General features: G+C 62.4%; 48 protein-coding genes, 1 other RNA gene and 4 pseudogenes (2 of these 53 only partly in view). 29 read left to right on the top strand and 24 right to left on the bottom strand.

The genetic code is table 11. The features are described from left to right. From PTE30175_RS18300 to rpsP, 5 genes are all read right to left on the bottom strand, one after another. Positions 1-2, bottom strand: partial view of a CoA pyrophosphatase gene (locus PTE30175_RS18300; protein ID WP_224788849.1) — a 2-nt sliver only. It extends 685 nt beyond the left edge of the window; only 2 of the gene's 687 nt are visible here; only part of the start codon is in view: it crosses the left edge, with 2 bases visible at positions 1-2; its stop codon lies off the left edge, out of view. Positions 3-144: 142 nt separating this feature from the next. Then, on the bottom strand, positions 145-531 hold the full coding sequence (rplS, locus tag PTE30175_RS18295; protein ID WP_150698492.1) for a 50S ribosomal protein L19: 387 nt from the start codon (positions 529-531) through the stop codon (positions 145-147). 116 nt (positions 532-647) lie between these two features. Beyond that, positions 648-1,409, bottom strand: a complete 762-nt coding sequence (trmD, locus tag PTE30175_RS18290; protein ID WP_150698491.1) for a tRNA (guanosine(37)-N1)-methyltransferase TrmD — start codon at positions 1,407-1,409, stop codon at positions 648-650. Positions 1,410-1,427: 18 nt separating this feature from the next. Next, positions 1,428-2,093 carry a ribosome maturation factor RimM gene (gene rimM / locus PTE30175_RS18285; RefSeq protein ID WP_150698490.1) on the bottom strand — a complete coding sequence of 222 codons (666 nt, stop codon included), beginning with the start codon at positions 2,091-2,093 and terminating at the stop codon, positions 1,428-1,430. Between the two features lie 126 nt (positions 2,094-2,219). Further along, positions 2,220-2,468 (bottom strand): 30S ribosomal protein S16, encoded by a 249-nt coding sequence (gene rpsP / locus PTE30175_RS18280; protein WP_150698489.1) that lies wholly within the window; start codon positions 2,466-2,468, stop codon positions 2,220-2,222. A gap of 275 nt (positions 2,469-2,743) precedes the next feature. Between rpsP and PTE30175_RS18275 the strand changes: the two genes are divergently transcribed. The 5 genes from PTE30175_RS18275 (at position 2,744) to PTE30175_RS18255 (ending at position 7,446) form a co-directional block, all read left to right on the top strand. Next, complete coding sequence (locus PTE30175_RS18275; RefSeq protein WP_150698521.1) at positions 2,744-3,886, top strand: PQQ-dependent sugar dehydrogenase; 1,143 nt, start codon at positions 2,744-2,746, stop codon at positions 3,884-3,886. A gap of 132 nt (positions 3,887-4,018) precedes the next feature. Then, on the top strand, positions 4,019-4,846 hold the full coding sequence (locus PTE30175_RS18270) for an META and DUF4377 domain-containing protein (protein WP_191629128.1): 828 nt from the start codon (positions 4,019-4,021) through the stop codon (positions 4,844-4,846). Between the two features lie 7 nt (positions 4,847-4,853). Further along, positions 4,854-5,303 (top strand): NINE protein, encoded by a 450-nt coding sequence (locus PTE30175_RS18265; RefSeq protein WP_224788847.1) that lies wholly within the window; start codon positions 4,854-4,856, stop codon positions 5,301-5,303. Continuing rightward, positions 5,300-6,211 (top strand): Rossmann-like and DUF2520 domain-containing protein, encoded by a 912-nt coding sequence (locus PTE30175_RS18260; RefSeq protein WP_224788846.1) that lies wholly within the window; start codon positions 5,300-5,302, stop codon positions 6,209-6,211. Before PTE30175_RS18265 ends, PTE30175_RS18260 begins: the two co-directional genes overlap by 4 nt. 101 nt (positions 6,212-6,312) lie before the next feature. Next, positions 6,313-7,446, top strand: a complete 1,134-nt coding sequence (locus PTE30175_RS18255; RefSeq protein ID WP_150698486.1) for a PA0069 family radical SAM protein — start codon at positions 6,313-6,315, stop codon at positions 7,444-7,446. 60 nt (positions 7,447-7,506) lie between these two features. Here PTE30175_RS18255 and PTE30175_RS18250 read toward each other — a convergent pair whose 3' ends face one another. Further along, positions 7,507-7,995: an Lrp/AsnC ligand binding domain-containing protein gene (locus PTE30175_RS18250; RefSeq protein ID WP_150698485.1), complete on the bottom strand. Its 489-nt coding sequence runs from the start codon at positions 7,993-7,995 to the stop codon at positions 7,507-7,509. Positions 7,996-8,097: 102 nt separating this feature from the next. On the opposite strand from PTE30175_RS18250, the gene PTE30175_RS18245 reads away from it, so the two are divergent. Beyond that, positions 8,098-9,384 carry a D-amino acid dehydrogenase gene (locus tag PTE30175_RS18245; RefSeq protein WP_150698484.1) on the top strand — a complete coding sequence of 429 codons (1,287 nt, stop codon included), beginning with the start codon at positions 8,098-8,100 and terminating at the stop codon, positions 9,382-9,384. A gap of 92 nt (positions 9,385-9,476) precedes the next feature. After that, positions 9,477-10,610, top strand: a complete 1,134-nt coding sequence (ald, locus tag PTE30175_RS18240) for an alanine dehydrogenase (protein WP_150698483.1) — start codon at positions 9,477-9,479, stop codon at positions 10,608-10,610. 26 nt (positions 10,611-10,636) lie between these two features. Here the strand turns inward: ald and PTE30175_RS18235 are convergent, their stop codons facing one another. Together PTE30175_RS18235 and PTE30175_RS18230 are read right to left on the bottom strand one after the other, a co-directional pair. After that, positions 10,637-13,762: an efflux RND transporter permease subunit gene (locus PTE30175_RS18235; protein WP_150698482.1), complete on the bottom strand. Its 3,126-nt coding sequence runs from the start codon at positions 13,760-13,762 to the stop codon at positions 10,637-10,639. A gap of 22 nt (positions 13,763-13,784) precedes the next feature. Then, positions 13,785-15,038, bottom strand: a complete 1,254-nt coding sequence (locus tag PTE30175_RS18230; protein WP_150698481.1) for an efflux RND transporter periplasmic adaptor subunit — start codon at positions 15,036-15,038, stop codon at positions 13,785-13,787. 393 nt (positions 15,039-15,431) lie between these two features. Between PTE30175_RS18230 and ubiG the strand changes: the two genes are divergently transcribed. The 8 genes from ubiG (at position 15,432) to PTE30175_RS18190 (ending at position 26,054) form a co-directional block, all read left to right on the top strand. Next, positions 15,432-16,130 carry a bifunctional 2-polyprenyl-6-hydroxyphenol methylase/3-demethylubiquinol 3-O-methyltransferase UbiG gene (gene ubiG / locus PTE30175_RS18225; RefSeq protein ID WP_150698480.1) on the top strand — a complete coding sequence of 233 codons (699 nt, stop codon included), beginning with the start codon at positions 15,432-15,434 and terminating at the stop codon, positions 16,128-16,130. After that, complete coding sequence (gph, locus tag PTE30175_RS18220; protein ID WP_150698479.1) at positions 16,123-16,845, top strand: phosphoglycolate phosphatase; 723 nt, start codon at positions 16,123-16,125, stop codon at positions 16,843-16,845. Before ubiG ends, gph begins: the two co-directional genes overlap by 8 nt. A gap of 125 nt (positions 16,846-16,970) precedes the next feature. Further along, entirely contained in the window at positions 16,971-20,861 is a 3,891-nt protein-coding gene (locus tag PTE30175_RS18215; protein WP_150698478.1) for a DUF748 domain-containing protein, read from the top strand. Positions 20,862-20,945: 84 nt separating this feature from the next. Further along, positions 20,946-21,315, top strand: a transfer-messenger RNA (tmRNA) gene (ssrA, locus tag PTE30175_RS18210). 227 nt (positions 21,316-21,542) lie between these two features. Continuing rightward, positions 21,543-22,781: a tyrosine-type recombinase/integrase gene (locus PTE30175_RS18205; protein ID WP_150698477.1), complete on the top strand. Its 1,239-nt coding sequence runs from the start codon at positions 21,543-21,545 to the stop codon at positions 22,779-22,781. A gap of 78 nt (positions 22,782-22,859) precedes the next feature. Next, positions 22,860-23,594: a hypothetical protein gene (locus PTE30175_RS18200; RefSeq protein ID WP_150698476.1), complete on the top strand. Its 735-nt coding sequence runs from the start codon at positions 22,860-22,862 to the stop codon at positions 23,592-23,594. An 82-nt stretch (positions 23,595-23,676) separates the two neighbouring features. Further along, positions 23,677-23,916, top strand: coding sequence for a helix-turn-helix transcriptional regulator (locus PTE30175_RS18195; RefSeq protein ID WP_150698475.1), 240 nt, complete (start codon positions 23,677-23,679; stop codon positions 23,914-23,916). Positions 23,917-23,927: 11 nt separating this feature from the next. Further along, entirely contained in the window at positions 23,928-26,054 is a 2,127-nt protein-coding gene (locus PTE30175_RS18190; RefSeq protein ID WP_150698474.1) for a bifunctional DNA primase/polymerase, read from the top strand. Positions 26,055-26,777: 723 nt separating this feature from the next. Here PTE30175_RS18190 and PTE30175_RS18185 read toward each other — a convergent pair. From PTE30175_RS18185 to PTE30175_RS18160, 7 genes and pseudogenes are all read right to left on the bottom strand, one after another. After that, entirely contained in the window at positions 26,778-27,281 is a 504-nt protein-coding gene (locus PTE30175_RS18185) for a hypothetical protein (RefSeq protein WP_150698473.1), read from the bottom strand. A 56-nt stretch (positions 27,282-27,337) separates the two neighbouring features. After that, positions 27,338-27,592 carry a hypothetical protein gene (locus PTE30175_RS18180; RefSeq protein WP_224788845.1) on the bottom strand — a complete coding sequence of 85 codons (255 nt, stop codon included), beginning with the start codon at positions 27,590-27,592 and terminating at the stop codon, positions 27,338-27,340. Positions 27,593-27,632: 40 nt separating this feature from the next. After that, entirely contained in the window at positions 27,633-27,869 is a 237-nt protein-coding gene (locus PTE30175_RS28290; RefSeq protein WP_191629131.1) for a hypothetical protein, read from the bottom strand. 68 nt (positions 27,870-27,937) lie between these two features. Continuing rightward, entirely contained in the window at positions 27,938-28,456 is a 519-nt protein-coding gene (locus tag PTE30175_RS18175; RefSeq protein WP_150698472.1) for a hypothetical protein, read from the bottom strand. 171 nt (positions 28,457-28,627) lie between these two features. After that, positions 28,628-29,617, bottom strand: coding sequence for a DUF5677 domain-containing protein (locus tag PTE30175_RS18170; RefSeq protein ID WP_191629127.1), 990 nt, complete (start codon positions 29,615-29,617; stop codon positions 28,628-28,630). 119 nt (positions 29,618-29,736) lie between these two features. After that, positions 29,737-30,597, bottom strand: a complete 861-nt coding sequence (locus tag PTE30175_RS18165) for a DUF4238 domain-containing protein (protein WP_191629126.1) — start codon at positions 30,595-30,597, stop codon at positions 29,737-29,739. Positions 30,598-31,402: 805 nt separating this feature from the next. Next, positions 31,403-31,528 (bottom strand): annotated as a pseudogene (locus PTE30175_RS18160) (recombinase family protein); the annotation flags it as partial. Between the two features lie 164 nt (positions 31,529-31,692). Between PTE30175_RS18160 and PTE30175_RS18155 the strand changes: the two are divergent. The 8 genes and pseudogenes from PTE30175_RS18155 to PTE30175_RS29065 all read left to right on the top strand — a co-directional run. Next, a complete protein-coding gene (locus tag PTE30175_RS18155) occupies positions 31,693-32,316 on the top strand; it encodes a hypothetical protein (RefSeq protein ID WP_150698469.1) in 624 nt (207 codons plus the stop codon). A 363-nt stretch (positions 32,317-32,679) separates the two neighbouring features. Continuing rightward, positions 32,680-34,164: a tetratricopeptide repeat protein gene (locus PTE30175_RS18150; RefSeq protein WP_150698468.1), complete on the top strand. Its 1,485-nt coding sequence runs from the start codon at positions 32,680-32,682 to the stop codon at positions 34,162-34,164. A gap of 368 nt (positions 34,165-34,532) precedes the next feature. After that, positions 34,533-35,111, top strand: coding sequence for a hypothetical protein (locus PTE30175_RS18145; protein WP_150698467.1), 579 nt, complete (start codon positions 34,533-34,535; stop codon positions 35,109-35,111). 734 nt (positions 35,112-35,845) lie between these two features. Next, positions 35,846-35,938 (top strand): annotated as a pseudogene (locus tag PTE30175_RS29130) (hypothetical protein); the annotation flags it as partial. A 171-nt stretch (positions 35,939-36,109) separates the two neighbouring features. Continuing rightward, a complete protein-coding gene (locus PTE30175_RS18140; RefSeq protein ID WP_150698466.1) occupies positions 36,110-36,709 on the top strand; it encodes a type IV toxin-antitoxin system AbiEi family antitoxin domain-containing protein in 600 nt (199 codons plus the stop codon). Further along, complete coding sequence (locus PTE30175_RS18135; protein WP_150698465.1) at positions 36,706-37,704, top strand: nucleotidyl transferase AbiEii/AbiGii toxin family protein; 999 nt, start codon at positions 36,706-36,708, stop codon at positions 37,702-37,704. The genes PTE30175_RS18140 and PTE30175_RS18135 overlap by 4 nt, the downstream gene beginning before the upstream one ends. Beyond that, entirely contained in the window at positions 37,679-39,295 is a 1,617-nt protein-coding gene (locus PTE30175_RS18130) for an MFS transporter (RefSeq protein WP_150698464.1), read from the top strand. The genes PTE30175_RS18135 and PTE30175_RS18130 overlap by 26 nt, the downstream gene beginning before the upstream one ends. 14 nt (positions 39,296-39,309) lie before the next feature. Beyond that, a pseudogene (locus PTE30175_RS29065) lies at positions 39,310-39,957 on the top strand (NAD(P)/FAD-dependent oxidoreductase); the annotation flags it as partial. 125 nt (positions 39,958-40,082) lie between these two features. Here PTE30175_RS29065 and PTE30175_RS18120 read toward each other — a convergent pair. From PTE30175_RS18120 to PTE30175_RS18110, 3 genes are all read right to left on the bottom strand, one after another. Then, the gene (locus tag PTE30175_RS18120) at positions 40,083-41,705 is read right to left on the bottom strand and encodes a methyl-accepting chemotaxis protein (RefSeq protein WP_150698463.1); all 1,623 of its coding nucleotides are present in this window, start codon (positions 41,703-41,705) and stop codon (positions 40,083-40,085) included. An 87-nt stretch (positions 41,706-41,792) separates the two neighbouring features. Further along, positions 41,793-43,124 (bottom strand): sensor domain-containing phosphodiesterase, encoded by a 1,332-nt coding sequence (locus PTE30175_RS18115; protein WP_224788844.1) that lies wholly within the window; start codon positions 43,122-43,124, stop codon positions 41,793-41,795. A 953-nt stretch (positions 43,125-44,077) separates the two neighbouring features. Then, complete coding sequence (locus tag PTE30175_RS18110) at positions 44,078-44,419, bottom strand: zinc ribbon domain-containing protein YjdM (RefSeq protein ID WP_150698462.1); 342 nt, start codon at positions 44,417-44,419, stop codon at positions 44,078-44,080. 959 nt (positions 44,420-45,378) lie between these two features. Here PTE30175_RS18110 and PTE30175_RS18105 point away from each other — a divergent pair. Further along, positions 45,379-47,700 carry a hypothetical protein gene (locus tag PTE30175_RS18105; RefSeq protein WP_150698461.1) on the top strand — a complete coding sequence of 774 codons (2,322 nt, stop codon included), beginning with the start codon at positions 45,379-45,381 and terminating at the stop codon, positions 47,698-47,700. Positions 47,701-47,762: 62 nt separating this feature from the next. After that, entirely contained in the window at positions 47,763-48,326 is a 564-nt protein-coding gene (locus tag PTE30175_RS18100) for a hypothetical protein (protein ID WP_150698460.1), read from the top strand. Between the two features lie 312 nt (positions 48,327-48,638). Here PTE30175_RS18100 and PTE30175_RS18095 read toward each other — a convergent pair. The 4 genes and pseudogenes from PTE30175_RS18095 to PTE30175_RS18080 form a co-directional block, all read right to left on the bottom strand. Beyond that, positions 48,639-48,974: pseudogene (locus tag PTE30175_RS18095) on the bottom strand (isochorismatase family protein); the annotation flags it as partial. 155 nt (positions 48,975-49,129) lie between these two features. Then, entirely contained in the window at positions 49,130-49,435 is a 306-nt protein-coding gene (locus tag PTE30175_RS18090; RefSeq protein WP_150698459.1) for a hypothetical protein, read from the bottom strand. A 112-nt stretch (positions 49,436-49,547) separates the two neighbouring features. Continuing rightward, positions 49,548-51,350, bottom strand: coding sequence for a bifunctional protein-serine/threonine kinase/phosphatase (locus tag PTE30175_RS18085; RefSeq protein ID WP_150698458.1), 1,803 nt, complete (start codon positions 51,348-51,350; stop codon positions 49,548-49,550). A gap of 1 nt (position 51,351) precedes the next feature. Continuing rightward, positions 51,352-52,164: a formate/nitrite transporter family protein gene (locus PTE30175_RS18080; RefSeq protein ID WP_150698457.1), complete on the bottom strand. Its 813-nt coding sequence runs from the start codon at positions 52,162-52,164 to the stop codon at positions 51,352-51,354. A gap of 475 nt (positions 52,165-52,639) precedes the next feature. Between PTE30175_RS18080 and PTE30175_RS18075 the strand changes: the two genes are divergently transcribed. Next, positions 52,640-53,299, top strand: a complete 660-nt coding sequence (locus PTE30175_RS18075) for a glutathione S-transferase family protein (protein ID WP_150698456.1) — start codon at positions 52,640-52,642, stop codon at positions 53,297-53,299. 29 nt (positions 53,300-53,328) lie between these two features. Here the strand turns inward: PTE30175_RS18075 and PTE30175_RS18070 are convergent, their stop codons facing one another. Then, positions 53,329-55,026, bottom strand: coding sequence for an adenylate/guanylate cyclase domain-containing protein (locus PTE30175_RS18070; RefSeq protein WP_150698455.1), 1,698 nt, complete (start codon positions 55,024-55,026; stop codon positions 53,329-53,331). A gap of 282 nt (positions 55,027-55,308) precedes the next feature. Here PTE30175_RS18070 and PTE30175_RS18065 point away from each other — a divergent pair, with 282 nt between their 5' ends. From PTE30175_RS18065 to PTE30175_RS18060, 3 genes are all read left to right on the top strand, one after another. Then, positions 55,309-55,671, top strand: a complete 363-nt coding sequence (locus PTE30175_RS18065; protein ID WP_150698454.1) for a hypothetical protein — start codon at positions 55,309-55,311, stop codon at positions 55,669-55,671. A gap of 68 nt (positions 55,672-55,739) precedes the next feature. Then, positions 55,740-55,877, top strand: coding sequence for a hypothetical protein (locus tag PTE30175_RS28285; RefSeq protein WP_191629125.1), 138 nt, complete (start codon positions 55,740-55,742; stop codon positions 55,875-55,877). Positions 55,878-56,144: 267 nt separating this feature from the next. After that, on the top strand, positions 56,145-56,414 hold the full coding sequence (locus PTE30175_RS18060) for a DUF4148 domain-containing protein (RefSeq protein ID WP_150698453.1): 270 nt from the start codon (positions 56,145-56,147) through the stop codon (positions 56,412-56,414). An 86-nt stretch (positions 56,415-56,500) separates the two neighbouring features. Here the strand turns inward: PTE30175_RS18060 and PTE30175_RS18055 are convergent, their stop codons facing one another. Next, positions 56,501-57,671, bottom strand: partial view of an MFS transporter gene (locus PTE30175_RS18055; RefSeq protein ID WP_150698452.1) — the 3' portion only. 224 nt of this gene lie beyond the right edge of the window; only the last 1,171 of its 1,395 coding nucleotides appear in the window; its start codon lies off the right edge, out of view; the stop codon is at positions 56,501-56,503.

The following is a 57,671-nucleotide window of genomic DNA, read 5'->3' as shown; positions in this document are numbered from 1 at the left end:
ACGGGGCGATAAGAAATGAGGATGTCGTTATTTTACTCGCGGTACGTCAACTTCGTCGCCAAAGAAAAAAGCACCCGAAGGTGCTTTTCTCTCGCATGACCGATCGGATGCGCGATCGGCCACGCCGCATCAAGGCAAAACCGCTTACTTTGCAGCAGCCGGCTTGCTCTTGAACTCGAGCTTTTCCTTGATACGTGCCGACTTGCCCGAGCGCTCGCGCAGGTAGTAGAGCTTGGCACGGCGCACATCGCCACGACGCTTGACTTCGATGCTGGCGATCAGCGGCGAGTACGTCTGGAACGTACGCTCAACGCCTTCACCCGACGAAATCTTGCGGACGATGAACGACGAGTTCAGGCCGCGGTTACGCTTGGCGATCACGACGCCTTCGTAAGCCTGGACACGCTTGCGGGTGCCTTCAACCACGTTCACGCTGACAATCACCGTGTCGCCCGGGGCGAATGCGGGGATCGTCTTGTTCGCGCTCAGACGCGCGATTTCTTCCTTTTCGATCTGTTCGATCAGGTTCATTTACCACTCCTTGTGCCATCGTATCGGCGTTATGTACCGGGTTGTACCGGTCCCGACAGAGGATGGTGTCAATCAAGCACCGCCAACGGCGGCGCCACGTTTGCCCGCCAGCCCGCTTACGCTGGCTTGGCCAGGCTTGTCAGCCATGCCTCATCGGCACGACTGAGCAATCCGTTCTGGCGCGCCGCCTCGATCAGGTCGGGGCGCTTGCGCCAGGTATTGGTCAACGCCTCGCGGCGCCGCCATTTTTCGATCTCGGCATGATGGCCGCCCAACAAGACATCGGGCACCCGCATGCCTTCGTATTCCTCAGGCCGCGTATAGTGCGGGCAATCGAGCAGACCGTTGACGAAACTGTCCTGCTCGGCCGACTGCACATCGTTCAACACGCCCGGCAATTGCCGGATCAGCGAGTCCATCAACGCCATCGCGGGCAATTCGCCTCCCGACAGCACGAAGTCGCCGACACTGATTTCCTCGTCGACGCAACGATCGACCAGACGCTGGTCGATCGCTTCGTAGCGACCGCACAGGATCACCAGGCCCTGCGCCTGCTCGCGCAGTTCCACAACGCGGCGATGCGTGAGCGGCTTGCCTTGCGGCGACATCATCAGCACGCGCGGTTTCGCTACCCCCGCCTCGGCCTGTGCCGCCCGGGCGGCGCCGATGGCGTCTTCGAGCGGCTTGGCCAGCATCACCATGCCGGGACCGCCGCCGTAGGGGCGATCGTCGACAGTGCGGTAGTTGTCGTGCGTGAAATCGCGAGGATTCCAGGTACGCAACGCATATCGCGACTGCTTCAGCGCCCGGCTGGTCACCCCCCAGTCGGTCAGCGCCCGAAACATCTCGGGAAAGAGGGTGACGACATCAAACTGCATCGAGCCGTGTCCCTGTCATCAGTAATCCAGGCCCCAGTCGACCACGATGCGCCCGGCGCCGGTGTCGACGCTTTGCACGTAGTGGCCGACAAACGGAATCAGCCGTTCGCGCCTGGCGGCGGGCTTTTCCGCAACGGCCGGCGCGTCGTAGGCCACGCGCAACACGGTATGCACCCCGTTGTCGAGCAGCCCGGCGACCGTGCCGAGGGCTTCGCCCTGCACGTTCGTGACCTCGGCGCCAATCAGGTCGACCCAGTAGAACTCGTCTTCGCCGGCGCTCGGGAAATCGGCGCGCGACACCCAGACCTGCAGCCCCTTGAGCGCTTCGGCCGCGCTCCGGCTATCGCTGCCGCGCAATTGCGCGACCACGGTACCCGAATGCGCACGGCTGTGCACGACCTCGGCGAGAAACAGTGCAGACTGTCCGGGCCGCCGGAAATACCAGCGCTCGGAAGACAGCAATCCTTCGCCTTCACCGGTGTGCGGCTGCACCTTGATCCAGCCGCGAATGCCGTAGGCGTCACCGATATAGCCCAACTCGACGAGGTCGGCGGGCGCATCGGCATCCGTGACCGGATTCAGCACACGCTCGGCGGCGGCCGGCTTGGCTTGACGGGCATCGGCCCCGATTTTCAGGGGCACGCGTGCAGCGGCGGACCGCGCGGGGCGAACTGGGCGAACCATGCAAATCAACCGTTGTAACGAACATACGGCGGCGCCGGTCTTTCAACCGGTACCGCCGTGAAAATACTTGCGCTGCCAGTCGGCCGAAAGGTCAGGCCGGCAGCGTCTTCGACGCGACGCTTGAACTTAAGCGGCGGTCTTCGCTCCTGCGACCAGACGGGCGACGGTCGGCGACAGTTGCGCGCCCACGCCTTGCCAGTACGTCAGACGGTCTTGCGCGATACGCAGGGCTTCCGTGCCTTCGCCGGCGACCGGGTTGTAGAAGCCAATACGCTCGATGAAGCGGCCATCGCGGCGATTACGCGAATCGGTAGCGACGATGTTGTAGAACGGGCGCTTCTTCGCGCCGCCGCGAGCCAGGCGGATAACGACCATAATAATTCCTTGAAATCCTGAGGTGTTCGGACAGAAAACGCGTGATTATAGCGCAAAAACGTCGTCAAAACAAACACTTCCCCGGAATCGTCCTGCCGCCCCGGTAATCCCCCGGGAATGCCCCGTCCCGCGCGGCGGGGACTACAATGCCAGACATACTCCCTCGACGCGAGTCCGGCATGCAGCGATTCCCCGATGGACGGCAGCGCCCGGTGCCGCGCGCGGATGCGCAGCCCCACTCCCCGCGGCGCGCGTCGCATGAATACAACGGCAGCATGCGCGGCCGCCTGCCGACGATACGCCAGCGCCTTCTGGGCGCGCTGGCTGCGTTAGCCCTCTGCGCCGCGCCTGCCCTGGCGCGGGCGGCGCCGCTGCCGGTCGACAGGATCGTGTTGCCGCCCGGCTTCCATATAGCCGTGTTGACGGACCAGGTTCCTGGCGCCCGTGCGATGACGCTCGGCCCGAAAGGCACGCTGTTCGTCGGCAGCCGGGGCGAAGGCAAAGTGTACGCCGTCACGCTCGACGCATCGCGTACCCGCGCCACCGGGGTCCATACCGTCGCCAGCGGCCTGAACATGCCGGTCGGCGTGGCAATGCGCGGCGATGCCCTTTATATATCCGCCGTCTCCCGTATCGTCCGGCTCGACGCCATTGAAGCGCGTCTCGAACACCCGCCGGCACCCCAGACCGTCACCGACAGGCTCCCGTCGGAGACACACCACGGATGGCGCTTCATTGCCTTCGGCCCGGACGGTCTCCTGTATGTGCCCGTCGGGGCGCCCTGCAACGTCTGCAACCGCGATGAAGATCGCTACGCCATGATAGGGCGCATGAAACCCGACGGCAGCAACTGGCAGGTGGTCGCCCGCGGGGTGCGCAACAGCGTCGGCTTTGACTGGCGCCCCGGCAGCGGCGAATTGTGGTTTACGGACAACGGGCGCGACATGATGGGCGACGACACCCCGGACGACGCACTCAGTCGCGTGTCGCGAACCGGCGAACATTTCGGTTTCCCGTACTGCCATGCGGGGACCGTTGCCGATCCCGTGTTCGGACACGAACGGCAGTGCGGCGAATTCACGCCGCCGATGGCGCCGCTCGGCGCGCACGTGGCCGCGCTCGGCATGCGCTTCTATACCGGCAAGCAATTCCCCCCCGACTACGCGGGCAACATCTTCATCGCCGAGCACGGCTCCTGGAATCGCTCGAAAAAGATCGGCTATCGCGTCGTCAGGGTTGTGCTCGACGAGCGCGGCCGCGTCGATCGCCAGGAAATCTTCGCGCAGGGCTGGCTCGGGGCGAACGAATCCGTCTGGGGCCGCCCCGTGGACGTGCTCGTCATGCCGGACGGCGCGCTGCTTGTCAGCGACGATCTGGCCGGCGCGATCTATCGGATTTCATACCGGCCCGGATCATGACATGCGCCGCGCCCGTCGTGCCGCACGGAACCGAGCCGCGCCGGCGCTGGTCAATGCATGGCATCCTGCCGATGCGCCGCTCGTGGGCGCATCGATGACTTTCCATCCTCTTCAACGAGATTCCCGACCATCATGATCCTACGCGCCCTCCTCCCCGCCACCGCGAAGTACGCCGCCAGGCTGCTTCTGCCCGTCGCCCTGCTCGCGGCCTGCGCCCAGCCACAGGGCGGCGCCGCCCCCGCAGCGACGGGCGAGCCGGGCGCCGCGACGGCGCCATCGGCAGCCAAACCCGGGGACGTGACCGGCACGTGGCAACTCATTCGCTGGGAAGGGAGCGGCGAGGTGCCGGCTTTGCCCGAAGGACGCGTCGTTACGCTGACCCTGAACGACCAGGGCGAATTCTCCGGCACTGGCGGCTGCAACCGCATCTTCGGACAATACAGCGCCGGCGCCGGCAACACGCTGTCCATCAAGGCGCCGGCCGCCACGCGCATGGCCTGCCCCGACGCCATGGCGTTCGAGCAACGTTATCTGGCAACCCTGGCTCGCGTCACCGGTTACGAGCGCCAGGACAATCTACTGGTGCTGAAAACCGCGAACACGGAAAGATTGACCTACGCGAATCAGACGAATCTGATTCCGAACGTCGCCGGTAAAGTGCCGACGACCGGTTCGAGGCGTACCGATCGCGTGCTCGACGTCGACTCCCGGCAGGCCGACTGCATGGGCGTGGCCCCGCGCAAATGCCTGCGCGTGCGCGACGCGGCATCGGCCGGGGGCGCGGGCCCCTGGGAACTCTGGTACGACCACATCGATGGCTTCGACTGGAAGCCGGGCGTAGAATACCGTGTGCGCATCCACGGCGAGCCCGTGGCCAATCCGCCCGCCGACGCGTCGCGCATGCGCTGGACGCTCGTCGAGGTGATCCGACAAACGCCTGCCGGCAAGATGCCGGAATGACGCCCCAATGACCGCCGCCGTTCACAAATCGAAAACCCTGACCGCCGGGCTGGCGTTCCTCCTCGGGCCCCTCGGCGCACATCGCTTCTATCTGTATGGCCTGCGCGACGGCTTCGGCTGGGCGCACCTGGCCGGCTCCGCCATGGGCGTGGCCGGCTGGGGACTGCTGGTGACAAGCGAGCTGCAGTCGATTCCCGGCTGGGTGCTGACGATTTGCGGCGCGGTCTCGTTGTTCTCAGCATTTCTGGCGGCAATTGTCTACGGCTTGCGTCCCGACGCGCGTTGGGACGCGCAATTCAATCCCGGAACGACGCACCCGACGCGTTCGGGATGGACGGCCGTCATCATTGTCATCTGCGCGTTGTTCATCGGGGCGATGCTGATGATGTCCGGTCTTGCCATCGGCTTTCAGACGTATTTCGAAGCCACAATGCCGGCCAACCGGTTGTCTCAGTGAGCCCATCGCCTTCGCTCGGGTTTGTTGGCGCGGGCCGGGTTGCCCGCGCGCTGGCGAAGGCTGCCGTTCGCGCCGGCTGGCGCGTGGCAGCGGTCGCCAGCCGAACGCCCGATCATGCGCAGCGGCTGGCAGGAACGCTCCCCGACTGTACGGCGGTCGCGCCGGAGGCCATCTTCTCCCACGCCGATCTCGTATTCCTGACGGTACCCGATGACGCGATCGCACCGGCCGCCGCAGTCCTGCGGCCCGGGCCCGGTCAGGCGCTTGTGCATTGCAGCGGTGCGTCCGAAGTCGCGCTGCTCGCGCCCGCGCAAATGCGCGGTGCGGCCATCGGCGGCTTCCACCCGCTCTATCTGTTCGCCGGTCTCGACGACGACGCCGAGCGATTGGCCGGTTGCGCCATCACGTTGGAGGCGGACGGCCGCCTGGGCGACACGCTGCGCGCGCTGACCGCGGCGATCGGCTGCCGCGCGCTGACGATCCCGGCAGGCCAACGCATGCTTTATCACGCCGGCGCCAACTATGCTGCGAGCTTTCTGCTGTGCATGCTCGATGAGGCCGTGCAACTCTGGCGGCACATCGGGATGGACGAAACCGAGGCGCGCGAAGCCTTGTGGCCGTTGGTCAACGGCACACTCGACGCCGCGCGGCAGAAGGGCCTGCCCGGCGCGCTGGCGGGTCCGGTCTCGCGCGGAGATGCGGGTGTCGTCGCCAAACACGCCGCCGCCCTGGCCGCCGCCGGCGGCGATCATGCCGCCCTCTACGCCATGCTCATCGAGCGCGCCATCGGCCTCGCCCGCCAGCGGCCGAAAGCCGACGAGGCAGCCTTGCAGGCCATCTCGGCTGCGGTGGCCGCGCACGGCGCGATGTCCGAACGCCCGATCGCCGCCGCCAATGATTCAGAATAATCCCGCCCCAACCACTGTACAAAAGCACAGTATAATGATGTTCATCGATGACGTGTTCGCCGCGGTGTCCCGCCTGTGCGAACCGTTGCAAGGAGAACGTCATGGCATCCTCGTTTGCGCCTCCGTCTGCCCGCAAGGGCCGGGGCGCCACCGACAATCTGGCGTCGCGATTTTCCGCATGGACGCGCGAGACCGACGAAACACGCCCTGAATCCGACGCCGCACAGGAACACGAGGTGCATTTCCGCACACAGGTGATTCAAGAGACGGCGCGCTCGGTCATCACGCGCAATCAGTCGCCTGATATTCCTTTCGATCGGTCGATCAATCCGTATCGCGGCTGCGAGCATGGCTGCAGTTACTGCTTCGCACGGCCGACCCACGCGTATCTCGGGCTGTCGCCAGGGCTCGATTTCGAGACGAAGCTATACGCCAAGCACAATGCCGCGCAGCGGCTGGAAGCCGAGTTGCGGCGGCCCGGATACCGCCCCGCCATGCTGGCGCTGGGAACCAGCACGGACCCTTATCAGCCCATCGAACGCGAACAAGGCATCACGCGGCAGATCCTCGAGGTGTTGGAACAATTCGGACATCCGGTCGGCATTACCACCAAGTCGTCGCTGGTCACGCGCGACATCGATATTTTGAGCCGCATGGCCGAGCGCGGGCTGGTGCGCGTGTTCATGTCCATCGGCACGCTCGACGCCGAGATCGCGCGGCGCATGGAACCGCGCGCGAACACGCCTGCACGGCGGATGGAGGCCGTGCGCCGGCTGACGACAGCAGGTGTGCCCACCGGCGTCATCGTGGCGCCCATCGTGCCCGCCCTGACCGATTTCGATATCGAGCGCGTGCTGAGCACCGCGGCCGAGGCGGGCGCGACTTACGCGGGGTATGTAATGTTGCGTCTGCCGCTGGAGGTACACGACATCTTCGTAGCGTGGCTCGAAGAACACTATCCCTTGCGCGCCCGCCACGTCCTGAGCCTGATCGAACAGGTACGCGATGGGCGTCACAACAGCGCGGCATTCGGCGAACGCATGCGCGGGACCGGCAAACATGCCGAACTGGTGCGGCAGCGGTTCCACCTGGCTTGCCGCAAACTCGGTTTCGATCAAGCGCGTGCGCCCTTGCGCACGGACCTGTTCCGTGTCCCGCAATTGCAAGCGGCGCCAGCGGCGCCAGCGGAAGCACCCGCGCCGGCGGCGGCAGGCGATCAGTTGCGATTGTTCTGATGACGCCCGGCTGAGGCCCCCTGAGGTCCCCTGAGCCCCCCTTCGGCCCGTCGATGCCCGCTACTCCTCCACCGCGATCGTCAGGGTTTCCTTGATCTCTTCCATGACGACGTAGCTCTTCGACTGCACCGCGCCCGGCAACTGGAGCAGGATATCGCCGAGCAATTTGCGGTATTCCGACATCTCGCGAATGCGCGCCTTGATCAGGTAATCGAAGTCGCCCGAGATCAGGTGACACTCCATCACCTCGGGAATGCGCAGCACTTCGCGCCGGAACTGGTCGAACATGTTGCCCGATTTGTGATCGAGCGTGATCTCCACGAACACCAGCAACGCGGCGCCAAGCGCCGCCGGATTCACCCGAGCGAAATATCCGGTGATCACACCGTCGCGCTCCATCCGCTTGACCCGTTCGATACACGGCGTGATCGACAGCCCCACCTGTTCCGCGAGGTCCTTCATCGACATCCGGCCGTCCTGTTGCAGGAACGTCAGGATGCGCCGGTCAAGCCGGTCGAGCGCGCGTATCGTCTGCTGTTGGGTCCGCATTATTTATTCCTGAAAACCTGAAATTTTCATTAACAAAACCTAGTGATCAAATAATAGCATGGCATTAATTAATGAATAACCGTGGTTTTACAGGAGTCTGGCATGAAGGTCATCGTCCTTGGCAGTGGCGTCATTGGCGTAACAAGCGCTTATTATCTGGCCCGCGCGGGCCACGACGTCACCGTGATCGACCGTCAGCCGGGCCCTGCGCTTGAAACCAGCTTTGGCAATGCCGGCCAGATCTCGCCGGGCTACGCGTCGCCGTGGGCAGCGCCGGGCATTCCGCTCAAGGCCGTCAAATGGCTGTTCCAGGAACATGCGCCGCTGGCGATCCGGCCCGACGGCACGCTGACCCAGCTGCGCTGGCTCTATCACATGCTGCGCAACTGCACAGCCGCCCGTTATGCGGTCAACAAGGAACGCATGGTGCGTCTGGCCGAATACAGCCGTGACTGTATTCGCACCTTGCGCGCCGACACCGGCATCGATTACGAAGGCCGCCAGCAAGGCACGCTGCAACTGTTCCGCACGGACGAACAACTCGCCAACGCCGCGCGCGACATCGCTGTACTCAAGGAAGCCGGCGTACCTTTCGAACTCTTGAACCGCGAATCGCTGGCCACCGCCGAGCCGGCGCTGGCCGCTGTCGCCCACAAGCTGTCTGGCGGCTTGCGCCTGCCGAATGACGAGACTGGCGACTGCCAGCTGTTCACCACGCGCCTGGCCGCACTGGCCGAGCAACTCGGCGTGAAATTCCGCTACGGCTTGCCGATCGACGGCCTGGCCGTGTCGGGCGACAAGATCGACGGCGTCGTCTGTGCCGGCGCCCTGCAAAAGGCAGACGCCTATGTCGTCGCGCTCGGCTCGTTCTCGACGCCGTTCCTGCGCGACATCGTCGATATTCCGGTTTATCCGCTCAAGGGCTACTCGATCACGGTGCCGATCGTCGACGCCGCCAAGGCCCCCGTGTCGACCGTGCTCGACGAAACGTACAAGATCGCTGTCACCCGCTTCGACGACCGCATCCGTGTCGGCGGCATGGCGGAAGCCGTGGGCTACAACAAGCGTCGGAACCCGGCCCGCCGCGCCACGCTGGAAATGGTCGTCAATGACCTGTATCCGGGCGCGGGCGACACCGCGCAGGCGAGCTTCTGGACCGGTCTGCGTCCGATGACGCCGGACGGCACGCCGATCGTCGGCGCCACCGGCCTTCGCAACCTCTTCCTGAACACCGGGCACGGCACGCTCGGCTGGACCATGTCTTGCGGTTCCGGCCAAATGCTTGCCGACCTGATGTCGGGCCGCCGGCCGGCGATCCTGGCCGACGATCTCGGCGTCGCGCGCTATGAGCGCGGCTTCGATGCGCAGGCCGAACCGGCCTTCGCCTGATGCACACGGCACCTTCGGGTGCCGTTTTTGTTTGAACGCCCCGCAGAGGGCCGATGCTGTGCGAATAACTCACCAAAACCCAGGAGACAACCATGAAGATCGGTGTACCGAAGGAAATCAAGAACCATGAATATCGCGTCGGCATGACGCCCGCCGCCGTTCGCGAAGTGGTCGCGCGGGGTCACGAAGTGTGGGTCGAAGCCCACGCCGGCGACGGGATCGGCATGGACGACGCGGTTTATGCCGCCGCCGGTGCACACATCGCGGCCACAGCCAGCGAAGTGTTCGAACGCGCGGAGTTGATCGTCAAGGTCAAGGAACCGCAGGCGATCGAGCGCGCACGGCTCAGACCCCATCACACCCTGTTTACCTATCTCCACCTGGCGCCGGACCCGGAACAGACCCGCGATCTGCTCAAGAGCGGCGCCACGTGCATTGCGTACGAAACCGTCACTTCTGCGCTCGGCGGCCTGCCCCTGCTCGCCCCCATGTCCGAGGTCGCCGGACGCATGGCGATTCAGGCCGGCGCAACCGCGCTCGAGAAGTCCCATGGCGGCCTCGGCCTGCTGCTCTCAGGCGTACCTGGCGTGGAGCCCGGCAAGGTCGTGATTCTGGGCGGCGGTGTCGTCGGCTCGAACGCCGCCACGATTGCGACCGGCATGGGCGCGCAAGTGGTCGTCATCGATCGCTCCGTCGACACCCTGCGGCGCTTGTCCGCGCAGTTCGGCGGACGCGTGCAGACGGTCTATTCGACGCAGCATGCGATCGAGCAGCATCTGCGCGACGCCGACCTCGTGATCGGCGGCGTATTGATTCCGGGGGCTGCCGCGCCCAAGCTGATCACGCGCGACATGCTCGGACTGATGCGGCGCGGCTCGGTGATTGTCGACGTGGCAATCGATCAGGGGGGATGTTGCGAGACGTCGCGCCCCACGACCCACGCGGATCCTGTCTACGTGGTCGACGGCGTGGTGCACTATTGCGTCGCCAACATGCCGGGCGGCGTGCCGCGCACATCGACCTTCGCGCTCAACAACGTCACCCTGCCCTTCATCCTGCAATTGGCCGATCTCGGGACGAACGCCGCGCTGCGCGCCGACCCGCATCTGCTGGGCGGGCTGAACGTTGCGCACGGCAAGGTGACGAATGCGGGCGTGGCGGAAGCGCTCGGTCTGCCGTGCGTCGATCCGCATGTGCTGTTCGCGCAAATGCCGGTGGCCGCGTAACCAACGCAACGCCTCACGCGGCGGCCCTAGGTCGCCGCGCGCCGCGCCTTGCGGCGGTGATACCACTGGCTGGCCTGGTCCAGATACAAATACACCACCGGTGTCGTGAACAATGTCAGCGCCTGCGACAGCAGCAATCCGCCGACCATGGCGAAGCCCAGCGGCCGACGCAGCTCCGACCCCGCGCCCGTGCCCAGCATCAACGGCAAACCCGCGAGCAGCGCGCACATCGTCGTCATCATGATCGGACGAAAACGCAGCAGGCACGCCTGATAGATCGACTCCTTAGGCGACATCTTGTGCTCCCGCTCGGCCGTCAGCGCGAAGTCCACCATCATGATCCCGTTCTTCTTGACGATCCCGATCAGCAGAATGATCCCGATCAGCGCGATTACGCTGAGATCGTAGCCGCCCGCCATCAGGATCAACAGCGCGCCGACGCCCGCCGAGGGCAAGGTCGACAGGATCGTGAGCGGATGGATGTAACTCTCATACAGGAGGCCCAGCACGATATACACCGCGATCAGCGCCGCCAGAATCAGGTACGGCTGCGTCGCCAACGAATCCCGGAACGCCTGCGCCGTCCCTTGGAAATTACCGTTGAGCGATGCCGGAAGGTTCATTTGCGCCTGCGTGCGGCGAATCGCCTCTACGGCGTTGCCGAGCGAAACGCCCGGGGCAAGATTGAACGATATCGTCACGGCCGGGAATTGGCTCTGATGGCTGATGAGCAGGTAGTTTGTCCTGCTCGTGTCGAGATGGACGAAGGTCGATAACGGCACGCGCTGGCCGGTGAGCGGTGAGTTCAGGTAAATCCGGTTGAACAGGCTCGCATCCGTCTGCAACGCCGGCGTGACTTCCATCACGACGTGATAACTGTTGATCTGCGTGAAGTACTGCGCGATCTGGCGTTGACCGATGGCGTCATAGATCGTGGCTTCGACCTGCGCCGGCGAGATCCCGAAGCTCGCGGCCCGGTCGCGGTCGATCGTGAGCGTGGCGATTGGGGCATTGCTTTGCTGGTCCGTCGCCAGATCGGTCAGCTCCGGCAGTTGCCGCAGCCGGTCGAACAATCGCGGCGCCCATATGTTCAGTTCGCTGATGTTGGCATCCGTGAGTGTGTACTGGTATTGCGTGCGCGCAAGGCGGCCGCCGACGTTGATATCCTGTCCCGCCTGCAGGAACAGGTTGATGCCCTCGATTTGTGCGAGCTTGGGCCGCAGCCGCGCGATCACCTGATCCGCGTTGAGCTTGCGCCCCGCCGCCTTCGGACGCAGATTGATGTAGAAATTGGCGGTATTGGCCGTGCTGCCGCCCGTCGCGGCGACAAAGCTGAGCACGGCCGGATCCTGTCGCACGATCTCCGCCACCTGCGCCACGCGCTCGCTCATCAGATGAAACGACGTATCCTGCGACGACTCCGAGAAGCCGAAAACGAAGCCCGTGTCCTGCTGCGGAAAGAAACCCTTCGGAATCACCACATACAGGAACCCGCTCAACGCGACTGTCACCAGAAACACCATCAATGTGATGAACTGATGGTCCAGCACGACGTGCAATCCGTGCCGGTAGGCGGCCTGCATCCTGTCGAAGCCGCGCTCGAACCATTGATACAGCCAACCGTGATGCTCTTGCGACGCTTCGCGCAGGAACCGCGAGCACAACATTGGCGTGAGCGTCAGCGACACAATCACCGAAATGGCGATGGTCAACGTAACAGTGATCGCAAACTCGCGAAACAGGCGTCCGACAATGCCGCCCATCAGCAACAGGGGAATGAAAACGGCCACCAGCGACACGGAGATGGACACGATCGTGAAGCTGATTTCCGCCGCGCCCCGGTACGCCGCCTCGAGCGGCTTCATGCCGCCCTCCACGTGCCGGTAGATGTTCTCCAGCATCACAATCGCGTCGTCGACCACGAAGCCGACCGAGATTGTCAGCGCCATCAACGACAGATTGTCGAGACTGAAGCCGATGACGTACATCACGGCGGCCGTGCCCATCATCGCCAGCGGCACCGTTACCCCCGGAATCAGCGTGGCGGGCAGGTTGCGCAGGAACAGGAAGATGACCAGCACGACCAGGACGCCCGTGAGCACCAGGGTAAATTCAACCTCTTCGACCGAGGCGCGGATGTTTTGCGTGCGGTCCGTCAGGATATTGACTTCGACGGCTGGCGGAATCGATGCCTGCAATCGCGGCAGCGCCGCCTTGACGCGCTCGACCGTCTGGATCACGTTCGCGCCCGGCTGTTTCGTCACCGCCAGAAACACCGAGCGCCCGCTCTTGAGCGGCGTCGACTCGGGCATCGCCGCGCCACGATACGCCCAGCCGGCGAAGCGCGTGTTTTCCGGCCCGGGGACTGCCGTGCCGATGTCGCGCACGCGAACCGGCGCGCCGTTCCGATACGCCACGACGACGTCGTTCCAGGGCCCCGCGTCGAGCAGCTGGCCGTTGTCATAGACGGTCACGCTCTGGCGCGGCCCGTCGAAACTGCCCTTCGGCGAATTGACGGTCGACGCGGCCAGCGCCGTGCGGACCGTCTCCAGATCGAGCCCGGTCGCCGCCACCTTGTCCGGATCGAGCTGAAGGCGGATCGCCGGCTTCTGCAAGCCGCCGATGTTGACGAGCCCCACCCCCTCGATTTGCGAGATCTGCTGCGCGAGGATGTTGTCGGCATAGTCGTTGACGACCGTCAGCGGCAAGGTGTCGGACTTGACCGACATGATCAGGAGGGGCGAGTCGGCCGGATTGACCTTTCGATAGGTCGGCGGACTCGGCAAATTGGTGGGCAACTGGCCGCCGGCAGCATTGATGGCCGCCTGCACATCGACGGCGGCCGCGTCGATGTTGCGGTTCAGGTCAAATTGCAGCGTGATGGACGTCGCCCCCAGCCCACTCGTCGACGTCATCTGCGACAGGCCTGCGATCAGCGAGAACTGGCGCTCCAGCGGCGTTGCCACGTTCGACGCCATCGTCTCGGGATTCGCCCCCGGCAACGCCACGGACACCTGAATCGTCGGAAAATCGACCTGCGGCAACGGGGCGACGGGCAACAGCGGCCACGCGGCGGCCCCGACCAGGAACAATGCGATGGCGAGCAGCGACGTGCCGATCGGCCGTTTGATGAAATTGGCGGAGATGGCCATGAGCGCGGCGCCGGGGCGAAGGTTACGGCTGCGCCGCGGCCGGGCGGGCCGAGGCAGCGGACGACGTGGCGGCGGCCGACGACGCAGCCCCCGCGCCGGTCGCCGGGGCGCCGCCGGCGTCGGCTCTCGCCGGTGCTTCCTTGACCTTCACGCCGGCGCGCAGCTTGAGCTGGCCGTCGACGACCACGCGGGTGCCGGGCGCCAGACCGTCTTCGATGACCGTCTGCGAGCCCTGCGTCGCGCCGAGCCGCACGGGTTGCACGGCAGCGGTGTCGTCCGCCTTTACCACAAAGACGAACGGCCCGTTCGGCCCGCGCTGAATCACCGACGTCTCGACCGCGACCGCCTGCTTTAAGGTGCCGATTTCGAGCCGGACATTGACATATTGGCCTGGCCACAGCACATGCTTCGGATTGTCGAACGTGGCCTTCAGCGAGACGGTGCCCGTAGTGGTGTCGATCTGATTGTTGACGAGCGTGAGCTTCCCGGCTGCGAGCTTCTGCGTCCCGTCGCGCGGATACACATCGACGACAAGCGGCTGACCGCCGGCTTCCTGCATGGCCGCGTTGACCCGCCCGACCGCGTCTTCGGGCAAGGTAAACAGCACCGTGATCGGGTCGATCTGGTTGACCACGACCAGCCCATTGGCGTCGGCGGCGTGCACGATATTGCCAACGTCAATGAGCCGCACGCCGGTGCGCCCGGAGATCGGCGAGCGGATCGTCGTGTAGCCGAGCTGGACGGCGGCGTAGTCGACGGCGGCCTGATCGGTCTGCACGGCGGCGTCGAGCTGCTTGACCAGCGCCGCCTGCGTGTCGGCCTGTTGGCGCGAGCTTGCACCCTGCTCTGCCAGGGCCAGGTACCGTTGCAGATCGACGCGGGCGTTGGCCAGCTGCGCCGCATCGCGGGCTTTGGCCGCGCGGACCTGTTCCAGTTGCGCGCGCAACGGCCGCGGGTCAATCTGCGCGAGGACGTCGCCGGCCTTCACATCTTGTCCCTCGTTGAAATCGATGCGCTCGAGTTGTCCGTCGACGCGCACTCGTACGGTGACCGAAGTGGTGGCCTGAACGGTGCCGATACCGGTCAGGTAACGCGGCAGATCCTGGGCCGCGACGACGGCGGTCACGGCAGTGACGGCCGCCGGCGGCGGCGCGGCCGGCGGCGTCTCGTGATGCCAGAAACGCCATGCGAGGATGCCGAGCAGAGCCAACAATGCGAGCGCGGTCCATCCCCACCGGCGGCGAGGGTGCCGGGGCACGGCAGCGTCTTGCGGCATGGCACCTCCCTGAGGAGCTTGCCCGCCATCGGGGGATTGCGCCGAGGCGGACCACAGGCACGTTGGAAGACGCCCTGAAGGGCGTTTGGGGCGAGTGTGTCCGATTTCCACGGCCCCCGCAGTACGCGTTTTCCCTGCCCTGAAACCGGTCCCGGACGGGGCTTCCAGCCGCCGGAATGGATTGACCGAGCGACGCAATGCACCGCCGCACGGGAGTTCCGGCTTGGGAACGGCTTTGCCACGGGGGGCCCGCCTTCGTTATACTGCCAGCATCCCGACGGCTTTGCCGTCCTGCCGCGGCGTATTACCGCGTATTACTGGCGGTGCCCTTTGCGTTGATGCAAGCGTGGCGCCGGCACCGGACTGCACGCCGCCTGCCCCGTTTTTAACATTGTGATGAACGCCGACCCCCAAGAATTACAGAAATTCAGCGAACTGGCCCACCGTTGGTGGGATCCCCAGAGCGAGTTCAAGCCGTTGCACGAGATCAATCCGTTGCGCCTCGACTGGATCGAGCAACACGTGCCGCTGCAAGGCAAGCGCGTGCTCGACGTCGGCTGCGGCGGCGGGATTCTCAGTGAATCGATGGCGCGCCAGGGCGCGCGGGTCAAGGGTATCGACCTGTCGTCCAAGGCGCTCGGCGTGGCCGATCTGCACAGCCTGGAAAGCGGCCTGTCCATCGAATACGAAGAAATTGCCGTCGAAGCGCTCGCCGCGCGCGAACCCGGCACGTACGACGTGGTCACCTGCCTGGAAATGCTCGAGCACGTGCCCTCGCCCGCGTCCGTGGTGGCCGCGTGCGCCACGCTCGTCAAGCCGGGCGGCCGCATATTCTTCTCGACGCTGAATCGGAATCCGAAGGCCTACCTGCTGGCCGTCGTCGGCGCGGAATACGTCCTGCGCATGCTGCCGCGCGGCACACACGACTACGCAAAGTTTATCCGACCGTCGGAACTTGCGGCGTTCGCGCGCGCAAGCGGTCTGCGAATCGACGACCTGCGCGGCATGACCTACAACCCGCTGACGCGGCACTACGCGCTGTCAAGCGATACCGACGTCAACTATATGGTGGCCTGCACGCGTGATGCCTGATACGTTCGCCCAGCCCCTGAATGGCCACGCCGTCGACACCCCCGCCCTCGCGGGCGACATCCGCGCCGTGCTGTTCGACCTCGATGGCACTCTCGCCGACACGGCGCCCGATCTCGTGGCGGCCGTCAACAAGGTGCGCACGGATCAAGGACTCGAACCGGGTCCCTACGAAACGTTGCGCCTGCAAGCCTCGCACGGTGCGCGCGGCCTGATCGGCGCGGCGTACGGCATCGGGCCGGACGACGCCCGTTTCGCGCCGCTGCGCGACGCCTTCCTCGCCAATTACGAAGCCGCGCTGTGCGTGCACAGCCGGCTGTTCGACGGCGTCCCCGAGTTGCTCGCGCGCCTGACGGCGCAGGGCGTACCCTGGGGCATCGTCACGAACAAGGCCACGCGCCTGACGCTGCCGCTCGTGAAGCTGCTCGGATTGGCCGACCGTGCCGGCTGCGTTGTATGTGGCGACACCACGCCGCACAGCAAGCCGCACCCTGCGCCGCTGTTGTTCGCCGCCGAACGACTGGGCCTGGCGCCGGAACATATCGTGTATGTCGGCGACGACCTGCGCGACGTGCAGGCCGGCAAGGCCGCCGGTATGCCGACCATTGCGGCGGCCTATGGCTATTGCGGCGACGCCGTGTCGCCGGCCGATTGGCAGGCCGACGCGACCGTCGCCCGGGCGAGCGCCATCGCGCCGCTGGTATTGCGCGGCGCCTGACACGAAATCCGCCCGGCACCGGTTGCCGGGCGTGCTGCTTATCGACAGACTTACGCAGTCATGTCGTGCCCCGCCATACCCGCTTCGCGCGGCGCGGATGTCCATGACTGCTTTCGGGAGACCGCATGGCCGACCAAGCGAATGATCGCACCCCTCGACTTCAACAGGGCCTTGCCCGCGCGCAGCAGATAGGCCGCTCGCCGCGCACCCGCAAGGCCGCGCTCTGGACGGCCGGTGTGCTGGCCGCCTTCGGCGTCATCGGCTACTTCACAGTGCCCGCGGTGCTCAAGCACTATGCCGTGGAAAAGCTGTCCGCCTATCTTGAACGGCCGGTGACTGTCGGCAACGTCACCTTCAACCCGTACACCCTGCGGCTCGACCTGAAGCAGTTGCATATCGGCGACAAGGCCCCGGGCCAGCCGTTCGTCGACATCGGCACGCTGCGCGTGGATGCCGCCTGGACGTCGCTGTTCCGCCTCGCCCCGGTCATCGACGAACTGTACGTCGACACCCCGGTCATCCACATCGCCCGCACGGCGGAGCAACGCTTCAACTTCTCGGACATCATCGACAAGGTCACGGCCGGACCACCCAAACCCCAGCCAAGTGAGCCGGCGCGGTTTTCGCTATCGAATGTGCAGATCCGCAACGGTTCGGTGCAGTTCGACGATCAGGTGCGCAACGAGAAGCATGCCGTCGAGAAGCTCAACGTCGGCGTCCCGTTCATCGCGAACTTGCCGTCCGATACCGACATTTTCGTGAAGCCGCTGCTGCAGGCGTCCGTCGACGGCGCGGCGCTTGACATTTCGGGCCAGACGAAGCCGTTCGCAAAGTCGCTGGAATCGAGCGTCGACATCAAACTCGACCGCCTCGATATCCCGCGCTACCTGGGCTATGTGCCGACGGAATTGCCGGTTGTCCTGAAGAAAGGCGAACTGACGACCGATTTGCAACTCAAGTTCCGGCGGGAGGCGTCGGTCAACCGGGTCGTCGTCGCGGGCAAGGTGTCGCTTGACGACGTGGCGGTGGACGGCCGCAAAGGCGAAAAGATCGCCACGCTCAAGCACGCTGCCGCGAATCTCGCGAATCTCGAGCCGCTGCGCAACATCTATCACGTGAACACGGTGGTCGTGGACGGGCTCGACCAGAACCTGGTAATCGCGAAGGACGGCACACTGGCCCTCGCGCAATTGGCGCCGCAAGGACATCCGGAAGCGAACGCGGCTCAGTCTGTACCGGGCCCGGCCGCGGCATCCGCGCCGCAAGCGGCTTCGGGTGCGATGGCGGCCAAGCCCGCCGCGCCGGCGGGCAATCCGCTCGACCTGCTGCTGGGCGACGTCCAGCTGACGAACAGCGCCGTGCATGTCACCGACAATCGCGCGGCGAAGCCTGCCCAGGTTGCGTTGGACGACATACACGTTGGCGTCAAGAACCTGGCCACGCTAGGCAAGACGCCAGCCACATATGACGTCGGGTTGAAGTTGTCGGGCGGCGGCACCCTGGACGCCAAGGGGGCATTCGACCTGCCGAAGCGCACAGCCGGCGGCGACATCGATGCCAAGGACATCGCGCTGGGCCCGTTGCTGCCGTTCGCACAGGGTGCGCTGGCCGGCGACCTGAAGCACGGCACGATCGGCGCGCAGGTGAAGTTCCACACATCGTTCGGTTCGGCCACGCCCGAGTTGCAGATCGCACCGGCGACGGCCACGCTCGACCAGATTGAATGGCTGACGGGCAACAAGGGCGATGCCCCGCTCAAACTGGCGCATGCCGAGGCGAAGTTGTCGCACTTCGATCTGGCGAAGCGCCAAGTGGTGGTCGACGACGTCCAGATCAAGGGCCTCGACGTGGCAGCGCTGCGCGACAAGGACGGCAAGATCAACCTCATGGCGCTGGCGGGCAACAACGGCGCGGCGGCAAACGTCAACGGCCGCGCCGCCCCCAAAGCAGCGCCAAAACGCGTGGCGGCGAAACCATCGGCCGCGAAGACCGGCAACGGCGATTGGCAATGGCAGATCGGCCGCGTGTCGCTCGAGGACGCGAGCCTGGGCCTGGAGGACCGTGCGGTGAAGGGGCGCCCGGTTCAGGCGCGCTTCTCGCCGTTGAATGTGACGGTCAAGGGAGTGTCGCAGGACATGGGCAAGCCGATGCAGCTCGAGGTCAAAGGCGCGCTCAACAAGAAAGGCACGTTGACTGCGACGGGCAGCGTGACGCCCCAGCCGTTGGCGGGCGACTTGCAGATACGCACGGAAAAGCTCGATCTGGCAGCGTTCGATTCCTATATGAGCGATCAGCTCAACGCGAGCATTGCGAGCGCGCTGCTCAGCAGCGACGGGCGAGCGACGTTCGCCCAGAAAGGCGCAACGACACAGGCGACCTATCGCGGCGACGCGACGTTGGGCAATGTCCGCCTGCTGGACAAGGTGTCGGCGGACGACTTCATGCGCTGGAATTCGCTGGCAGTGCAGAAGATCAACGTTGCGGTGGGTGCGGGCAAGCCGAACGTCCAGATCGGCAACGTGGCGCTGTCGACGTTTTACGCCCGGCTCATCATCAGCCCGAACGGGCATTTGAATCTGGCTGACGTCGTCGGCAACAAGCAGGAAGCGCCGAAGTCGCTCACGCGCGCCAATCCGGGCGTACCGCTCGACACCAAATCGGCAAGCCAGGCCGATGCCGCAATGTCCGAAACGATCGGCGGCAAACCACCGCTGGATGCGGTGGCCTCAGCGGTGGAGGCCGGCCAGCCGTTGCCGTCCGAAGCCGGCGCGCCGCCGGCAAAGAAAGATGCCGGCCCGGGCTATGGCGCAGGCAAGGCGTTGCCGGCCGATGTCATGGTCGGACGGATCACGCTGCAGGGCGGCAACGTCAACTTCACGGACAACTTCGTGAAGCCGAACTACACGGCGAACCTGACGAGCATCGGCGGGCGCATCGGCGCGTTCGGCACGGCAACGACCACCCCGGCGGACGTGGTGCTGCAGGGCAAGGTCAACCGGAACGCGCCGATCAACATCACGGGCAAGATCAATCCGCTCGCGCCGATGGCGTTCGTGGACCTGGGCGCGAAGGCCGACGGCATCGAACTGACGAACCTGACGCCCTACTCCACCAAGTACGCGGGGTATCCGATCGAAAAAGGCAAGCTGACGGTCGACGTCCACTATCTGCTGGATCAGGCGAAACTCACGGCGAACAATCACATTTTCATCGATCAGCTGACCTTCGGTGACCGGGTGGAAAGCCCGACGGCGACGAACTTGCCCGTGCGGCTCGCCGTATCGTTGCTGAAGAACTCGCGTGGCGAGATCGACGTGAACATTCCGATTTCGGGGTCGCTGGATGATCCGCAGTTCAGTTTGGGCGGCGTGATTTTCCGGGCGTTCGTCAATCTGATCGTGAAAGCGGTGACGGCGCCGTTCAGCCTGCTGGCGTCGGCATTTGGCGGCAGCGGCGCGGAGGAGTTGAGCTACGTGGCGTTCGCGCCGGGCCGTGCGCGGCTGACGCCGGAGGAAGAGAAAAAGCTCGACACGCTGGTGAAGGCGTTGAAGGATCGTCCGTCGCTGAAGATGGACATCGTGGGCCGCGTGGATCCGTCGAAGGACACCCAAGGCTTGCGTGAAGCGATGGCGGATCGCCGGATCAAGGCCCAGAAGGTGAAATCGATGGTGGGCAAAGGCGAGAGCATCGACATTGACAGCGTGACGGTTGAGCCGAACGAGCGCGACAAATTCCTGACGGCGGCCTACAAAGCCGAGGATTTCCCGAAACCGAAGAACATGATCGGCTTCACGAAGTCATTGCCGCCGGACGAAATGGAGAAGCTGTTGGTGGAGAACATGAAGGTGACGGACGACGACTTGCGGCGCTTGGCAGATCGGCGGGCGCAGAATGTCCAGAGCTGGATGGACGGCAAGATCGAGCCGGACCGGGTGTTCGTGGTGTCGCCGAAGCTGACGGCCGACGGCATCAAGGACAAGGGCGCGACGACCCGCGTCGACTTCGCGCTCAAGTAGGCGGGTTCCGGGCGCGCGGCGTGACGCCCGGGGCGTCCTGTTGTAGAATGTATGTTGACTCGCGTATGCGGGTCATCCTGCTGCGGGGGCGACCTGGTTTCGACAGGGGTTGTGAAGCGGCCAGGGCATGTCGAGGACCCGTCACCTCGTTAATCAATGGGAAAAACGTAACTGCAAACGACGACACGTTCGCACTGGCAGCCTAAGGGCCGCCGTCCTCTGCCTAGTTCACTGACGGACTAGCGTCGCAAGACCGGTAGCAATACCGCCAGAGGTCATATACGTCAGTTAAGCCTTGGCGGCGTCACGACGCCCGGGTCGAAAACCTAGTGAATCGCCGTAACGCAGCGTGTTCGTCCGCGTCGCTACGGTTAAATCAAAAGACAGAACTACACATGTAGAACTGGTCGTAGATCGCTTCTGGACGCGGGTTCGATTCCCGCCGCCTCCACCAAAATACCTTCCAGAGTGTTCCTGGGAAGTTCTGAAAGCCCCGGTAGATATGAGTCTCCGGGGTTTTTCTTTTCCAGCATCGTCTATAATGATCTGAGGGAATCCGGGGGTACTTGGGGGTACACCTGGGGGTACACCGACACTACTGCCGATCTGGTACCCCCAAATCAGGTACACCCCAGGGTAATAGGTACCTCTGATGGCCTTGTACCCGAATGAGATCGAACGATGGCACTGACCGATGTTCAGGTCCGCGCAGCAGCCCCGAGAGAAAAACAATATCGGCTCGCTGACAGCGGAGGTATGTATCTGGAAGTCCGCCCCAATGGTGGGCGGTATTGGCGTCTGAAGTACCGATTCGGCGGCAAGGAAAAGGCTCTGACCATAGGCGCATACCCAGGTGTGTCGCTGAAGGACGCACGGGCAAAGCGCGATGCCGCGAAGAAGCAGTTGGCCGATGGCATTGACCCGTCCATGATGAAGCAAGCGACCAAGCGCACAGCGCGGCAAAATGCCGAACATTCGTTCGAGGCGGTCGCGCGGGAGTGGCACGCCAAATTCGCGCCCACTTGGTCAGAGGGACACGGGGCGCGCCTCCTGCGACGACTGGAGGTTGACGCCTTCCCCTGGATCGGTGGCCGGCCCATCGCTGGCTTGGCCCCCCCCGAGGTTCTCGACGTGCTACGGCGGGTGGAAAAACGCGGTGCGCTCGAAACCGCTCACCGTCTGCGCGACAACATCGGCCAGGTCATGCGTTACGCGGTGGCGACTGGACGGGCCAGCAGGGACACCACCGCCGACCTACGAGGCGCACTCCCCCCGGTGCAGAAACGGCACTTTGCCGCCCTGATCGATCCTGCCATGGTGGCGGAACTGCTGCGCGCCATCGACGGTTACGCCGGCACCTTGCCCGTCTCCTGCGCGCTACGGCTGTCTCCACTGCTATTCCAACGCCCCGGTGAGCTGCGCAATGCTGAATGGTCGGAGTTCGACCTCGACGGCGCGACATGGGAAATCCCCACCATACGGATGAAGCGGACGAAACAAGGCAAGGCTGATGGTGGCGCTCACATCGTCCCATTGCCGACCCAAGCCATCACCATTCTGCGCGAGCTTGAACCACTGACCGGCGGCGGACGCTTCGTGTTCCCAAGTGTGCGGACCTCTGACCGCCCCATGTCGGACAACACCATCAATGCCGCCCTGCGCCGCCTGGGGTACGACAACGACATGATGACCGGTCACGGCTTCCGGGCAATGGCGCGTACGATCTTGGACGAGGTGCTCGACGTGCCGGTGGCGGTGATCGAGGCTCAACTCGCGCATGCCGTGAAAGACCCGCTGGGCCGCGCGTACAACCGTACCGCCCACCTACCCCAACGGCGAGAAATGATGCAGCGGTGGGCTGACTACTTGGACGAGTTGAAACGCGGCGCGACGGTCGTCCCCATTCGACAGGGGGCGTAGCCTTTTGGAGAGTCCGGCGGCAAATGACTCCCGGTTCGCCCAACAAGACGCCGAGAACGTGATCGTGCTGAGGGCCGGATGACCGACAAGCGCAAAAAGGCAATGACGGTGCCGACGATGCATCCGGCGATCCAAGAGGACCGCGACTTGGTTGAGTCGCTGGTGGCTGTGGCGACGCAATTCCTGGCGGACGCGGATATCCGGACAGGCGGCGATCAGTATCGCGCCGACCTGCAAACCCTACAAGAAGACGAAGATGCGTTCGTCCGTGCCCTCATGTTCGCCAAGCACATGTACCCCAACGAGAATTTCCCAGATGGAATGACCGAGCAGGACATCGATCCGCAATACCTCGCGCGGTACCCGTTCATGGCGGCGGTCGGGATCATTGACGCCGCAGCACGGTTCATGGAGCTCTCCGACAGGATCGCGGAACATCCGTCTCCGGTCCAATGCCACAACTACGCCCTCGCCTACTGGCGCATCAAATGGCTGGCGGACGCGCTGAAAATGTCGGACGTGTACAAGGACAACTTCCGTCGGCACCAAAGGAAAATCGCCAGCGCGCCACGTGGTGCCCGGCCGGATGCCCTTCAGCGGCTCATCGAAGAAATCGTGGAGGCGGACCCGACGTACGGCGCAAAACGGGTGCTCAGACAACTCGAAAAGTTGGAACCAGACGACGTCATCATGACCGTCACCGACACCTTTATCGAATGGCAGGACGACGACAAAACGATCAAAAAAACCCCCATCCACGGCCTTAAAGACCGTGTGAGCAGGGCGAAGGCGGCACTTAAAATTCGCGCTTAACCGGCTACCGGCGAACCCGCTTTCTATGCTTGGTCATGTGTTCCGGGGCAGCCCCGGACGACTCATTGGGAGTTAATTAAACATGGCCAACGCAATTCAAGAAGCGCTTGAGCGCAAGCGCATCCTCCGTCGCCCCCAAGTCGAAGCCTTGGTCGGCATTTCTCGGTCAAGCATTTACCAGCGAATTCAGGAAGGGACGTTCCCCGCTCCCGTTCGCCTTGGTCCCCGAGCCGTTGGCTGGCGCGTTGGGGACATCGACGCATTTTTGGCAAACCCCGCAGCCTACCGCGCACGCAGCGCCGTCGGCGAGATCGCCGGGTAAGGGGAAGCGCAATGATGTACGAAACAAAAAGCCCGACGGGGAGCGCCGGGCCGGAAAGACATACTCAAATGAATGGTACGAATTATAACGACCAGAATGACATCGATCAGTTCCGCGAGGCCCTTGCGCAGCACGGAATCGTGCCCCCCGCCGATCTCGCCGCCGATGGACAACGCCGCATAGCCGACGGCAGGTTCATCGTGCTCTACCACGGCGAGGGCATGATGGTTGGCTACCACGGCCCGCTGCCAGACGGCCCGCTGCGCCCGTGGTGCAGTAAGCCGAAAGGATTGAGGACGGACGCTGACGCGGAGTTCATCGGGCAGTGCGAGGCCAAGGCACGTAGTGAGGCAGACGAGGTCGTGCAGGAGGCCACCCAGCTCCACGGGGAGGGGGAGCACGAGCACACGTCGCCCCTTTTGTCCTACGAGGGAGCGGCCCTGCGGTACGCGGCGCAGGGTTGCCCAGTGTTCCCTCTAAAGCCCGGCGGCAAAGCCCCGCTGACGCCGCACGGCTTCAAGGACGCGACCACCGACCACGCAGTGATTCGCGACTGGTGGGCCCAGTGGCCAGACGCGAACATCGGCATCGTCACTGGCCGCGCATCGGGGCTCGTAGTAATCGACGTCGACGTCAAGGACGGCAGGTCGGGGATGGCGTCCCTGGACCAGCTCGAAGCCCGTTACGGCCCGTTCGACACGTTCAAGGTCCGCACACCCTCGGGCGGCCTGCATCTATGTTTCAACCTACCGCCGGGCTGCCCGGATCTCGGCTCCGGCAATGGGGTCATGCCCGGCATCGATGTGCGAGCCGACGGCGGATACATCGTCGCGCGCCCTTCCGTTGTCGACGGCGTGGCGTACTGCTGGGAGAACACGACGCCGCCTGCGCCGTTGCCCGAGGGCTTGATGGGACTATTCGCCCCATCGGCATCGGCAAACACTCCCGCCCCCGACGTGCGCGTGGAAGACCTGCGCGTGCCCGAGGAGATCAAGCAGTTAATCCGCGAGGGCAAGCCAACGGGGGAGCGCAGCGAGGCTTTATTTGGGGCCGTCCGCGCCATGATCCTGTGCGGCCACGACGGCGATGAAATCATCGGCGTGCTGATGGATCCTGCGAACGGGCTGAGCGAAAAGCCCCGTGAGCAGGGCCGCGCATGGCTCGAAGGGGAGATTCGGCGGGCACGCACCAAACCCGGCGACCCCAAACGGGCAGATTCATCCTCACCGAAGACGGGGCGGGCCAATCCGCTCGCGTCAATCATCAGCGCTGCCGAGCTGGCGACCCGCGAGTTCCCTGAACAGCGCTGGATCGTGCCCGGAATCATCCCCGAGGGCCTGAGCCTCCTCGCGGGGAAGAGCAAGTGCGGAAAATCGTGGTTGGCGCTGCAAACCGCCGTGGATGTGGCAAATGTTGGAGGCGATGTCCTCTACCTGGCCCTCGAAGATACGCAGCACCGGTTGCAGGACAGGCTTTCGCAGGTGTGTGGCGATGGTACGCCGCCCGAGAGGTTGTATTTGGCATCTCAGTCCAATTGGTATCGCCTCGACAGCGGCGGACTTAAGGACATCCGTCAATGGTTGCAGGAGCACTCCGAGGCCCGCTTGATAATCGTGGACACCCTGGCGAAAGTGAAGCCGCAGGGCCAACGCAACGGCAACTCGTACGGGGAAGACTATGCCGCGCTGGAGGGCCTGAAGCAACTGGCCGACGAGTTTCGGGTGGCGATCCTCGTTGTACACCATACTCGCAAGATGCCGGATTCCGACGACCCGTTCAACGAGATCAGCGGCACCACCGGATTAATGGGTTGTGCCGACACCGCGATGGTGCTGAAACGGCCACGGGGGAGCAATCAGGCCAACCTGTTCGTGACGGGCCGGGACGTGGAAGAGCAAAAGATGCCCATGACCTGGGACCCCGACCTGTGCCGGTGGGAGGAAGCACACGCCCCCCTATCGGCGGAGCATCAGGCCATCATCGACCTGCTGCGAGAGCGCGGCCCCTTGACGATGAAGGAAATCGTCGACGCGGCAAGCCCCATATCACCGGGGACGACCAAATCGCGCCTATCTCGGATGGTGGCAAATGGGCACATCGTGAACAGGGAAGGGAAGTACTTTATCGTTGAAAAATAATGTGGATGAGTAAGGCGTCGCTACTATCCAGGAACCAATGCAACCACCTTAACAATGAGAACCAATGGAACTGATGCAACCCGCGGAACCAATGAAACCTATGCAACCCTTGGAACCAACATGACGCAGCAGTGACCCCCGCAATCGGGAGCAGCGGTTGCAGCAGGTTCCAACCCCCAGGGAACCTCGGAAACCCGCGCCATGACTGACGTTACAGGGTTTTTGGTTTCATGGTTCCACAGGTTGCACGGGATAGGCAGATATACGAAAAATTGCCTCCGCGCACGGATGAGGAGCCTGTGCTTGTGCTCATGCGTCGCCCAGTTCGGCGGCGAGTGATTGAGTGCCTGTGTGCGCGTGTGCCCGGTACGCCAGCTCAACTTCCCGCCCCAACTTCCCCAGCCAAGTTGCAGATGCAGCAGAGTTGCAAACTCGCCCACGACCTGATGAGGCCACCCCTCAGCCTCCCGCCGGGCGCATCGACGAAATAGAAGAACCAGCCCATGATCCCGCCCAACTTGCAGATCGCCCCGGTCCATGGCGGCGAAGGCCGAGGTCCCGCGCGACATGAGCGCGAAGTGCTGGCTGTGTCGGCAAGTAGGACTATGAACTACAAGTTAGTTGCCGATGGGGCGGGATGGCACAAGAACTGTGCGCAGTTCCGCAGCGTATGCCGGATGCCTTCTGGTTGCCCGCGTTGAAGGGGTATTCATCGGGGTACTGCTAGTCTCTTTTCGGAAAAGCCTTTTCCGCCCGCCTGATGCGTGAGAGTAACTCTGTAGCATCGGTCTTTAATCGTTCCGCGCCCGCTGCGAGAGCTGGGGTCTGGACCACGCGTTGATCTTCGTGTACAGCTTGCAGACTGAGGTCAATGTGCTGATCAAGAAAGGCGAGTTCCCCGCCTATGATCCGCAACTGCGTGGATGTCGGATCACCGTGGCCCTCCGAGACAAGCCAGAGCATTGTTGACGCCGATTTGCCTGCCTGGTCAATAGCATCGGCTTGCGCCAATATGTCTTCGGCAAGATATCGCTCCTCTCCGCGCAGCAAACGCGCCATTGCCAAAAGCTCCCGTTCATCAGCAGTAATCGCCTTCGTCGCCTTGAATATATCCCCGCTCATGGCATACGCTACGGTGCTCTCTGCGTGCGCCAGGCTCGCATGTATGGCACCGAGACAAACGCCGAGCATCAGATGGCGCCCCATATTTTTGGATATCAAAGTCATGGTGCCTCGTGCGGGGAAAACGGATGCTGGATATCCTCAAGGTGCCCGAGAGGGCCTTATTGTGACTGGACGACGATCAACGGCGGCCGGTACGGATTGCCGGCCCCGTATGGGTTGTTGATACTGTCCGGTGAATACGGACTGCCATAGCGTCCGTAAGGGTTCGACGTGGAGTCCGGATCGTACGGATTGGTACTCAGGCGACCGTGGTACTGGCCTTGGTTGTCGTATATCCGGGGCGCATCCGTCGCGTACGGATTCGTCCAGGATTTGTTGCTGTAGGGACTGCCATTCTCGCTGTATGGGTTCATCAGCCCGCCTGCCTTATATGGACTGCCAGCGCCGTATGGGTTATTCAGGCACTCCGGCGCATACGGGCAGACCTGTGCTTGTGCCCCATGCAGGATTAAGGCAAGAAATACGAAAAATCCAAGCTCGCCCCATTGTTTCAAGTGCATAGCCATGTTGTTCCTCCGCCCACCATAAACAACTCGCCCTTCGTGCATTATAGGCAGTCGTCGAGAACAGCGGCGTTGGAACAATCGATGCCACCGCAGCGGCACGTATGCGCTTTTGCTGCTGGTTCATGTTTCCTCTCCCGGCCGTGTCGGCGAGTCGCGCTGGAGGTCCCCCCAAGCACTATTACCACGGGCATCTCAGGTGGGGGAATAAAGGGGCGCGGCCTCCGCGTCACTCACCCCGGCAGCGGAGCCGCCCTGCCTTGCGCCAAACGCGCGCAATCTGTCCGCGACCTCGCGGAGCGGCATTCGGGCAGCCGCTGTGCTTGTGCTCACTCGCAACCGCTCGCGCTGCTCAAGCGTCATGGTCAGAATCGCCAGCAGGTCCTTGATCACGATTGGTCTGCGCAGCACCCGCCCGTCGCGGGCCACCACGTACTCGCCCTGCTCCAGCCGGTCCATCACGGAAGCCATCGCCAAGTCGATCATCCGGCTGAGGGCAGCATCAATTTCCGCCCCTTTTTCCGCGCCAACTTCCGCCAGCATCTGCGCCCACCACTCGGTCTGGGTCCAGTGGTACAGGGTGCGCGTCGGAATACCTGTGGCATGCGCCACCTTGTGGATGTTCCCGAGCAGGAGGTACTGGACGACGGCGGCGCGTCGGTCCTCGTCGGTGTAGCAGCTTCCCTGGTGAGAAGCGAGAAGGGCAAGAGCCATGGCGCGATCCCCTGAAACACTGAATTGAAATCAATTCTAGACGACAATCGAGATGCGATTTGCAGGTGCCGTCCCGAAACTCGCCGCAGTGTACGCATTAACATTTCGGCCCACGGCATCGCATGGGGATGCCCCCTCAGGGGGCGCACTTGATACTTTCCTGAACGGCAGCTATTTGGTTTCAAATTCGAAGTCCGGCATGGAGAAGAACGGTGCTCTCCAGCGTTCGATCCAAAGACGCCCAAGCGCCTGCTCATCTTCCGGAATGTATCGCTGATTTACCGCCCGATAGGATCGCATCGCAATCTGGACGAGATGCATGATAGATTCTTTGCAATTGTCCACACTTCGAATCCCTTTGAAGCGTACGTTTGATTTCGAGAATGCGATGTGATCGAAGTGTGACCCCGAATGGACCACATTCGAACCCTTGGAGTAGAAGATGATGTATTCATATTTTCGAGAAAGTGCGGACGCGATGTCAGCAATGCTTTTGAAACCCATCGGCTGATACCACTGTGCGGGACGCCGATACTTCTTCGTATATTTCTCAAACGATTCTTGTATTCCGGCCAGTTCAGGTTGAGCCAGAATGGCATTCACCCTTTCCAGATACGTGGCCGTCTCATCGGGATTCATTTCCGATGTCCACGAATCGTCAATGCCCGCTTGTGCAAGACTATCGACGAACCTTTTATTTTCTGGCGTTCCGCTAGAGGCTCGAATCGCCCATTGCTTCTGATCGCGCAGCGAAGCCACGTAGTAGTGCTTTGCCTTGTTTTCCGAATCGGACGACAACATCCATTCAAGGTAAAACGACGCCTCACACGCGGCGCGAGCTTGCAGATGCGCAGAATGAATGGCGCCGATTCGAATCAGCGCGTCGGCGGCATCGACCATCGCAACGACTTGCTTCAGCAGCACCCCGAGCGCAATGGCGTCCGTGAGTTGTCGCGGACTGTGGGCGTATGCACTGCAAATCAAATCGGCGCCGTAGTCCGCAAGCTCTCGAATCATGTCACATTGCTGCCCCAAGTGAGTTTCTATCACTTTGGCAGGAGCTTGGCGGTCGAGTATCAAGCGGGATTGCTCATTCATTGAATCAGTCAAAGTGACCTCCAGTGCGGCATGAACAGCCGCTCGTCCAATATGACCGGGCATGGTTCTGCAGGCCCCCATTAGCATTTTGCCTGAACTACGTGATGGTATTGCGCCACCCTCTGGTCAGTGCGTTGAAGAAATTCTCATCGCGGGAGGTACAGATGCTGAGTCGCCAGTACCTACCCCCGCCTGCGGGCAAGACGGTTCTCGACAAATCGAAGATGCTGGTCGTGTGCGCCATACACGTATTTATCCGCCTGACTCACGATCAAATTGTTTAGTGATTTGGTGACTGCTTTGATTCCGTGTGACATCACGCTGTCAAACGCGGTCTGCGCACGGGTTGCGAAAAAGATGAATTTTGGTGAAAGAGGCATCGCGACGAAGCATCGGTCATCGACGACCCCGTGGGACAAATACACGGGGCGGTCGCCGGTGAGCAGATCCGGAAAATCCTCGGTGATGCCCACAGTCCACCAGCGCATCCGGATAAGCGCGTCATGCGTTTCTTGATGTGTGATGATGCCGGGCAGGAGCTGCTTGCCATAGTTGCCCAGTATTTGTGGCGCGTTCCGTTCCACCCACTCGGTTAAGGTCGGCGGGTCATTCGCACCGCGAACAGCCGCGTATTCTTCCGGATTTGCGCGAAGAGATTGCCGAAGCCCTTCAGCCGCCTGCTTGGTGATCTGATCGACCTTGGTCGGACTGCGAACGAGAAGTGACATCACAAAGCGAGTCCATGCCTCACGGAGTTCGGTGGTGAGCTTTAAATTGTCGCGCTCAATCAATACATTGAGTGCCCGCGCTGCCGGGTCGTCCACGACGGGTGCCATGAAATTCTTTTCGATACTGTTCTTGGCTTCTGAAACGTACCCGTCGAGGCCGTATAGACCGCGCTCGTAGCCGGTATTTTTCGGGGCAATCGGCGCGGCCACGACGTCTCGATGAGGACGGTAGTACCGGACCACCTGGCCGTCATGTCCTGCCCACCCGCAAAGGTAGAACTTTGGAAGGTAGTGATGCTTATCTGGTTCGCTCATGGTCGCGCATGCTCCATACACCTTGTTTTTATGGAGAATCTCCATTGGGATATTAAAATGCGTCGCCTGTTTCCGGGCATTTCAACCACGCCCTCAAGTCTAATGAGCTTGGTCCGTGCAAACATGGACGTGTCAGCACCTGCCCCCTTTGCCGTCGGGTATCCACCGCTTCAGTCAGGTGCCCGGGAGCAGCGTTGCCAAGACGGACGCGTGGGCAGCAGGCTCATCATGAATTGAGGGGCTTGCGACACCATCTCAAGCGGTGATGTGCGCCTTTTCGGCGAAGCGCCCCCTCTCGCCCCTCGGAGGACGCCAGGCGGCCCCAGCAGCGGTTGGCGGGGCGCTGCATGTCTCCTCGGGTATATCAGTATCAACCAGTACGCGCGAGGCCATCCTGCGCGATTCTGACAGGTCGTCGCGCTGACACGGGTTCGTTTCTTGGCTTAGAAATCACCGGGAGGCGTTATCACTTCACGAGGCCAGATATGGATTTCCGCTGAGCCGATTTTCCCCCCACCCGGGGTCGCCCCGACGAAGCATGCTTTTGCCCTGATGGGACGCATGCGATGGGCTCGTACGACACGACTACACCCGATGGGCTGATCGGGAATTCTTGGGTGAGCGACGGAAAATTTTCTGGATGGGGTGCGGGGTAGCGTCGCGCCCCCTCGCGGATATTTCGAACCAAGGTCGACGCGGCAATGTTAACCGCGCCTAATGCGGCCGCCATCATTCGTTGCAGAAGAGCATGCAATCCCGGCCCATGCCGTTGCACACTTGGTGGCAGATGGTCGGGCCGGAGGGTACGCTCGGCTTTCGCGCCACTCGCGGTGTCCTCGAACACGCGCTCGCATCCGGCCTGGGCCAACGCATCGCGTTGCAGGTCAAGGTGCTGGTCGTCCGTGGAGACGTGGGCGTAGCCAATCAACATACGATTCCAGGTTGTGCGATGAAAATCCAGTATAGTCGGACGTTGAAAGATGGAAGCTGATACTGGGTGCTTTTTGCACGGTTTTCCACGAGGTCGGGCGTTCAGGCGGACAGCATCCATCAAACCATCGTTTCTTGGACGAAACATCCACTGGAGGGATACGCATGGACCCAAAGGGTTTTCCCACTGCCTGGTCGACGTTCTGTGGTGCGCAGAAAAGAGGGGAGCAGTTATTCAGCTTTGTCACGCCCATTTCCAAAGTCAATCGTTTTGCCGCGAGGTTCCGGGTCGCCAAGTCTTTTCGGGGAATTGACCTCGAAGGGATCGCGGAGGAAACATCCCTAGGCTACGCGGCGCTCTGCAAGGTCCTGCTCGTTTATTCAACATTTGAAACGTTCCTCAAAATCACAGGGGAAAAAAACACGGAGGCTGTCCGAGCAGATCTAGACGCACACGGCGCGAAGTCGCTCCTTGCCACTATTCGGAAGGCGGACAAGGACAATCGCTTCTTTAGATTTCTTCAGAAGCACGTAAACAAAAAATTGGAGACTCAGCTTAAGAGCTACCTTGACGGAGAACCATGCAATGTCGCCGACCTTGCTGCTGCCATTCGGCACATCTTTGCGCACGGCTGGCTTAGCCCCGGCGCGGATAAATGTAATCCCAAGTCTGTAGCTAAAATCTGCAATGCTGTTTGTGATTTTCTGCTTGATTTCATGGACTCGAAATTCTCTACCCACATCGACAAGGGCATGCAGAAAATGCATGGCAGTGTTCCCGCCCGGTGAATCGCAGGACTGCAAACGCGTAGAATGCAAACACGGCCAGTTTGAAATACAAGTCATGACATCTATGGCCGCCCGTTGGCGGCCGAAACGGAACGCGGGACGACGGCAACGTGCGGGCCCGACAAGATGCAACACAAAAATCGAACGCACACGGGGGCCAAGATGATTAGAAGGCGGAGCGCAACATGCATCGGCATTGCCACTGTACTTTTGGGTTGCATCGCGGGTTGCCAAAAACCGGCAGGAACGTCCACCGAAGCGGCGGCCTCGCAATCTGGGAGCACGCAATCGCCCCAAGCGGCCCCGACGTCTGAGGTTCATTCAAATTCACCGTCGGGCGCCGAGGACTGGATCGGCGTCACCTTGTCGAGCAAGCAAACCCAGTCCACTGAATATTGCGACCTTCACTTCGATGTGGATAACCACACCGGCTTGAATTTCTCCGATCTATGGATCAAGGTGGTCACCCGCGACTCGACCGGCAACATCGTCGAACAGGCACACATTCACGATCGCGTTACGCCGCATGGCCAGGCCGCCATGAGTTTACTCGCGAGCCATTGCCCCTCCGTGTCGTCCGTCGAATTGATGGGTGTTGAAAGGATCACCGAAGTTGATGGCGCTGCAGTCCCATCGGACGCGGCGAACGACCACATCATGTCCCTGCCGCTCCGTTGGGCTAACCGGGTTCAAGACCTTTCGTTTAAAGCTACCGGCGGCCCGATGCCTGACTCAGCAACCCGCGGCCCGTCGTCGCAGGATGCTACGGCCGCACCGGCGCCCCGCGGAACGAACCTCTTGGAGCGCGCGCTGGACCCATTCGCGCCGCGCAAAACGCTGTTTGACCAATTTCAGGACCAAGGCGACCTCAACGCGGTCAACACATTCTATGGTCTTCCGGTGCATGAACTGTCGGTGCAGTGGAAGCGGTCGGGCGGTTATAGCGTGGCGATCATGGAGGTTCCCGCAGGCGTGGCTCCGGTACAAGTCCGAACGGCGCTATCGGCTGCCTGCGAAGTCGCGCCCTCCGCATGGACTTACGCGGTCGACCCGTGGCCCAGGGGCAGCGCGAAAAATGGCGAAATGACGTGCAGCTACGTCGGATCGGAGCGGTCCTCGGGGCTCGAAGTGTCCATCGGCCCGAGCGAGGAGCCGAGTGCCAACACGCTGCCGGCTGCCGTCGCGACCGTGTCAACCGAATCGAGCCCGCCAGGTCCCGTCGTGTCCAATGGGCCGGCGGCCCCCGTCGTTGCGACGGCCGCTCAATCCGACCCGCTGGCGCCGGTAATCAACTGCCATACCGCCGCCGACTGCGCAAAGGCGATGTTGACTGCGGCGAAGTCGCAAAACCTTGCGGCGGCCATGGCGGCGGCCACGGCCATGGCCGCACTGCCCAAGCCTGCCCGCGGCGACCGCGGAACCGCGCGCAAACTCAATAATGACGGGCTTTCGGCGCTCTCGTCCGGCGATACGAACCGCGCGGTAAAGCTGTTCAGCCAGGCTACCTTTGCCGATCCTGGAGACCAGGAGGCTCTCGGCAACCTGGCATTCGCCTACTCGGCCGCAGGCGATCAGATCAAAGCCGAAGACACAGCCGTTCTGGCGCTGTCCATCAACGCGAGGCGCACGAGCATTTGGGCACCCTTGGCGGTGACGCTGGCCAAAGAGCGTCGGGAAGGCCAAGCGTTGGAAGCGATGTGGCTCGCTTATCAGTTCTCGGGCGACAAAGAAAAGACGCTCAGCTTCATCCACGCGAAGTTGGCGTCAGAGACCGATCCGGCCGTGTCGAAGATGTATGCCGACAGTGCCGCTTGGTTCGAGCAAAACAAGACGCCGGATGGGCTTTGAGCCGTTCAGGTCGGGCGGGTTTGTGGCTGGGGTTACCCCATAATTCGGAAATCAAAGCACGATAGCCGCGTCGCAGAATCAATGGAATCAGAGACTTTTCTTTAGCGCTGACGGACGAGAAATCAGAACTCTGAGGCGACCCCATGAAAAAGATGATTGCTGTAGTGGCTTTGCTGATAGCGGGTTACGCGGCCCACCAATGGCCGCCAGCACGGGAGCAATCATGACGATCAACGGGAACGAGCTGGACAAACTCGACGCGACAATCGCGCGTGCCGTTGCGGATTCCGAGCGAGCAGCGAACCGACGGCCCTTGTCGAATATCAAACTGGCTCAGGCAGACCGACTTTAGAAACGCAAAACAGGATATGAAAAATATGCTTAAAATGGCTGCAGTACTTACGACGTTCACCGCCGTCTCCGCGACGTCCGCACACGCCGAAGACACGCGAGCCATTGGAACACCGAATGGCGGCCATGAAATCCTGCACATGGAAATGGGTTGCAGTGACGCGGCGAGCGTTGGATACCCCGTTCCTGACATGCCAGGTCGCGTCGTCCAATACATTGCGCCAAATGGTCAGGTAACGGCAATGGGGTGCTGGAAGCGGTCAGCCGACGGGAAATTGAGTATCACTTGGGCCGGTGCGGACCCGACCGGCGCACCTGCACCGCAACCGTTTCAAGGCAACAAGGCCGCAGTTTGTGACAATCTCGCTAAATTAGCCGCGCTGTTTGTCAAGGCGCGTGACGAAGGGACGCCGGAATCTCATGAGCTTGAACTGATTGCGCGTAGCAATGCCACGCCAGCCATGCGCAAAGCCGATATTGCGCTCGTCAATGCTGTATACACCAGCCCAGGCTGGCGCAACGTGGACGAGTCGCACGCCTACTCTGTCACGCATAAAACTTGCATGCAAGGCGGATTACTCGCAGGTCAGCAATAAAGGAGACAGACGGATGGTTAAGGTCATTTCATGTGGACGGCTTATGCCACACACGCTTGGCATGGCGGCTTGGTGCTGACCGAGACGGGATGGCGTCGAGTAGCGTTGAAGCGGTGAGCGTTGCTGCGGGTACCGAGAGTTCAGCAGATCAATGGACGGCGCGGGCTGCTCGAAGGGTCGTGTGGGCAGGAAGAATCGGAATGTGTCGGGCCGACAGAGCAGCGCAAGGCCGTGGGGCATTTCTCGCGCTAGAAATAGCCCCGCCCCATCCACCACAGGGCGCGAACACCTTCACCCGCGCAGGGACGCGTTTTGCCCCCACCCGGGGGTCTGGTCAGGAATTCTGGGGCAGCCCCGCTTCGCAGGGAGCGCGGGCCGGGAAGGCAACAATTCCGATGTCCGCCCGCCTACAGAAAAAGCGCCGCCCACTTGGGACACATCGGGGGTAGTATTCTGGGGGTACTTTTGGGGGTACTTCTGAATTCCAAAAGTCACAGAACAAGCAACAATAAAGCTTTCCAGCCACAATGAGATTGACGCCGCCCCACCAATATTCAGTCCAAGATTGTCCAAAGTTGTCCTAAAACCCGCGTCAGCTCTGGCTACGCGGGTTTTTTGTTGTACAGTGTTGTCCAACGAAACCCAACGACATCAGGGGCAACTCGGGGCAACTCGGGGGCAACTCGGGGGCAACTCTGGGGGCATTTTGCTTCTGCCGAAAACAGTTGCCCCCAATGACACTTACCGACACTGCACTGCGCAACGCAACGCCTTCTGACGAGCCTGTCCGGATAACCGACGCGGCCAGGCTGTATATCGAGATCTCCCCCAAAGGGGGTAAGTGGTGGCGCTTCAAATACCGGTTCGCGGGCAAGGAAAAAAACGCCTCTCGCTCGGCGTTTAGGCAGAGGGAACGATCCTCTGTGGCACTTCACCCAGCAAGTTCCATTATGTCGGTTATAATTGACAATCACCGACATATCGGAACATCATTTCGCATGGAGAACAGCCACCAACACATCCTGGACCTGGCCCGCACGCTGGGACTCCTCCGCCCGCGCGACCTCGTCGCGCAAGGGCTGCCTCGTGTTGCGCTCACACGTTTGGTTCGGCAGGGCCTGCTCACTCGCATCGGTCGAGGTCTGTACGCGATTCCTGACCGCCCGGTGTCGGAGCATGGCTCTTTGGCCGAAGTAGCACGCAAGCATCCGCATGCCATCGTCTGCCTGCTGTCGGCGCTCCGCGTGCACGACCTCACCACGCAGTCGCCGTTCGAGGTTTGGCTGGGCATTCCCAACAAAGCGCGGGCGCCAAAGCTGGAGTACCCGCCACTGCGCATCGTACGGTTTTCGGGATCTTCGCTGACCGATGGTATCGAAGAACACCAGGTCGATGGCGTGACGGTCCGCGTGACCAGCGTCGCCCGCACCGTGGCCGACTGCTTCAAATTCCGCAACAAGATCGGCCTTGATGTGGCGCTGGAGGCACTGCAGGAGGCTTGGCACGCCAAACGGGTCCGCATGGATGATCTCTGGCGTTACGCCACCCTGTGCCGGGTGGCCAATGTCATGCGTCCCTACATGGAGAGTCTGTCATGAACGATCGCAACGTGGCAGCCTCCGTACGTGCCCGGCTGCTCAATCGCGCACGCGAGACCCAGCAGGATTTCAGTCTGGTACTCACGCGCTATGCCATTGAGCGCCTGCTGTATCGCATCAGCATCTCGAACCACGCTGACCAGTTCCTGCTGAAAGGTGCGCTGCTGTTCGACCTGTGGTTCGACATCCCGCACCGTCCGACGCGGGATGCTGACTTTTTGGGGTTTGGTGCGACGGAGTTGCCGCACCTCGAGGGCATCTTCAAGGAGATCTGTGGCATCGAAGTCCGTGATGGTGTGGCATTTCAACCTGACACGGTGCGCGCCGCCGAAATTCGCAAAGAGGCCAACTACGCCGGTGTGCGGGTGATGTTGCTCGGCATGATCGATAGTGCACGCTGTCAGATCCAAATCGACATTGGCTTTGGCGACGCCGTCACGCCGGGACCTGAAGATGTCGAGTACCCCGTCATGCTGCCGGAGTTCGCGGCACCGAAGCTGCGCGCCTATCCACGCTACACCGTGGTCGCAGAGAAGTTCGAGGCGTTGTCATCGCTGGGCATCGCCAACAGTCGCATGAAGGATTACTTTGATCTCTGGATACTGGCTCGCCACACCGACTTCGACGGCGACATCCTCCGCCAAGCCGCGCAGCGCACGTTTGATCGTCGCAAGACGGCATTGACGCAGCAAGCTCCCTTCGGTCTCACGGACGCTTTTGCCCAAGATGCGCAGAAGCAAACACAATGGCTGGCATTCTTGAAGAAGAACAGACTTCAAGAACTGACGCTTGAGGAAGTTATCATTGCAGTGCGCGCCTTCCTGCTGCCTGTCCTGCACTCGGCCAGCGCCGATGCGGCACTCCCACTATATTGGTCCGCTGGCGGCCCGTGGTCGCCAGCGAAGGATGCGCTCCGAACACGGGTGCCATTGCCAACTCTTGTCACCATCGACCCGCACGGGAGCAAGCTTGGCCAACCCGGATCTTCTCGATAGCGCCCCAAAGACCGCGCACATCGTCGCTGCGCAAGCGAGCCCGTGCGACGAGCTCGTCATCCGCACGCAGCCCACCGCGGTTGACCGCCCGTGCCGGCGCAAGCGTCTTGCGCTCGCGGCGACGATCCTCGGCTCGAGTATGGCGTTCATCGACGGCTCCGTCGTCAATGTCGCGCTGCCCGCCATTCAGCGCGAGCTCGGCGCGAGCGTCGCTGCGATGCAGTGGATCGTCAACGCCTACCTGCTCTTTCTCGGGTCGCTCGTGCTGGTGGGCGGATCAATGGGCGACAAGCTCGGCCGCCGCACCGTGTTCATCACGGGCATCGGGGTCTTCACGCTGGCGTCGGCCGCCTGCGGGCTCGCGCCGAGCGCGGGTTCGTTGATCGCCGCGCGCGCGGTACAGGGCATTGGCGCGGCGCTCTTCGTTCCCAGCAGTCTCGCGATCATCGGCGCCGTATTTGAAGGCGAGGCGCGCGGACGGGCAATCGGCACCTGGGCGGGCGTCGGCGCGATCACGTCGGCGGTGGGGCCGGTCGCGGGCGGCTTGCTCGTCGACGCGTTGTCGTGGCGCGCGATCTTCTTCCTCAACGTCCCGCTTGCAGCAGTGACGATTGCGCTCGCGATTTCGTCGGTGCCGAACAGCCACAAGCTCGATGCGCCTCATCAGTTGGACTGGCCCGGCGCGCTGAGCGCGGCAGCGGGGCTCGCCGCCCTCACCTATGGCCTGACCGAGGCGTCGGCGCGCGGCTTCGCCCATCCGCTCGTACTGTGCGCGATCGGCGCCGGCGTGATCGTGCTGGCCGCATTCGTGATGATCGAAGCGAACAGCCGTCACCCCATGATGCCGCTCGACGTATTCCGCTCGCGCGATTTCACCGGCGCCAACGTCGTCACGCTGCTGCTCTACTTCGGTCTGAGCGGCGCGCTGTTCTTCCTGCCCTTCACGCTGATCCGCGCACATGGCTACACGGCAACCGAAGCGGGCGCGGCGCTACTGCCGGTACCGGTCACCATCGGCTTGCTTTCGCACTTCACCGGCGGCCTGACGAGCCGCTTCGGTTCGCGGGTCCTGTTGAGCGCTGGCCCGGGCGTCGCCGGCATCGGGTTCGTGATGCTGGCATTGCCGTTCGTGCCCGGCAGCTATTGGGCCGGATTCTTCCCTGCGCTCGCCGTGCTCGGGCTCGGCATGACGATCACCGTCGCGCCACTCACGACGACTGTGATGGGCTCGGTGCCGGGCGACCGCGCAGGCGTCGCATCCGGCATCAACAACGCGGTTGCACGCGTGGCGAGCCTGCTGGCGATTGCGGTGCTCGGCATCGTGTTCGTGTGGTCGCACCACGCGGCGCTGGCGGTGCGGCTCGATGAACTGCACGTTCCTCAGGAGGCACGCCAGACCGGGCAGTTGCTGGAGCCGGACGCACAAGCCGGGGCGGCAGCCGGCGATGCCCATACGCCGCCCCAGACACCCGTGGCGCTGGCGGAAGCCGACGCCATCGCTGACGCGCTGCGCGCCGTCGCGCTGGTGTCCGCGGCTTGCGCGTTCGCAGGAGCGGGTCTCGCGTTGGCGACTATCCAGCCCCGCAAGTGATGTGCTTCACGTCGCCGGAAGGACTGCGCGCGCTGCTCGTGGCCGAAGCCGAACTGGGCGAGCGCATCATGCGAGCGTTGATCCTGAGGCGCGTCGCGTTGATTGAGCACGGCGGTGGCGGCCCGATTCTGATCGGCTGTGGTAGCGAGCCCGGAATGCTCGGGCTGCAAGGCTTCCTGCGCCGCAATGGTCATCCGCACACCGCACTCGACGCCAAGACCGACCAGGACGCGATCTCGCTGCTCGAGCGCATCACGGCAACGCGCGATGATTTCCCTCTGGTTGTCTGCCCCGACGGCAGCATCCTGCGCAATCCTGACCACGGTCAGCTCGCGTCATGCCTCGGGCTGTTGCCGGAATTCGACGCCACCCATATCTACGATCTCGCAGTGGTCGGCGCTGGCCCCGCCGGACTGGCGAGCGCGGTCTACGCGGCGTCAGAGGGTTTGTCGGTCACCGTGTTCGATTGCCGCGCCCCGGGAGGGCAAGCCGGCGCAAGCGCGCGCATCGAGAACTACCTGGGTTTCCCCACCGGCATCTCGGGCGAGGCGCTTGCGGGCCGCGCGTTCGTGCAAGCCCAGAAGTTCGGCGCACACATCGCCATTCCGCTGGAAGTGAAGGCACTGCATTGCGCTGAGAACCCGATGCTGCTGGAGCTCGCCCGTATTGCGTAGCCACCCGGCTCGTTGAGCTGGGTCTCCGCGATATCGTTGAACATGGCCTCGCCGTTGTCGGCAAACACCGAATCGCGATCATGAGTCCGAATCATCGCAAGTTTGCGTTGACGCTACAAGGCGAGAGATCGCGGCAAAACCGCGTTCATCCCATCGAAACGGTGCACTCCGAATTGCGCCGACGCTGCGTCGGCATCTAGCCGGAACACCGCGACGGCATCGCGCAAATGCCTGGCCTGCTCTTCAAGCGAACCGGCCGCCGCTGCCGCTTCCTCGACCAGCGCCGCGTTTTGCTGCGTCACTTCGTCCATCTGCGCCACGGCGCGGTTGACCTGCTCGATGCCGCCGCTTTGCTCCGCCGACGCCGCCGAGATCTCGCCCATGATGTCCGTCACGCGCTTGACCGCCTGTACGATCTCTTCCATCGTCTGGCCGGCTTGCGCGACCAGCTGCGTGCCGTCCTGGACCTCGTGCGCGGAGTCTTCGATCAGCGCCTTGATTTCCTTGGCCGCCGCCGCGCTGCGTTGCGCCAGCGTGCGCACTTCGCCCGCCACCACCGCAAAGCCTCGGCCCTGCTCGCCGGCCCGCGCCGCTTCCACCGCCGCATTCAGCGCCAGGATGTTCGTCTGGAAGGCGATGCCGTCGATCACGCTGATGATGTCGACGATCTTGTTCGAGCTCGTGGAAATGCCCTGCATCGTGCCCACCACACGCCCGACCACTTCGCCGCCGCGCGCCGCGATCTCCGATGCGTTCACCGCCAATTGGCTTGCCTGACGCGCGTTGTCCGCGTTCTGCTTGACCGTTGCCGTCAGCTCTTCCATGGAGGACGCGGTTTCCTCGAGCGAAGCCGCTTGCTGCTCGGTACGCGCCGACAGGTCCGTGTTGCCGGCAGAGATCTGCTGGGTGGCCGTGACAACGGTGCCGGTGACTTCCTGCACCCTCCCCACGGTGCGGACCAGGCTGTCTTGCATTTCATTGAGCGCTCGCATAAGCAACCCGATTTCATCTTTCGAGGTGACGTCAATCAAGCCGGTGAGGTCGCCGGCGGCGACAGCCTGCGCCATTTGTACGGCCCCACCCAACGGCCGCGTAATGCTACGAGCAATCCACCAGGCAAAGCCGATGCCTATCAGGATTGCGCTCACCCCCAGCCCCAGCATCAGGTTGCGCGCCGAGTCGATGGCGCCGCCCGCCTGCGCGGTGACAATGGCCGTTTGCTGCCGCTGCAGTACGACCATCTCCCTGATGTGATCCTGCAATATATCCAGGGCGGGTAGCGTTTCTTTACGCACCAATTCGGTCGCTTCTTCTTGCCGCCCATCGTCCAGCAACTTTCCGACTTTGGTGAAGGACACCACATACTGCGCGCGGGTCTCCTTGATTTTTGCCAGCAGGGCCTTGCCTTGCGCCGATGCGACCCGTCGGTCCAGCGTTTCGAGGGCCGCATCTATGGCCCTTTTGTTGTCCTTGATCGATTCGTGAATCCTCGTCACGTATCCCTTGTCGGGCGCAATGAAGAGTTCCAGGGTATTTCTGGCATTCGCGCGGGTGCGTGCGTTGATGATTTGAGCCGCGTCCAACTTCATCTGACGGTCGGCGACTTGGCGGCTATTTTCAGAGACACCGGCGAAGCTCGACGTCCCCACCCCGACCAAAGCGGCCAGCAGTAATAGAACAAGCCCGAACCCGATACCCAAGCGGACGCCGATTTTCATATTCGAAAAAAAATGCATGCCGTTCCCCTATTTATGGTGGCGTATTGTTTCGGACAATTGCCAATATCCATGACACCTTACGCGTAGATTGTGTCACCTCGGTTGTCAGCCGTCTTCCCAGTTGATATCGCAGCACAGCACCCGCAGACCTTCGGGCACCCTCAGCGCCAGCGAGAGGGTCACGCACATACGGGAATTGGCTACCGACAAATAGGGCCGGCTGATCTGGAGTTCGCCCGGCTGGGCCAGCGCCCGATAATGGTAGGGTTTGCGCGACCAGTTGGCGCCAGCCGCCCCCTCCATCGGGGCAAAGCGGGACGCAGTCAGTTCGCGCCCGGGCGGCAGCAAGCTGGCACCGATCTGCACACCGGCGGCATCGATCAGATAACAACGGTCCAAGCGGGAGCGTGCCAACAGTTGAGCGCAAGCTGCAGACATCGAGCTTCCCTCGCGTAACTGCCAGGCCACGCGCTTGAAATCGGTGACGTACGGCTCAAGCGATCGGCACGGCCCATCTTCGGCAGAGGCCAAGGTTTGGATGGTCATCAATTCGGCAATACCGCCGTCGCCCCGGTGCAACGGTTCGGCAGCCGGGCGGGAAAAATGGAACCCTTGCACCAGATCGATATCGCAGTCGAGCGCGATGGCGGCCTGCTGCGGGTTTTCCACCCCTTCGATGAGTGCAAGGCTGCCAGCCTCGTGGATCAGAGAAATCACTGCCGGGAGGACGCGGCGCGCCTTGGCGGAGTGTGCGGCGGCGGCAATGACCTTGCGGTCGAGTTTCACGATATCGGGGCCCGCCCTCCAGATACGTTCGATGTCGGAGGCGTTGGCACCGAAGTCGTCGAGTGCCACCAAACACCCCATGTCGCGGTACCAGGCTACGGCGTCGCTCAGCAGCGAAAGATCCGGAATCGCGCCCTCCAGGATTTCCACCACGACTCTCGAGGCCGGAAAGTTGTGCCAGTCCAGAAGTTCTGCGAAGAACCCGCCAAACGCCTCGTGGCGCGAGAGGATCTGGGTCGAGACGTTCAGAAAGAGCCAAGTCGGGTCCGTATCCCCATCGCCGTGGCACCGATAATTGTGCAGATGCAGAGCCCTGCATAGACGGTCCAGAAATACGAGCTCCGAATCATTTTGGGCCGTCGAAAACGCCTGCGGCGGAGGTACAGCCGCGCCGCCACCGTCGGTTGCCCGCAGTAGTGCTTCGTGACCCACGATGCGACGATGCGCCGGACTATATATCGGCTGAAAATGGCTGCGCAGGCGCAGTCCCCTGAAATGGCCGACCGCGCGGTCACCTTCCATGTTGATGGCACGTTCAAACGCATCCAGGGGCGCAAGCGCACCGCCGCTGGATATGGAGCCTGTTCTTGCTTTTATCATGATGGTAAAAATGACGATCCTGGACCGTTCAAGTGTCAGGTCTGTCGTCACTTGTTTTTCTGCTGGCAAACCGTGCTCGACTTCCCCGACATGGGGCTGCAGCAAACTCCGTGCCAGATACCGCGGCTTCGCTGGCTTAATGCACGCCCGGGAATGTGAGCATTCCTACCTACGCACCGCAGCGGTGCTTCGCCGCGCCAAATGCGGGCTCGGCCTGACCCTGCACCAAAATGAATACCGTTCTGCAGACGTGTTGCGCTTCGGACGCTTGTGAATTTGCAGCACCCTTGGTATACCGACGACGATCCTCTGTATCACTCCCCCACGGCAGCATGCGGAAAATTGACAGGATCGTATCGAAGGTCGACCTCCGAACTATCGCCCACTTGGACGCATCCTATCGACGCTTCGGACGTTATCCCAATGTGTAGATCAGACTAATCGGAAAATTGCCGAAATCGTTTAGATTCCCGGGTTTACGGGTTGTGCCGGCCCGCTTGCCTCTCTACACTGGGTTCGTCGCTTCTACCAACCGCAACCGAGTTTGACGACTCGAAACCTCTTTGGGTGGCGAACGGCCGCATTCTGCGGCCGAGCTCGCCGGCGCATATTTCGGCCCGTGAATCGTTGGGCGGGCCTATGCGAGGACTCCTCCGGGGGTGCCGTTAGTCCAAGAGAGGAACGGTTCGTCAACCTCGCCTAGTGCCCGCCCGCCCCAGCCATTGCGGCTGGGCGTACGGGGAAACGTATCTGCTTTGTACGAGGTATGCTCGAGCGAGACGAAGGTGGATGCAATGAGCTTTCTCATGGGGCGACTCCGTGGCTTGGAAGGATCGAGCACCCCGCAATTCTACGCGTTTGCCTCTGTCGAAGCGCGGTGTCCGGGCTCCGCGAAGCGCCCGTCGTTGGCTTGAGAAAGCCAGTTAGGCGGATGTCCGCCCTTGGCGGGGGCAGCGGATGCCTTCACCCGGCTCACAGCAGCCATTCACACGCCATGCGCCTGGTCACACCTTCTTGACGAATTCGGATTTCAAGCTCATGGCGCCAAAGCCGTCGATCTTGCAATCGATATCGTGATCACTGCCTACCAGCCGGATATTCTTTACTTTGGTACCCATCTTGATCACTCCAGCCGAACCCTTCAGCTTCAGGTCCTTAATGACGGTGACGGTATCCCCGTCCTGCAAGACATTCCCCGCTGAATCGCGATAAACCTTGCCAACCACCTCGATCGGCATAGCTGCTTGCTCCGACCATTCATGTGCACACTCCGGGCAGATATAGATGCCCCCATCCTCGTATGTGAACTCGGAACTGCAGTTGGGACACGGGGGGAACGCGCTCATGTGTAATCCTTGATGCCTAACGAAGGCTATGAAAGCAGGGAAGTATATCGCTGTTCGGTGTCTCGCTTATCCTGCCGAGCTCACGACGGCAAAGTTGCGCGTCTGTTTTCGGGATGTCTGATGGGCGGCTTTGGGTCGAAGATGCGTATTCGTCGAAGTTGGAATCAGACGTTCGCAGCCACTTAGCGACGCACGTCCGGTCAGTGCCGCGTCGCGGACGCGTCAACGCCGACACGCAGACGCCCGCTCCGGCCGAGTTTCCGTCCGAGGCCGAAACGCAGTGATACGATGTCGGGCCTTGCAGCAGGCGGGGCGTGGCAACGCGGGATTCCCGGGGCGTTGCGGCCGCAGGAACATAGACTCCGTGATACGCGCAACCGATGCGGATCGAACCACCCCACTCGGCAGTCAGCGCTCACTCTTTCGCTGCCACGCAATGATGAAGTCACCGTGACATTGATCGGATTCCGATATTGATATTTCCCTTTCAATCCGCCGGCATCCCAAGAAAATGCCAATGATTAAGCCGCTTGACCATCGAGAGATTTTTTCTATACTCAACTGGCAGTCGCTGTAACGGGAGTCAGATTCACGATACATATAATAAACAAAGGACCAGTCATGTCGAATCGAATCAACGCGACCGCGCGCGGCGCCTTACATGCGACTGCCATCTTCGCAAGATCGTTCACAATACGAACGCGCCCGAAACGCTGCAAATACTGACGGCAACCGGGATTGCCGGGACTGTCACGCCATTTCGTAGCGACTGAGACTCTTCGTTCGACCGCCGCTTGCACGGCGCCGCGCGAGGGCGCGCTCGTCAACCAATCGCCATTTCAGGAATTATTTCCATGGAAACTAATCAGTTATCCAAATTAAAAGACGGAAATGGAGCATTCGAACAAACACAACTTCCCGAACCGGACGCACCCGTCGTTGCCAAGGGAACACCAAGGGTGACAACGGACACCCCGGCGCATCGGGCCGTCCGCCCTCCGCCCACGCCCCGCCTCGCCGCCGGCGAGCAGACCGCATCGCCGACCGACAAGCTCTACACGGAGCTGGCCCGCGTTTTCGGCAACCAGAATCCGCAACAGCTCTTCTCGCTGGTGTGGCCGGGCACGGTGCTCAATGCCGATCCGTACAAGCTGCCCGAAGGAAAGGTCGGCACACCGGACACGCTCGTGCAAATCGCCCAGTCGGTGCTCTTCGACCAGTACTACCCCATTGCCCCGATCACCCAGCCTGACGGCACACGCGTTTCCGACCGATACAGACAAGCGCTCGAGGCGTTCGGCCCGGTCCCCAACGAACGGTTGCTCGACCTGCAACGGGTCATCCGCGCCCGGCTTGACCAGAAGGTGCAGGTCGATATAAACGGGGTGCAGACATCCGTGACATTGCTCGAAAAGTTCTCGATACTTCAGGAGCGCTGGATCGAGAAGAAGCAGGCGTGGGCCAAACTCAAGTCCGACGAGTACCAACGCCTCAAGACGAAAGGCGACGCGGACTGGTGGGACCAGTACGTCACCTGGTACGAGAACAACGCGCAGGGCTATATCGACGCCATCAATGCCTCCTACAACCGGATGGTGGCCGACTTTCCGCTATCGGAGTTCGAGGACGCGCTCGCCATTCTCGACGCGCACGATGCCGCCGCTCTGCTCCGCGCCAAGCAGGACGTACGCAATGCTGCGATCCCGATTCCGCCCGAGGTCGGCAACTTCTTCTACAGCACCCAGGCAATTCCGGGCGATTGGGGCAGCGCCCTGAAGCCGTCGACCACATTCACGGACCTGTTGGCGGCGCCCGACGCGTTACAGCGCTACCAAGACCTCTGCATCGAGCAATTGACGCAGCAGATCTTCGCATTCAACGCCGTGCTCTCGCAGATTCCCGCATCGGCGGACAAGGACGCCATTGCGCAGGCCCTGCACGATTTCAATTCGGCGCGTGAGGCCTATTACACCGCAACGAGCGACTTGATCAAGAACTATACGGACAACACGGTACTGGCGGTCAAGACCTACCTGCAATACAAGCAGGGTAACGACGCGCAGAAAACCGCCGGCGCGAACGACCTGATCACGAAGCTGCATGACCAGAACGGCGGAGAGGAGAAGAAGCTGGTCGACAAACCGGGAAAGCCGAACTGGCAGGAAGTGGCCGAAGCCGTCGGCGACGCCCAGAAGAAGCTGGTCGACGACACCGGCAGCATGGTATCCAAGGGGCAACGCCTTGCCGATGCGGCGACCAAGTATCTGAAGACCGGCGCGGGCGCAGGGCTGCGCGAGATGATCGAGCCGATCCTGACCAAGCTGAACGCTCAGTTGAATACCCTGCTGTCGTCGTTTAACAATTTCAATGCTTCCGCCGGGCGCGCCGTCGTGCTCAATGGCGACGGACTCGCCACTCTGGCCGGCGGCACGTCCGACACACCGGAATTCGCATCGGTGGCGGACGCCGCGATCAATCGCCGCTGGGCGCCGATTACGCTGACCGTCTCGCAAAGCGACATGGCGGCCCAGTCCAGCACCAGCACGTCGTTTTCCCAGACCAACTGGAACGTCGACCTGTTTTTCGGCAGCGCGGGGGGGGAAAGCACCGAGGCATCGCAAAAATTCGCCGCGAATTTCATGGACAGCGAATCCAATATCCAGATCGGCATGCTCGCGACCAAGGTTGTGATAGAGCGGCCGTGGATGCACCCCGAGGTCTTCGCCTTGACCAGACAGTACTTCAAGGCACTCGACACAGTGGTCACCACGCCGGCGGACGCCAGCCTGACCAAGGACACGCTGCTGGCGAAGGCACTTGGCGGCGAAGCCACGAGGGAGATCGCCGCCGCGAACTGCAGCAGGCTCGCAAACGCCACCCTGCCCGGCTATCCGGTCGCCGTGCTGTTGGTCAAGGACGTGACCATCAAGCTCAGGATCAAAACCTCCGCCACGAAAGCCTTACAGGAACACTCAGAGCGCAATGTCTCCAATGGCGGCGGCTTCCTGTGCTTCAGCGTGTCGCGCACGGAGGCATCGTCCGCCGACAGAAAATCGACCACGAGCTACGCGATGGCCGGCGATTACGTGTTCCGGATTCCTTCGCCGCAAATCATCGGCGTGTGGAATCAGATCCTGCCGCCGGATCAATCCACCTTTCTCAATTCGGACGCGCTCGAACGCATCATCAAGTTCAACGTGCCGGAGCAACTCACGCGCAGCATCGCTGCGATGCGCCCCCACAGGGAAGTGGCACCGAAGCGGGGAGCGCCGCCGCAGTAAGGCTTGGCTGCCAGTGGAGTCATGTATGAACCCAATTTTCATATTCTCGACGCGGGAGCACGATGATGAGCCTCAAAACGATACTTGAAGCGCAATCGAAATGGACTTGGGACACGATGGAAAGCAGCGCACATCTCGGCGAGATGGTTCGGGAAGATGCGCTGACGAGCGTCAATCTCGCCATGATCTACCGGCAGGCGGTTGAACAAGGCATTGACGACTTCTACATCACTAGCACACAGGGCGCGAAGCTGGAAGTCGAGTACGGCGCCGACTGGCTGTGGGGGCGTGGGGAGCAGGCGTATCTGGTGCAGGCGAAGCGGCTTAACATCATCGCAAGAGCACATCTGACTTCCTACAAAATCGATCTGCCGCAATTGTTCGACTTGCTCGATGCCGCCGAGGCGTTGTCGGGATCGAACGGCTATCGGGTCCACGCGGCCTACGTCTTCTACAACGCGATGCTCGGTGACAATTTCCCCCGCGCCGATTACGGCTGCACGTGCGTGGACGCAGCGACACTGGCCGGGTTCATCAAGGAAAAATCGCATCAGGATACGTGCCTGGTCAGCTTTGCAGATGCGATGCAGAAGCTGGATGCGCGTCCTTGGCATCAGATGTTCTAGGACGCGCCATCACACCTGCCCCAAAAGAGCGGGGGTCAACCGTTTGAAGTCGGATGAATCAACCGGGCCGCCGTAGTCCCCCGTCACACTTCCTTGAAGATTACACGGCCCCTGGAGGTGTGGGGTTTGCGGGTGCCGGGCTACTCTGCCGAGTCGTGCATCTCGTCCGGCCAATGTTGGACGCAGTGAAGTATGCAAAGAATGTGTACGCGATTTTCGAATGGTTCAGTCTCGCCTGCGAAGGCAGAAACGGCCGCGGTCATGACGGCGGCTAACAATGGGTGCGAAAGGCAATCATCGGCTGTGGACTCAACCGGTCGACGCAATGCCCACCATGAGCAGCGTATCGATACCCTGCGCGGAAAGCCGCACCCGCAGGTCGGTACCGAAGAACACGCCGGCACGATGCGCGATGATGAGCGGTTCAGTGGCCTGCTGGCCGAGTTCCGGCGAGATCTGGTCGTCGACGAACCGTCCAAGTTGCTTGATTCCCTGCCCGTTCCTGTTCAACGGACTGACTTCCGGATAGCTGGGACGAAAGTGGATCGTGGCGAAATAGACGCTGACGCCCTTGCCCCGCGCAGCGTCACACAGCTTGCGCGTATTGGAGAGCAAAGTGGGCGGGATCCGTTTGGCGCGTTTCCGGATCTTTCACCGACGTCCGAGGGATTGTCCTATGGGGACAACGTATTTGTGACTTGTGGGGCGCCATACATGGGACGTTCAGCGGCGCATGGCTCGGACTCGCACCCACCGGACGGCGTTTCACGTGCGACCGGTCAGGCCTTCGGGCTGGCCGCGAGTCAAAAATCCTTTCGCATTTTGTGAAGCAACTCACGGCCCGATTGGTGCGTGTTCACCGCGTTGATGATGTCGGTAAGAAACCAAGGCAGGTTCAGTTGCGTGTCGGAATCGCCAGCGCACACGCGGATCAACGGAGGTTTTGACGGGGATTGGGGGCCCCGCGTCGCGTCAGGAGACGCCGGCGGGACGCAATTTCTTGCATCCGCCGGAACCGGTGGGACGTTGTCCTGACTTGCGCCGAAGGCTGTCGGCAAGCTGGCGGCGGCAAGCACAATCAGTACAGCGGTAGAGCCAAGGCGCTTCATACATGTCTCCGGCGATTCTCCTTTGACAAGGCGAAAGATCACGAGTTCGGTGAGGTGAGATGCGCGCTGTCAAGCCGTCGCACTCAGCCAAAGGCCGAAGTTCCGCCCAGATTCATCTTGAACGCGTGCTATCAGACTTGGCAAGCGTTGCCCGCGGATCGAGCGTGGCCAAGCGCTGCGGTGACAACCGTTCGCCAAGCGACAGCCCCAACAGCACGATAACGGCCAGCGCCAGCAGCGCCGACAAGACCTGCCAGAAGCGCACCGGATTGCGCTCGATCAGCGGGGGTTCCCGGTGCCGCTGTTGCTGCCGCGGCACGCGCAGATCCTGGATGAACTCGGATAGGGCTTCCTGTCTTTTGTTTGGCAGCGGATGCAAGGCACGGCGCAGGGCGCTGTCGATCCATAGCGGCAACTCCGGCCGCCGATCGCGCACGCTAACGTAGTTCAGCCGGCTCACGTCGGCAACGCTGCGCAGGCGCGTCACTTGGAGGCCGTAGGGCAGTTGGCCAGTCAACATCTGGTAGGTGATCACCGCCAGTGAGAACAAATCCGATTCGGGCGTACCGCCCTGCCCTACGAAGTATTCGGGCGCGGCATACTGCAGTGCGCCGACCGGCGCCAGCGCATGTGGATCACTACTGCCCTCGGCCAGCCCGGCAACATGCACGGCCGCGAAATCGATGATCTTGGCGGTGCCGGCCCGGTCGATCATGACATTGTCCGGTCGCAGATCCTGGTGAAGCATCTCGCGCCGGTGGAACGCCTGCAAGCCACGGGCGATCTGCTCGACGATCTGCCGCACGTCCTCCAGTGGCGGGCTCGGGTTGTCGATCATCCATTGCCCAAGCGTCTGGCCGTCGATGAATTCCATCGCCACATACAGATGCCGGCGCTGGCGGTCTGTGGCGTGCGGCCTGGCCACGTGCGCATTGTCGATGCGGCGCGCCACCCATTCTTCCAGCAGAAAGCGGTCGAGGTAGTCGGAGTTCTCGCGCAGGTCGACAGAGGGCGTCTTGAGTGCGACGCGCGCGCCGGTGTGCAGGTCGAGCGCCAGGTGGACGTGGCAACGTGCGCTGGCGACCAGCTCTCGTTCAATGCGATAGCCCTCGAACGCCATGCGTGGCTGCAGCGGCGGCGGCAGCGCCAGTTCGGCGCGCTGACGCGACAGGCGCGTGCTATCGCCCACGGGCAAGGCCTCGACGCGCACGAGCTGAACCGTCACGTTGTCCTGGCTGCCACGCGCCAATGCGGTAGACACCAGCGCTGCCGCTGCGGCGTCCAGGTTCTGCGGATGCTCGGCCAAGGCCTGCTGCACGGCGGCGGCATCGAGATATTCGTACGCGCCGTCGCTCGCCAGCACGTAGACTTCGCCAACCTCGGCCGGCCAGCACCGATAGTCAACCTCGACGGTAGGGCCGACGCCCAGCGCGCGTCCCAGATAAGACTCAAGCGAGGACACGCGGATGCGATGGTCCTCGGTCAACTGCTCCCAGGCTTGCGCGTGCAACCGGTAGACACGCGAATCGCCCACGTGCAGCAGATGCACGTCGCGCCCCTTGAAGATCAGCGCGCTGAAGGTGCAGACATAGCCGCGATCCTTGTCGAAGCGCGCATCGCCGCGCTGGTTCTGCGCATGCAGCCAGGCGTTGGTGGCTGCCAGCACGCACCGCGCCGAACGGCGCACGGTCCAGGCTTCGGCGGTACAGTAGTAGTCGTCGAGGAAACTGTGCACCGCTGCGGCGCTGGCCACCTGGCTGACGGCGCTGCTGCCGATGCCGTCGGCCAGCGCCACGGCAATGCCCTTGGCGCTGCGCCTCGGCTCGGCCGGCAGCGCGGCGCCATGAAAATCCTGGTTGATGCGCTTGCGCCCGGCCTGGGAATGCTGGCCGAGCGCGACGCGCAGCGATTGCATCTCAGGCCACGACCCGCTTGGGCGCGGTCTTGTAGTGCGTGCTATACAGCGTCGCGCCAACAAAGGTGATGCCGCCAACAATGTTGCCCACCACGGTGGGAATCTCATTCCACAACAGGTAGTCGATGAACGTGAACTTGCCGCCCAGCATCAGGCCCGAGGGAAACAGGAACATGTTCACCACGGAGTGCTCGAAACCCATGTAGAAGAACACCAGGAGGGGCATCCACATGGCAATGACCTTGCCCGACACCGAGGTCGACATCATGGCGGCCACCACGCCCGTCGACACCATCCAGTTGCACATCACACCACGGATGAACAGCGTCAGCATGCCGGCCGCGCCGTGCGCCGCATAGCCGAGCGTGCGGCTCTCTCCGATGCCACCGATCTTCACGCCGATGATGTTGGGCGCCTCGGAGAAGCCAAAGGTGAAGACGATGGCCATGAACACCGCCACCGTGAGCGCACCGGCGAAGTTGCCGACGAACACCAGGGCCCAATTGCGCAGGACACCCGCCCAGCTGGCGCCTGGGCGCTTGTCCAGCACAGCCAGCGGGACCAGCGTGAAGACGCCGGTCAGCAGATCGAAGCCCAGCAGGTAAAGCATGCAGAAACCCACGGGAAACAGCAGCGCGCCGATCAGCGGATTGCCCGTGTTGACGTTGACGCTGACCGCGAAGGCGGCTGACAGGGCGAGGATTGCGCCGGCCATGTAGGCGCGGATCAGGGTGTCGCGGGTCGACATCAGGAGTTTGGACTCACCGGCATCGACCATCTTGGTGACAAACTCGGCAGGAGCAAGGTAGGCCATTGGGTTTCCTTTGAGCGGAAGGGCAAGAAAGCAGAAGGCGCCCACGCCCCTGCACCGGCCGAAGCCAATGCAGGGGCGGGACGCCGTTGTCCGTAAATTCGAGTCGCCCGCACCGCGAACACCGCGCCGCGCACTTGGGGGACGTCACCAAGCCGCCGTTGGCCTGATGTTTGTCCTCAAGCACAATCCATGCCCGCTGCGCAGCGCAAGTACAGCCGCGTTTCATCCCTTTGCGCATGGGCGTCGCCGCACACTCTCGGTGCGCAAGCACCGTGAGCGTCCGCAGCATGCTCAATTCCGGTGCGTAGCGCCGAATGTCCGCAAACCAGCCGTTTGCGACCGGTTGAATCCGCAGTCAGGAGCGTACACTGCCATTTAGCCGTTTCAGCGGCAGGTGCCAAGTCGCCTTACAATGCTCTGGTCCGTGATCGATTAGCCTTCCTACTTCGCTAACACGCAGAAGGTGCCCCTAAATATGTCGTTGGTACTCTACGGTCATCCTTTCTCCTCATACACACAAAAAGTGCTTATCGCGCTGTATGAGAACAGCATCCCCCATGAGTTGCGCTGTATTGAGCCTGACGCGCCACAGCACACGGCCGAGTGGCTACAACGCTGGCCGCTGCGCAAGTTTCCGCTGCTGGCGGATGGCGAACGCAGTGTCGCCGAGACCAGCATCATCATCGAGTACTTGCAGCTCGTATATCCCGGACCGGTGCGGCTCCTGCCGGCGGATCCGATGGCCGCACTTGACGTGCGCTTCCTCGACCGCTTCTTCGACCTGCATGTGATGAGCCCGGTTCAGCATGCGGTAAGCGGCGCGCTGACGGGGGATCCTGTGAAGCACAAGGAAGGGCTGGCGCTTGCGGTGGAAAAGTTGGAGCGCGCTTATGCCTGGCTCGAAACGCAGCTTGCCGGCAAGACCTGGGCGTCGGGCACGGACTTCACGCTTGCGGACTGCGCAGCCGCACCCTCGCTCTTCTACGCGGACTGGACGCATCGGATTTCCGAGGCCTATCCCGCGTTGCGCGCATACCGCGCGAGCTTACTTGCCCGCCCGTCCTTCGCCCGGGCCGTGGAGGAAGCCCGCCCGTACCGCGCGTACTTTCCCCTGGGAGCGCCTGGTCGAGACTAGGAATGCGGCATAAACCGTTGCTCGACAGCTCAGGTACCGGGCATCCGCGCTGCATGCGGCAGCACACGGACGGGCACCGAGTCATCGCGGCCTCGCAGGCGTGCAGCAAGTTGTGCCAGTCCGGCGGCCGAAAGGCCCGCATGGTGGAACACCTCATCCGAGACGATCGCCTCGCAGCCGATCTCTTTGGTTAGCGCCTGAAGCCTCGAGGCCACATTCAACGGGTCACCCAGCGCGGTGAACGTCACGTGCTCACGAAAGCCGATCTCACCCATGATCGCGTAGCCACAATGCACGCCAATGCCAAACCGGATTGGCTGTTGCAACTGCTGCTCAAGCGCTTTGTTCAACGCTTCGATGTTGCCCGCTATCAGTGGCACCGCGCTGAGCGCCTGGCGACAAGCCGTGGCCGGTTCGGTATGTAGACCGAAGATCGCGAGAACCGCGTCTCCGAGGAACTGGTTTGGCAGGCCGCCCGCCTGTACCACTGCGGCGCAGACTGCGCTCAGGAAACGACTGACGATGAATAGGCTGTCGAATGGCAATCGCGCCGCCGCGAGCTGGGTGGAATCGCGCATGTCCACGAACATGAACGCGGCGAATCGCTCTTGGGGCATGGCGTCCAGCTGGCGCCGCTGCTGAAAGGCTGCGGATGCTGCGGGCGGCACCAGCGGCCACACGGACAGATCGTGGTTCGGACGCAATTGGCACGCGAGGCGCACCGATCGCCAATCAGCGCCCAGCCGCTCCAGCACGCGCAGCTCCGCTTCCGCCGGTGCCGGCAGCGCCACCTCGCTCACCACACGCACCCGGCACAACGTGCATCGGGCGCGGCCACCGCACGTGCTCGCATGGGGAATGCCGGCCATCCGGCTTGCCTCGAGCACCGAAAATCCGAGCGGCACGTAGACCTTTCGCCCGTCCGGATACAGGACACCGAGCCGCCCTCCCCGGCGCTCCCGGACTGTGCGCGCCAGCCGCGCCGCCAGCACCAGCAGCAGCGCGCCACCATCGAAGAGCAGGAAGTCGTTGCGCAGATCGGCGAGCCACAGATTTTGCGCCGCTGTCCCGACGACAGCTGACCGCGTCGCTTCCGCGCGCCAGACCGGATCCTGGGCCAGCGCCATCACTTCCCGGCCACCCTGCAAATAACCCAGCAAGGCAAGCACCGGCAACAGCACGGCGATGCTCAGCAGCACACTCCGCCACGCCCCGAACCATGATTTCAACCGCAACCAGAACCAGATGCCGTAGCACGCATGCAGCCATGCGACCACCAGTAACATCAGCTGCACACGGCCAAAGAACGGCGAGGCAATCCAGAACGAGTACAGCAACTGCGCATAGCCCTTGTTCAAGCCGAACGCTGCGAAGGCGATCCGCGTGTTTGCGAGATGGTTCGCAAGCAGTGGCGGTATGCATAAGCCGAGAACGAGCTGCGCCGCCTCGCTCGGCGTCCAATGCAATGAACGCCGCTCGTACAGCGCCCACAGGCCCAGGAGGAAATGCGTCACCAGCGCACCGTACAGTAACGCCGTGCCAAGCCATCCTTGCCAAATGAATTTCTGCACCAGCAGGTCCCGCTCGAGCCATTCGAGCGAGATATTACCGAGCGAATGGTTCAGCAGATGCGTTCCGACATAGGTCAACAGCACAAGCCCGCTCGCCAGCCGGACAGAGCGCACCCCTGCCGGCCGTAAGCTTCGGAGATATCGAACGCCTGCCATGCTGCCCTCCGCCTAGACTGCGCAGCAACGCTGACATGAGCCCCCTGGGCCCCGCCCACTCGCCAGGGGAAGTCCCGCCACATCGACCGTCGCCTTCCGCCCAAGGTAGCCGATTTTCAATATTGCCATAGGCACGTGGCAATGCATCGGAATACTCGCGCTCGCTTCACTTTATTCCCGGCGCGGCGGCGGCAGCAAAAAAATATCGTGAGAATAAATGCCGGCTGCCGGGAGTTATACAGGTAACAGCACGACCCAACGTTTCCTGGACAGGAGGATGTGATGAACGGGCAAATCAAGCGACGCGATTTTCTCCGCCCGGCCAGGTTGGGCAGCATGGTGTTCGCCCTCCACCTGAGCAGCAACGTAACGAATGCCGGCACTGAGCGAGATTCTGGTTTTGTGGAGCTTTCGCTTCCGCCTCCGGCACCGGTGCCGCTACCCATGCGCGATCCCCTGCCGTGGGGCGAGGCGTATCCCCATTGCGATCCGGGTTGGCGCACCGTGGAACCGGAGCGCAAAAGCGCGGTGTGCGCATGGATGGAAAGCGAAAGCCCGGAAGTCGTTGAGAACACCCACAGAGCAAAAGAGGTGGAACTGCAGTGTGTCCCGTGGAACCCTGACGACGACCAGGTGACGCTCTGATACCCATTTATCTGCAGGCCAATTCTTTTCTGCGTCTGCGATGCATTGCGACCCGACAGGAGGTCATCATGCGATTTGCAAAAAGTGTTATTGCCATCGGCATCGCCCTCGTCACCCTTGCGGGTGCCGGATGTGCACAACTGGATCCCCCGAACGCCGCCTCGCCCATGACGCCCGCCCTGGACAACATTTACTTTGGAACCTGACGTAATCATGCAGGCATCCGAAACTCACTATCACGATGCATTGCCAACCAACCTGCATGCGTTCGAACAAGCGGTGCCGGCGGAGGAAGGTCGCCAAAAGGTGCTCACGAGGAATAAAGCGGGTGTCGCCGCAGTTTAACAAGTGTACGTCGGAAGTATTTGCAAGGACTGTCGACATCCCCGCAACTCACACGACGTCTCACGCTGAAGCGTACCACTTCCAGCGAATACACTTTGGAATACTTATTTACTGTATTGGAGATTGTCATGAAAGCCCTGACTATGATAGCTGCCGCTGCGTTATCGGTTTGTGCAGCGCAAGCGTATGCCGGCGACGCGGATGTTACAACGGCGACATCCAGCAACGGCGCCACGACGACGGCGCAAGCCACCTCGGCACCCACCCAATCCGCCATGCCACGGGCCGGCGATGTGGTTCGCACCGGAAAAACCCGTGAGGAGGTCTATCAAGAATTGATTCGCGCGCAGAAGGACGGCACGATGGAACGCTTGAACGCGCTTTACGGAGGAGGTTGAGCACGGGCTTGCGCCACACCGCCTCGAAATGCCGTGCGTAGTCCGAGCGTCCTGCGCGTACTGCACAGGACGCGCGCCTCATCGCGTCACACTCTACCGTCCACTTGCGTCATGCTGGGCATGACCGGCGCGGGCGCGACTTCCTTCGGCAGCGCCCACGACATCCATTGGGTACGCAGGGCGACCACCAGGGCGAAAGCAAGCGCCGCCAGCCCGCCAAACGTTGCGAAACCCATTTGATAACTGCCCGTGGTTTCTTTTGCGATGCCCATGATCACCGGGAGGTAAAAGCCGCCGATGCCTCCGGCGGCGCCGATAATGCCGGACATCAGGCCGGTCTTGCCCTGCCATCGTTGCGGCACGAGCTGGAACGTGGCGCCGTTGCCCAAGCCGAAGCACACGTAGATGGCCACAAGCAGCGCAATCCCGGCGGCTTGCAGCGGCATCCATGCGGCGAACGCGAAGTCGCAGACGGAAATAGCCGCCAGCAGCAACACCAGCGCGCGCACGCCGGAAATGCGGTCGGCAACCAGCCCGCCTACCGGACGCACCAACGCACCGATGAATGCCAGCAGCGACATGACCAGGCCCGCTTCGATGCGCGGCATTTGATACAGCGAGATCAGCAGCGTAGTGACGTACGACGACATGCCAACGAAACCGCCGAACGTGATGCTGTAGACCAGCATGACCGCCCACGTATCACGCTCGCCCAGCACGCCGCGATAGTGACGCGGCAGTACCGCGATAGCGAGCAACGCACCCAGGAACGGCAGCAGCAGCACACCCGTCTTGCCGGCACCGAATGCGCCGCCATGAACACACAGCACGAGTGCGATCAGCCCGAACACCGTGATGAAGAAGCTCACAAATGCCCGTGATGCGCTGCCCGACTTGACGCCCTGATCCTTGGCCCAGAACACCAGCGCGAGCGCGGCAAGGCCGAGTAGCGGCAGCGCGGCCCCCGCGGCGTGCGCCCAACCATAATGGTCGGCCAACGCGGGGAACATGAAGCCATCGAGCACCGCGCCCACATTACCGGCCGCCGCCAGACCCAGCACCAGCCCCTGCACCTTCGGCGGATAATTGCTGCCCGCCATCGGCAGGGCCACGGCGAAGCTCGCGCCACCCACGCCCAGTAATACGCCCAGTACCAGCAGCAGCGTGTAGGACGGCAAACCCGGCATCAACAGCAGCACCACCGACGGGATCGCCGACAGCGCAATCCCCATCAGCGCGATCCGGCGTCCGTCGTAC

Origin of the sequence: Pandoraea terrae, assembly GCF_902459695.1 — a bacterium.
Lineage (GTDB): Bacteria > Pseudomonadota > Gammaproteobacteria > Burkholderiales > Burkholderiaceae > Pandoraea > Pandoraea terrae.
This window is presented reverse-complemented; position numbering and strand designations above follow the sequence as displayed.

What these genes read in the sequence shown, in the direction of transcription:
- rplS (WP_150698492.1), bottom strand. Translation starts at nt 531, where the DNA reads ATGAACCTGATCGAACAGATCGAAAAGGAAGAAATCGCGCGTCTGAGC.
- trmD (WP_150698491.1), bottom strand. Translation starts at nt 1,409, where the DNA reads ATGCAGTTTGATGTCGTCACCCTCTTTCCCGAGATGTTTCGGGCGCTG.
- rimM (WP_150698490.1), bottom strand. Translation starts at nt 2,093, where the DNA reads ATGGTTCGCCCAGTTCGCCCCGCGCGGTCCGCCGCTGCACGCGTGCCC.
- rpsP (WP_150698489.1), bottom strand. Translation starts at nt 2,468, where the DNA reads ATGGTCGTTATCCGCCTGGCTCGCGGCGGCGCGAAGAAGCGCCCGTTC.
- PTE30175_RS18275 (WP_150698521.1), top strand. Translation starts at nt 2,744, where the DNA reads ATGCGCGGCCGCCTGCCGACGATACGCCAGCGCCTTCTGGGCGCGCTG.
- PTE30175_RS18270 (WP_191629128.1), top strand. Translation starts at nt 4,019, where the DNA reads ATGATCCTACGCGCCCTCCTCCCCGCCACCGCGAAGTACGCCGCCAGG.
- PTE30175_RS18265 (WP_224788847.1), top strand. Translation starts at nt 4,854, where the DNA reads ATGACCGCCGCCGTTCACAAATCGAAAACCCTGACCGCCGGGCTGGCG.
- PTE30175_RS18255 (WP_150698486.1), top strand. Translation starts at nt 6,313, where the DNA reads ATGGCATCCTCGTTTGCGCCTCCGTCTGCCCGCAAGGGCCGGGGCGCC.
- PTE30175_RS18250 (WP_150698485.1), bottom strand. Translation starts at nt 7,995, where the DNA reads ATGCGGACCCAACAGCAGACGATACGCGCGCTCGACCGGCTTGACCGG.
- PTE30175_RS18245 (WP_150698484.1), top strand. Translation starts at nt 8,098, where the DNA reads ATGAAGGTCATCGTCCTTGGCAGTGGCGTCATTGGCGTAACAAGCGCT.
- ald (WP_150698483.1), top strand. Translation starts at nt 9,477, where the DNA reads ATGAAGATCGGTGTACCGAAGGAAATCAAGAACCATGAATATCGCGTC.
- PTE30175_RS18235 (WP_150698482.1), bottom strand. Translation starts at nt 13,762, where the DNA reads ATGGCCATCTCCGCCAATTTCATCAAACGGCCGATCGGCACGTCGCTG.
- PTE30175_RS18230 (WP_150698481.1), bottom strand. Translation starts at nt 15,038, where the DNA reads ATGCCGCAAGACGCTGCCGTGCCCCGGCACCCTCGCCGCCGGTGGGGA.
- gph (WP_150698479.1), top strand. Translation starts at nt 16,123, where the DNA reads ATGCCTGATACGTTCGCCCAGCCCCTGAATGGCCACGCCGTCGACACC.
- PTE30175_RS18215 (WP_150698478.1), top strand. Translation starts at nt 16,971, where the DNA reads ATGGCCGACCAAGCGAATGATCGCACCCCTCGACTTCAACAGGGCCTT.
- PTE30175_RS18205 (WP_150698477.1), top strand. Translation starts at nt 21,543, where the DNA reads ATGGCACTGACCGATGTTCAGGTCCGCGCAGCAGCCCCGAGAGAAAAA.
- PTE30175_RS18200 (WP_150698476.1), top strand. Translation starts at nt 22,860, where the DNA reads ATGACCGACAAGCGCAAAAAGGCAATGACGGTGCCGACGATGCATCCG.
- PTE30175_RS18195 (WP_150698475.1), top strand. Translation starts at nt 23,677, where the DNA reads ATGGCCAACGCAATTCAAGAAGCGCTTGAGCGCAAGCGCATCCTCCGT.
- PTE30175_RS18190 (WP_150698474.1), top strand. Translation starts at nt 23,928, where the DNA reads ATGATGTACGAAACAAAAAGCCCGACGGGGAGCGCCGGGCCGGAAAGA.
- PTE30175_RS18185 (WP_150698473.1), bottom strand. Translation starts at nt 27,281, where the DNA reads ATGACTTTGATATCCAAAAATATGGGGCGCCATCTGATGCTCGGCGTT.
- PTE30175_RS18180 (WP_224788845.1), bottom strand. Translation starts at nt 27,592, where the DNA reads ATGAACCCATACAGCGAGAATGGCAGTCCCTACAGCAACAAATCCTGG.
- PTE30175_RS28290 (WP_191629131.1), bottom strand. Translation starts at nt 27,869, where the DNA reads ATGAACCAGCAGCAAAAGCGCATACGTGCCGCTGCGGTGGCATCGATT.
- PTE30175_RS18175 (WP_150698472.1), bottom strand. Translation starts at nt 28,456, where the DNA reads ATGGCTCTTGCCCTTCTCGCTTCTCACCAGGGAAGCTGCTACACCGAC.
- PTE30175_RS18170 (WP_191629127.1), bottom strand. Translation starts at nt 29,617, where the DNA reads ATGCCCGGTCATATTGGACGAGCGGCTGTTCATGCCGCACTGGAGGTC.
- PTE30175_RS18165 (WP_191629126.1), bottom strand. Translation starts at nt 30,597, where the DNA reads ATGAGCGAACCAGATAAGCATCACTACCTTCCAAAGTTCTACCTTTGC.
- PTE30175_RS18155 (WP_150698469.1), top strand. Translation starts at nt 31,693, where the DNA reads ATGGACCCAAAGGGTTTTCCCACTGCCTGGTCGACGTTCTGTGGTGCG.
- PTE30175_RS18145 (WP_150698467.1), top strand. Translation starts at nt 34,533, where the DNA reads ATGAAAAATATGCTTAAAATGGCTGCAGTACTTACGACGTTCACCGCC.
- PTE30175_RS18140 (WP_150698466.1), top strand. Translation starts at nt 36,110, where the DNA reads ATGGAGAACAGCCACCAACACATCCTGGACCTGGCCCGCACGCTGGGA.
- PTE30175_RS18135 (WP_150698465.1), top strand. Translation starts at nt 36,706, where the DNA reads ATGAACGATCGCAACGTGGCAGCCTCCGTACGTGCCCGGCTGCTCAAT.
- PTE30175_RS18120 (WP_150698463.1), bottom strand. Translation starts at nt 41,705, where the DNA reads ATGCATTTTTTTTCGAATATGAAAATCGGCGTCCGCTTGGGTATCGGG.
- PTE30175_RS18110 (WP_150698462.1), bottom strand. Translation starts at nt 44,419, where the DNA reads ATGAGCGCGTTCCCCCCGTGTCCCAACTGCAGTTCCGAGTTCACATAC.
- PTE30175_RS18100 (WP_150698460.1), top strand. Translation starts at nt 47,763, where the DNA reads ATGATGAGCCTCAAAACGATACTTGAAGCGCAATCGAAATGGACTTGG.
- PTE30175_RS18090 (WP_150698459.1), bottom strand. Translation starts at nt 49,435, where the DNA reads ATGAAGCGCCTTGGCTCTACCGCTGTACTGATTGTGCTTGCCGCCGCC.
- PTE30175_RS18085 (WP_150698458.1), bottom strand. Translation starts at nt 51,350, where the DNA reads ATGCAATCGCTGCGCGTCGCGCTCGGCCAGCATTCCCAGGCCGGGCGC.
- PTE30175_RS18080 (WP_150698457.1), bottom strand. Translation starts at nt 52,164, where the DNA reads ATGGCCTACCTTGCTCCTGCCGAGTTTGTCACCAAGATGGTCGATGCC.
- PTE30175_RS18075 (WP_150698456.1), top strand. Translation starts at nt 52,640, where the DNA reads ATGTCGTTGGTACTCTACGGTCATCCTTTCTCCTCATACACACAAAAA.
- PTE30175_RS18070 (WP_150698455.1), bottom strand. Translation starts at nt 55,026, where the DNA reads ATGGCAGGCGTTCGATATCTCCGAAGCTTACGGCCGGCAGGGGTGCGC.
- PTE30175_RS18065 (WP_150698454.1), top strand. Translation starts at nt 55,309, where the DNA reads ATGAACGGGCAAATCAAGCGACGCGATTTTCTCCGCCCGGCCAGGTTG.
- PTE30175_RS28285 (WP_191629125.1), top strand. Translation starts at nt 55,740, where the DNA reads ATGCGATTTGCAAAAAGTGTTATTGCCATCGGCATCGCCCTCGTCACC.
- PTE30175_RS18060 (WP_150698453.1), top strand. Translation starts at nt 56,145, where the DNA reads ATGAAAGCCCTGACTATGATAGCTGCCGCTGCGTTATCGGTTTGTGCA.